The following is a 56,187-nucleotide window of genomic DNA, read 5'->3' as shown; positions in this document are numbered from 1 at the left end:
CCTGATGCCCCGCCCCTACGCCGCGAAGGACACCGTCGCCGCCGACTTCGGCCCCGAGCAGCGCGCCTCCTGGACCGTCTCCGTCCTCACCGACGCCCCGGTGGTCGTCTACGCCGTCTCCGGCTGGGCCGACGGGCGCACGGTGGACGATCCGCAGCCCGCCGAGGACGCCATGGAGTCCGGCACCACCACGGCCCCCGCCCAGGCCGGCCTCGGTAATGAGGCCCAGGGCCTCGCCGACCGCATCGAACGCGGCCTGCGCAAGACCGTCAGTTCGCCCACGGAGAAGCCCTCATGAGCCCCATGAGCCGCATCAGCGTCAGGACCCGCCGGGCCGGCCTGCTGAGCGTCCTCCTCGCCGCCTCCATCGCCCTCGTCCCGCCCACCGCCGCGCACGCCGACGGCATCCGCGCCCAGCAGTGGGCCCTCGACGCCATGCACACGCAGGAGGCCTGGCGCACGACCAAGGGCGCGGGCGTCACCGTCGCCGTCCTCGACACCGGCGTCGAGGACGACCACCCCGACCTCGTCGGCAACGTCCTCCCCGGCAAGGACATGATCGGCTTCGGCGCGAAGGACGGCGACCGCGCCTGGGCCCGGCACGGCACCGCGATGGCCGGCATCATCGCCGGCCACGGACACGGCGCCGGCGACGCCGACGGCGTCATGGGCATCGCCCCCGAGGCGAAGATCCTGCCCGTCCGCGTGATCCTCGAGGACGGCGACCCGGCCCGCGCCAGGGCCCGCAACACCCGCGGCAACGCCCTCGCCGAAGGCATCCGCTGGGCCGCCGACCACGGCGCCGAAGTCATCAACCTCTCCCTCGGCGACGACTCCGCCTCCGCCCACCCCGAACCCGCCGAGGACGAGGCCGTCCAGTACGCCCTGAAGAAGGGCTCCGTCGTCGTCGCCTCAGCAGGCAACGGCGGCGAGAAGGGCGACCACATCTCCTACCCGGCCGCCTACCCGGGCGTGATCGCCGCGACCGCCGTCGACCGCTACGGCACCCGCGCCTCCTTCTCCACCCGCCGCTGGTACGCCACGGTCAGCGCCCCCGGCGTCGACGTCGTCATCGCCGACCCCGACCACAAGTACTACGAGGGCTGGGGGACGAGTGCCGCCTCCGCCTTCGTCTCCGGCGCGGCCGCGCTCATCAAGGCCGCCCACCCGGATCTGACCCCGGCACAGATCAAGAAGCTCCTGGAGGACACGGCCCGCAACGCCCCGAGCGGCGGCCGCGACGACTCCCGCGGCTACGGCTTCATCGACCCGGCCGCCGCCCTCGCCGAGGCCGACCGCCTCAAACCGGAGGGCCTCCAGGCGGCCGCGTACGGCGACAGGTACTTCGGCTCCGGCCCGGACGCCGCCGAGGCGGACAGCGACCCCTCGGCCTGGGCGGCCCCGCTCGCGGGCGGTTTCGGCGTAGTGCTGCTGATCGCCGCGGTGGTCCTGTGGCGCGGCCGCCGCCCCCCGCGCACCTACGAGGGCTACGACGACAGCTACGACGGCTTCTAGCGCGTGAACACCGACACCGCCGCCCGCGCCACCGCCTCCACCAGCGAAATCCCCTTCACCTGCGTCGAGTTGCCCTTCGACAGCACGGCCACCAGGTAGTCGTCGCCGTCCACCGTCACACGCCCGACGCTGTTGATGACCCACAGACCGGTGGTGCTGCGCGGCAGCCAGCCGTTCTTCAGCGCCCACGCCGAACCGTCGGCCGCGGCCGACACCCCCCACTGCTGGCCGACGGCTATCTGCCTCATCAGCCCCCGCAGATACGACCGCGAGTCCTCGCTCAGCTCCGAGTCGTCCCCGAACACCTCCTGGAGCAAGGTGAGTTGATCGACGGCCGTGGTCTGCGTCAGGCCCCACAGATCGCCGTCGCCGCCCTCGGTGTCGGCGAGCCCGAACCGCTCGTTCGCGGCGTCCAGCCCCTGCGCCCTCCCGATGATCCGCCACAAGGCCGTCGCGGAGACGTTGTCGCTGTTCTCGATCATCGCGGTGGCGTAGGTCTTCTCCTGGGCCGTGAGGCGCGTCCCCGCGTCCTGATGCCGGAGCAGCAGCGTCGCCAGGATGTCGACCTTGACGATGCTCGCCGTGTCGAAGACGCCGTCGCCGTACGTCGCGCTCTCGCCGGAGCCCAGGTCGAGTACCGCCACCGACACCTCCGCGGTGTCTTCCGCGCTCACGAGCTCCACGGCATCGGCCAGCTGCGCGTCGTGATCCACCGTCGGCTGCGCCACCGGTTCCACGGATTCCTCCTCGCTCGCCGGGGCCGAGGGGGAGGCCGACGGCGTCGCCGCCGACGATACGGCGCCCCCACCGGAGTGCGCCTGCGCCTTGACGTACACGGTCCCGGCCGCCGTACCGCCGACGACGGCGACGGAGGCGAGCGCGGTGTACAGCCAGGGGCGGCGCCAGGGAGGACGGGAGCGGGGGGCGGCTCTGGAAGAGTCCATGCCCGCGATGCTCGGGGCGGCGCCTGTGCGGATTGTTAGGCGGAGGTTAGATGTGTGTCAGCGAAATCTGAGAAAGCCGTGAAATGCGTCACGGGCAGGTTTCCGGGCCCGCACAAGCCCAGCAGCATCCCCCCTATAGGGTCGGTGACCGTGGCGAACAAGAACATTCCCGACTCCGGCTTCTCCGGCGACGACGGCTCCGCCGACCCCCGGCTGAGCGCGGCGCTCGCCGCGTGGGCCGAGGACCGCTCCGCCGAGGGACTCGTCCTGGAGGCGCTCAAGGGCGCCCGGCTGCTCGTCCCCGTCGTGGCCGTGCTCGGTGAGGTGGAGGAGGACGAGCACGGGCTGCGCCGCGAGAAGACCAGCGACATGGCCGTCCCGACCCTGAAGGCCGGCAGCCGCGTCGCCCTGCCCGCCTTCACCTCCACCGAGTCGCTGGCCCGCTGGGACCCGGCGGCCCGCCCCGTCGCCGTACCCCTGCACCAGGCTCTTCAGGCCGCCGCGCACGAGAAGGCGGACACGGTGGTCCTGGACCTGGCCGGTCCGGTGCCGTTCGAGCTGACGGGACCCGCGCTGCTCGCGCTCGCCGAGGGCCGTACGACGGCCGACCCGCTCGCCGACCCGGCCGTCGTCGAGGCCGTCCGCGGTGCCGTGGCCGCCGAGCCCGCCGTGCTGCGCGCCCACCTCGGGCCGGGGCAGGCCGACGGCACCCTCGCCCTCGTACTGGACCCGGCCACACCACCAGCCGAGGCCGCGCGGGCGGTCGCGCAGCGCCTCGCCGCCGACGACACGCTGCGGGCCCGCCTGGTACGTGGCCTCGACCTGGCACTGCTGCCGGCCGGGGCGACGCCGCCGGGCGAGCCCCTGTACGTACGCCCGTGATCCAGCCGTGGCTACGTCCGCGTATCAGCCGTAGATCGGGCCCGTGTACTTCTCGCCCGGTCCCTGGCCCGGCTCGTCCGGGACGAGCGACGCCTCGCGGAACGCCAGCTGCAGCGACTTCAGACCGTCCCGCAGCGGCGCCGCGTGGAAGGAGCTGATCTCGGTCGCGCTCGCGTCCAGCAGCCCGGCGAGGGCGTGCACCAGCTTGCGGGCCTCGTCCAGGTCCTTGTACTTGTCGCCCTCCTCGGTCAGCCCCAGCTTCACGGCGGCGGCGCTCATCAGATTGACGGCGACCGTCACGATCACCTCGACCGCGGGGACCTCGGCGATGTCGCGGGTCATCTCGTCGAAGTCGGGCTGCTCGGGGGAGCCGGAGGGGGAGGTATCACTCATGCAGGACACGATAGGTGGCGCACGGAGTGCGGCCCCAGTCGGTCTCGGTTAGCCCTTCCTGGACCGAGCTGCTAACCTTGTGTAACGACCGGCCGGACGCGCCAAGAAGTACGCAGCGTGCTCGGCCCACAAGTGGAGGCTCCGATCTCCCACCTGACCGTCCTCCGGGACGGCGGGTCACCCGGTCAGGCGGCCACCATCGTTCCGTACGGACGATGGAGTCGCCCGAAAGCGCGCCCCGCGATCATCGCGGCGGTGCTCCGGTAGTAATGGGAGCCCCGCCTGTGATCGTCCGGGGCATTTTTTGTGCTTCGGCGCGGTTAGGTCTTACGAACAGATACATACGCGGCTGTCCGCCAGACTGCCGTGTGGTGCTAACCGAGGAGGATCCATCAGCGCCGAGCCCCGCATCAACGACCGGATTCGCGTTCCCGAGGTGCGACTTGTCGGTCCCAGTGGCGAGCAGGTGGGCATCGTCCCCCTGGCCAAGGCACTGGAGCTTGCGCAGGAGTACGACCTGGACCTGGTCGAGGTCGCGGCGAACGCCCGTCCGCCCGTGTGCAAGCTCATGGACTACGGGAAGTTCAAGTACGAGTCGGCCATGAAGGCCCGTGAGGCGCGCAAGAACCAGGCGCACACGGTCATCAAGGAGATGAAGCTCCGGCCGAAGATCGACCCGCACGACTATGACACCAAGAAGGGTCACGTCGTCCGGTTCCTCAAGCAGGGCGACAAGGTCAAGATCACGATCATGTTCCGTGGTCGCGAGCAGTCCCGGCCCGAACTGGGCTACCGACTGCTGCAGCGGCTCGCGGAGGACGTCCAGGACCTCGGTTTCGTCGAGTCGAACCCGAAGCAGGACGGCCGAAACATGATCATGGTCCTCGGTCCGCACAAGAAGAAGACCGAGGCGATGGCCGAGGCTCGCCAGGCGCAGGAGGCCCGCAAGGCCGAAGCGAAGGCCAACCCGGGCCGCTCGCAGAACGCCGCGGACAGCGAGAACGGTGTGGACGTCGAGCACGACGTGGACGCCCAGGCCCCTGCCGAGGCATCCGCCGAGGCGTGATCCCGGGGGGACGCGAGTCCCCAGGACATAACCGATACAACAGCGACGCTCCACCGTGCCCGGTTTTCGTGACCGGGCATCGGAGCGCCACCAACGAGGAGAGAACGGCGCCATGCCGAAGAACAAGACGCACAGCGGTGCCAAGAAGCGCTTTCGGGTGACCGGCTCGGGGAAGGTGCTCCGCCAGCGTGCCAACCGCCGCCACTACCTGGAGCACAAGTCCTCGACGCTGACCCGCCGCCTGGCCGGCACCGTCGAGCTGGCGCCGGGCGATGCCGCCAAGGCCAAGAAGCTCCTCGGGATGTAGTGCGCGCCCTGCGTGGGCAGGGCGCAGCCGATAACCGGGACCAAGCCGTTCTCGGGTCACCTCGTGACCCAGCTACAAGGAGTTAACAAGTGGCACGCGTCAAGCGGGCAGTCAACGCCCACAAGAAGCGCCGGGCGATCCTCGAGCAGGCATCCGGCTACCGCGGTCAGCGTTCGCGCCTCTACCGCAAGGCCAAGGAGCAGGTCACCCACTCGCTGGTCTACAACTACAACGACCGCAAGAAGCGCAAGGGTGACTTCCGCCAGCTGTGGATCCAGCGCATCAACGCCGCTGCCCGCGCCAACGGCATCACGTACAACCGCTTCATCCAGGGGCTGAAGGCCGCGAACGTCGAGGTCGACCGCAAGATCCTCGCCGAGCTGGCCGTCAACGACGCGAACGCCTTCGCGGCGCTCGTCGAGGTCGCTCAGAAGGCGCTGCCGTCGGACGTCAACGCGCCGAAGGCTGCGTGACGCTCGCGCTGGGTTTGAGCCGACGTGACGAAGGACCCGCAGGCTGAGGAGGCCTGCGGGTCCTGTTGTGTCCGTAGAGAGGGTCTCCGAAGGTGAACAGCATGTCCCCCGCCACCCCCGAGCTGATCTCCCCCCGTTCCGCCCGCGTCTTGGCCGCCCGGCGGCTCGCCAAGCGGAACTTCCGGGGCAAGGAGCGGCTGTTTCTCGCGGAGGGGCCGCAGGCCGTGCGGGAGGCGGCCGGGCACGCGGGCACGCTGGTCGAGCTGTTCGCCACGCTCGACGCCGCGGAGCGGTACGCCGACATCGTGGGGGAGGCCCGGGACGCCGGTGCCCGAGTGCATCTGGCCTCCGAGCAGGTCATCGCCGACATCTCCACCACCGTCACCCCGCAGGGTCTCGTCGGCGTCTGCCGGTTCCTCGACACCCCGTTCGAGGAGATCCTCGAAGCCCGGCCCAAGCTGGTCGCCGTCCTCGCCCATGTGCGCGACCCCGGCAACGCCGGCACCGTCCTGCGATGCGCCGACGCCGCCGGTGCCGAGGCCGTCGTACTCACCGATGCCTCCGTCGACCTGTACAACCCCAAGGCCGTACGGGCCTCCGTCGGGTCGCTGTTCCACCTTCCCGTCGCCGTGGGCGTCCCCGTGGAGGATGCGGTCGCGGGGCTCAAGGGAGTCGGCGTGCGGATCCTCGCCGCCGACGGTGCCGGGACCGACGATCTCGACGACGAGCTCGACAAGGGGACCATGGGCGGGCCGACCGCCTGGGTGTTCGGGAACGAGGCCTGGGGGCTCCCCGAGGAGACCCGCGCGCTCGCGGACGCCGTGGTGCGCGTCCCGATCCACGGGAAGGCCGAGAGCCTGAACCTCGCCACCGCGGCCGCCGTATGTCTCTATGCGTCAGCCCGTGCACAGCGCGCCTCCGGAGGGTGCCGCACCGTCACCGACAGCTAGTAGGGTGACCAGCTCGGGGGCCCCTCAGACGCCTGAGAGGTGGGATACGGGGATGAGTGTCGGCACGAGCAGCGCACCGGGAGCACGGGAGGTACGGCGCCCGCCCGCGTCACGGCCCGGTGATCTCGCCGAGCTCGGCATCGACCCCGACCAACTGCCCGACGGCCTCGTCGTCGCGGACGAGCACGGGCGCGTGATCTGTTTCAACGCCGCCGCGACCCGGATCACCGCCCTCCCCGCCGAGGACGCCCTCGGGCAGCGGCTGGAGAAGGCCCTGCCGTTAGAGGACCTGGAGGGGCGGCGCTGGTGGCAGCTGACCGATCCGTACGGCGGGCTCGCCATCCGGGTCGGACAGCCCGAGCGCAACCTCCTCCTCCCCGGCGGTCGGGAGGTGCTCGTCTCCGCGAAATACGTGCGGACACGGCCCACCGGGCCCGTCCACCGGGTCGTCGTCTCCCTTCGCGACACCGAGGCCCGCCGCCGCACCGAGCGCAGCCACGCCGAGCTGATCGCGACGGTGGCCCACGAGCTGCGCTCGCCGCTCACGTCCGTCAAGGGCTTCACAGCGACCCTCCTCGCCAAGTGGGAGAGGTTCACCGACGACCAGAAACGGCTGATGCTGGAGACCGTCGACGCGGACGCCGACCGGGTCACCCGGCTCATCGCCGAGCTGCTGGACATCTCGCGAATCGACTCCGGGCGGCTCGAGGTGCGCCGCCAGCCCGTCGACATGGGGGCCGCCGTCGGACGGCACATCCAGGCGTACGTCGCGGCCGGCCTGCCCGCAGACCGGTTCCTGTTGCGCGTGGAGCAGCCCCTGCCCGACCTGTGGGCCGACCCCGACAAGATCGACCAGGTGCTCAGCAACCTGCTGGAAAATGCCGTGCGGCACGGCGAGGGAACGGTCACCATCGACATCACGGCCACGGCGTCCCCGCGCGAGGGCGAGGACACCGGCACGTCGGTCACGGTGAGCGACGAGGGGCCCGGCATCCCGGAGGAATCCATGAACCGCGTCTTCACCCGCTTCTGGCGGGGCAGCAAGCGCGGTGGCACCGGCCTCGGGCTCTACATCGTCAAGGGCATCGTCGAGGCCCACGGCGGCACCATCACGGTCGGCCGCGCCGCCGGTGGCGGCGCCGAGTTCCGATTTACGTTGCCCGTGAGCGCTCCGGCATATCTGACCTGAGCAGCCCGCGGGCGCATTCGTCTACCTCCGCCCCGTTAGACTCGGCCTTTGGCACCCTTGTGTCCCAAAAACCGTGACGATCCGTCCACGAGTCGGTGACGGGGACCTTCAGCCAGCCAATCGGAAGCACGGGAAGAGATGTCGGCACCGAATAAGTCGTACGACCCTGTAGAGGTCGAGGCCTTGAAACCGGAAGAGATCGAGCGCATGCGGGACGAGGCGCTCGCCGCCTTCGCCGCCGCGGACTCCCTCGACGCGCTCCAGGAGGCCAAGGTCGCCCACACCGGCGGCACCTCCCCGCTGGCCCTCGCCAACCGCGAGATCGGCGCGCTGCCCCCGCACGCCAAGGCCGAGGCCGGAAAGCGCGTGGGCCAGGCCCGCGGCGCCGTGAACAAGGCCCTGGCCGCCCGTCAGGCCGAGCTGGAGGCCGAGCGGGACGCACGCGTGCTGGTCGAGGAGGCGGTGGACGTCACGCTGCCGTACGACCGCGTACCGGCCGGCGCCCGCCACCCGCTGACCACCCTCTCGGAGCGCATCGAGGACATCTTCGTGGCCATGGGCTACGAGGTCGCCGAGGGCCCCGAGGTCGAGGCCGAGTGGTTCAACTTCGACGCGCTGAACATCGGCCCGGACCACCCGGCCCGCGGTGAGCACGACACGTTCTTCGTGCAGACTGCATCCCATAGCGGCTCCGCCGCGGGTTCAGGCGGCACCGAGTCCGGCGTCGTGCTGCGCACCCACACCTCGCCGGTGCAGATCCGCTCCCTGCTCGACCGCGAGCTGCCGGTCTACGCGATCTGCCCCGGCCGCGTGTACCGCACCGACGAGCTGGACGCCACGCACACCCCGGTCTTCCACCAGGTCGAGCTGATCGCCGTCGACGAGGGCCTGACCATGGCCGACCTCAAGGGCACCCTGGACCACATGGTCCAGTCGCTGTTCGGCGAGGGCATGAAGACCCGGCTCAGGCCGAACTTCTTCCCGTTCACCGAGCCGTCCGCCGAGATGGACATGGTGTGCTACGTCTGCCGCGGCGAGTCCGTCGGCAACCCCGACCGGCCCTGCCGTACCTGCTCCTCCGAAGGCTGGATCGAGCTCGGCGGCTGCGGCATGGTCAACCCGCGGGTGCTCACCGCCTGCGGCGTCGACCCGGAGAAGTACAGCGGCTTCGCCTTCGGGTTCGGCATCGAGCGGATGCTGATGTTCCGCCACAACGTCGATGACATGCGAGACATGGTCGAGGGTGACGTCCGGTTCACCCGGCCGTTCGGGATGGAGATCTGATGCGGGTCCCGCTTTCTTGGCTGCGGGAGTACGTCGACCTGCCGGCGACTGAAACCGGGCGCGACGTCCAGGCCAAGCTGGTTTCGGCCGGTCTTGAGGTCGAGACCGTCGAACACCTCGGCCACGACCTCAAGGGGCCGCTCGTCGTCGGCCAGGTGCTGACCATCGAGGAGCTGGAGGGCTTCAAGAAGCCGATCCGCTTCTGCACGGTCGACGTCGGCCGGGCCAACGGCACCGGCGAGCCCCAGGAGGTCGTCTGCGGCGCCCGCAACTTCGCCGTCGGCGACAAGGTCGTCGTGGTGCTGCCGGGTGCCACGCTGCCGGGCGGCTTCTCGATCTCCGCGCGCAAGACCTACGGCAAGACGTCCCACGGCATGATCTGCTCCAGCGGTGAGCTGGGCATGGGCGACGACGGCACGCACGGCATCATCGTGCTGCCGCCGGAGGCCGAGGTCGGCAAGGACGCCATCGAGCTTCTCGAGCTGGTCGACGAGGTCCTGGACATCGCCGTCACCGCCAACCGCGGCGACTGCCTGTCCATCCGCGGCGTCGCCCGCGAGACGGCCATCGCCTACGGCCTTCCGCTGCGCGACCCGGCCCTGCTCGACGTGCCCGGCCCGAACGCCTTCGGCTACCCGGTGCGGGTCACCGACCCGGTCGGCTGCGACCGCTTCACCGCCCGTACGGTCACCGGTCTGAGCCCCGAGGCGCGCTCCCCGATCTGGTTGCGGCGCCGCCTGCAGAAGGTCGGCATGCGCCCGATCTCGCTCGCCGTCGACGTCACCAACTACGTGATGACGGAACTCGGCCAGCCGCTGCACGCCTACGACCGAGGGCTGGTCCAGGGCACGATCGGCGTACGCCGCGCCGAGCCGGGCGAGAAGCTCACCACCCTCGACGGCGTCGTGCGCACGCTGGACGCCGAGGACCTGGTGATCGCCGACGACCGCGGCCCGATCGGCCTCGCGGGCGTGATGGGCGGCGCCAACACGGAGATCGCCGACCACGACGACCTGGAGAACGCGACGACGGACGTCGTGATCGAGGCGGCGCACTTCAACGCCGTGTCCATCGCCCGTACGGCCCGCCGCCACAAGCTGTCCTCCGAGGCCTCCCGCCGCTTCGAGCGCGGCGTCGACCCGCAGGCCGCGGCCGCCGCCGCCCAGCGCACGGTCGACCTGCTCGTGCTGCTCGCGGGCGGCACCGCCGAGGCCGGCGTCACCGAGGTCATCGCCCCGTCCGCGCCGCACACCATCACCGTCCCGGCCGACCACCCGGACAAGGTCGCGGGTGTCACGTACGGCCGCGAGACCGTCGTACGGCGTCTTCAGGAGATCGGCTGCGACGTGTACGGACAGGACGAGCTGCTCGTCACCGTGCCGTCCTGGCGGCCCGACCTCCTCGAGATCAACGACCTGGCCGAAGAGGTCATCCGCCTGGAGGGCTACGAGAACCTGCCCTCCACGCTGCCCAAGCCGCCGTCCGGCCGTGGCCTGACCCACCGGCAGCGGCTGCACCGCCGCGTCGGCCGGGCCCTGGCCGGGACCGGATACGTCGAGGCGCCGAACTACCCGTTCGTCAGCGAGCAGGTCTTCGACCAGTTGGGCCTGGCGGCCGACGACCCGGCCCGCCATGTCGTCCGGCTGACCAACCCGCTCAACGACGAGGAGCCGGCGCTGCGTACCTCGCTGCTGCCCGGCCTGCTCGGTGCCTTGCGGCGCAATGACGGCCGGGGTTCGCACGACTTGGCGTTGTTCGAGACCGGGCTGGTGTTCCTGCCGCGCGAGGAGCAGCGGGTCGCTGTCGCTCTGACCGTCGACCGGCGTCCCACCGACGAGGAGATCGCCGAGCTGAACGCCGCGCTGCCGGAGCAGCCGCGCCACGTCGCCGTCGTCCTCGCGGGCGCGCGTGAGCAGGCCGGCTGGTGGGGCAAGGGGCGTCCGGGCGACTGGGCCGACGCGGTGGAGGCGGCGCGGGTGGTGGCCCGTGAGGCCGGTGCGGAGCTGGTCGTCCGCAGCGGGCAGTACGGGCCCTGGCACCCGGGTCGGTGCGCCGAGCTGGCGGTCGTCGCGGACGGTGCCGAGCGGGTCGTGGGGCATGCGGGTGAGCTGCACCCGCGCGTGCTGAAGGCGCTGGGGTTGCCCGCGCGTACCTGTGCGATGGAGCTCGATCTGGACGCGCTGGAGCGGGTGGGGGACGGTACGCCGCAGGCGCCGACCATCTCCACGTTCCCTGTCGCTACGCAGGATGTCGCTCTCGTGGTCGAGAAGTTCGTGCCGCATGCGGATGTGGAGGCCGCGCTGCGTGAGGGTGCGGGTGAATTGCTCGAGGGCATCCGGCTGTTCGACGTGTACGAGAACGAGGAGCAGCTGGGGGAGGGGCGGAAGTCTCTGGCCTATGCGTTGCGGTTCCGTGCGGGGGATCGGACTCTGACCGTGGATGAGGCTTCTGCGGCTCGGGATGCGGCGGTCGCCCTCGCGGGCGAGCGCACGGGGGCGGTGCTGCGGAGCTAGGGACGTTGCAGTCACCTCACTCAATAGGGTGACTTCTCCCAGTGATTGGCCCTTTCTGGGCATCTGGTCGACAGAATCGGACCGGCCTTTCGGGGTCGGTCCGATTGCGCTGTCAGGGCCTGATTGGGGGGCCATCGGCATGATCCGCATCAAGGCTGGGGTTCCCCGAAGGGCGGGGCGGACCCGAACGGACTCACGGGCACCCGGTCACCGGGGCCTTCCCACATCGCTTCGAGGCACATCCCGGCCAGGACGCCGGCCGTTGCGGCGAGCCCTCGCGCTCGGGCTGCCCACCGCCTGGGGAGCCGTCGCCATCACCTACAAGCTGGCCTGTCCGCTCGCCCAGCAGAACGGCCTCGGGGCACGCGCGGTCACCAGCGCCGTCTTCTTCGCCGTCGGCACCGGGCTGATCTTCTACGTCCGGCACAGCCTGCTGCGCGAGCTCAGGCGGGCCCGTCAGGTCGCGGAGGCCGCCCAGAGCGTGCTGCTACGGCCGCTGCCCCCACGCGTCGACGGCCTGAACCTCGCCGCCGCCCAGCTGTCCGCCGACCACGGCGCCACCATCGGCGGTGACCTGTACGACGTGGTGGCCACCGAGCATGGCGTACGGGTCGTGATGGGCGACGCACGCGGGCACGGTCTCACCGCCATCGGCACGGCGGCCGCCGTCCTGGGCAGCTTCCGCGAGGCCGTGCACGACGAGGCCGAACTCGACGGTGTGCTACGCCGGTTGGAACGCGCCCTGGCCCGGCATCTGCGCGAGCGGGCCCGCGCCGAACACCCCTCGGCCGGCCCGGCGCCCGACAACCCGGTCGCCGAGGAGTTCGTCACCGTACTGCTGCTGGAGATCGACCGGGACGGAGAGGTCCGCGCCCTCAACTGCGGTCACCCGTGGCCGTATCTGCTCAGCGGCACGAGGGTGGAGCCTCTCGCGACCGAGGATCCCCACCCGCCCCTCGGCTTGTTCCCCCTCCCGCCCGACCTGCCGCCTGTGCGGTGTGGCCACTTGCAGCCGGGCGAGACCCTGGTCCTGCACACGGACGGAGCCGAGGACGCGAGGGACGCGCGTGGCCGGTTCTTCTCTCTGCACACCGCTCTGTCCGAGGCTGTACGTCGGCAGCCCGTTGACGCACCTCAGGCCGTCATCGGTTCCGTCTTTGCCGCGCTACTGCAACACACGGGCGGGGTGCCTGCGGATGACATCGCCCTACTCGCGCTGCAGAACGAGCGGCAACGCAGACGCGCTCCAGGGGCGCGGGACAGTGACACATGCGGCTCCGCCGCGCGGGCGCGACCAGCCACAACGCACCCGCAGCCGACAACGCGCCGATAGCCGCCGCCCCTTGGTCGCCCGGCGCAGCCAGCGCAGCGACGGCGCCGGGCCGCCGCACTGTACGAGGGGGAGCCGACGGCCCGGCCGGCCTCTTGCGAGGCATTTCAGTCAACCGGCTGGAAACTCTGCGCAACAGCGCGCACACAGCGCGGATTCGAGTACTCCGTTCACACCCCGTGTGAAGGCGGACCCACTACTCTGTCGGCACCGAGCCACCCGGGGGGCCTCCCATGCAGCCCAACACTCTGCTCGACGCGATCCTGGACGAGGCGGGCATCTCGCACGCGGGACTCGCCGCCCATGTGAACCAGGCGGGGCGGGCGCGCGGTCTCGCGCTCAGATACGAACACACCGCCGTGGCACGGTGGTTGAAGGGCCAGCGCCCCCGCGGCCAGGTGCCCGACCTGATCTGCGAGGTGCTCGCCGCCCGGCTGCAACGCCCCGTCACCCTCGACGACATCGGCCTCGGCGTGCCCGGCGAGCCGTCCACCCCGCACGGCACCTCTCTGTCGGGGTTCGTCGAGCGGGCCACCGCCCTGTGGCGCTCCGACGAGCAACAGCGCCCGCACATCCTGGGCGCGCCCGCGGTCACCGGCACGCCGGCCGTCATGCCCGTGTGGGAGTGGGAGAACCCGCCCGAGGACGTCGACGTCTCGCGCGGCGGCCGCCACCGGGTCACCTCCGCCGACATCGAGATGCTGCGCGCGGCCCGTGCCCACTACGAGCAGATGTACCGCAAGGCCGGCGGCATAGCGACCCGTACCCGGATCGTCGGCTTCCTCAACGCCGAGGCCGCCCCGCTGCTGCGCGGCAGCTACACCGACGAGACGGGCCGCCAACTGCACCGCGCCACCGGCGGGTTGGTCGCTGTCGCCGGGATCTGCGCCTACGACTCCGACGCGCACGGCCTCGCCCAGCGCTACTTCCACCAGGCTCTCCGGCTCGCGAAGGCCAGCGGGGACCGGGGACTCGGGGCGTACGTGATCGCGCTCCTGGTCAACCAGTCGCTGTTCATGCGGGAGTACCGCCAGGCCGTCGCCTTCGCCGAGGCCGCGCTGCGTGCCGCCGGCAGGCACATCACCCCGGCGCTCGCCTCCGACCTGTACGCGATGCAGGCGAAGGCGTACGCACACCTCGGCGACGGCACGAGCGCGCTGTCGTGCATCCGGCGGGCCGAGCAGGCCGCCGAACGCATCCGGCGTGGACACGAGCCCGACGAGACGGGCTATGTCCAGCCGGGACTGGTCAACGTCCAAGTGGCGGAGGCACTGTTGAGCCTCGGCGAGCTGGCGGCGGCACGGGAGCACGCCATGGCCGCCGTCGACAACCCCGCCCACGACCGGGGCCGGGTGCACCGGCTCGCCATGCTCAGCACCATCGAACTGCGCCAGGGCAACGCCGACAAGGCGGTGGCCACCGCGGTGCAGATGGCCGAGCAGGCCAGGGGGATGGAGTCCCAGCGCCTGCGCGACAGACTCCGGGCCGTCCGCGAACACCTCGTGCGCAGTGGCTGCGCGGGCACGTCCGAGGCGGCCGAACTCATCGACGGGGCACTGCGCGTACCGCTGTAGACCGGCGCCCGACCACCGACACCCCATCGTCCCTGCTGCGATATTGCCACTTACTCGACGGAAGGTGGCAGAACCGTGCAGTGGACGAAGCAGAACGAACAAACTGTGTATGAAAACCGCTGGTTCACCGTCAACCTGGCAGATGTGGAACTGCCCGACGGCCGGCACCTGGACCACTTCCTCATACGGCTGCGGCCCGTAGCCGTGGCCACGGTGGTGAACGAGGCCAATGAGGTCCTCCTCCTGTGGCGCCACCGTTTCATCACCGACAGCTGGGGGTGGGAACTCGCGGCGGGCGTCGTCGAGGACGGCGAGGACATCGCCCGCGCGGCCGCCAGGGAACTCGAGGAGGAGACCGGCTGGCGGCCGGGACCCCTGCACCACCTGATGAGCGTGGAGCCGTCCAACGGGCTCACCGACGCCCGGCACCACATCTACTGGGCCGACGAGGGCGAGTACGTCGGACACCCCGTGGACGACTTCGAGTCGGACCGCCGGGAATGGGTCCCCCTCAAGGTCGTCCCCGACATGGTCGCCCGCGGCGAGGTCCCGGCCGCGAACATGGCGGCCGCGCTACTGCTGCTGCATCATCTGCGGCTGGGGCAGGACGCCAAGCCCTGATCTCCCCCCCACCGGCGTCCTGGTCCACCAGGTCCTTCAGCCCCCCAGGGCCTGCCAGATCGTCACGACGAGCGCGCCCACGGCGGTGAGTACCGCGACCGCGGGCAGCGGCCAGCGGGCGTGCTCCAGTGCGACGACCCGATTGCTCAGGTCGTCGAGTTCCTTGTCGGTCTCCTCGGTACGGTGATTGATCAGATTCAGCCCTCCCTCGACGCGCGCGTACGCGACATCGAGGCGGCGCCGTAACTCTGCGAGTTCTCCATGAACCACGGGATGTTCGGGGTCGGCGGTCACGAGTCCGCTCCTTTCCGTAGTCGTCACATCCCTTGCATGCGCATGAAGAGTCAACTCGCCTGGTGGGCGGGTGGGGAGAGTGTGCGAGAGGCATATGCGAGCCCGATGCGCACACGGTGTGTGAATACGTCGGGCCCGGCACCTTCTCCGGTGCCGGGCCCGCGCGATGGCTGGATACTGACCGTCTGTAATCAGCCGTAGGTGTAGAAGAATCAGCCGTAGGTGTAGAAGCCCGAGCCGGACTTCCGGCCCAGGCGGCCGGCGTCGACCATGCGCTGGAGCAGCGGGGGAGCGGCGTAGAGGGGCTCCTTGTACTCCTCGTACATGCTCTGGGCCACCGAGACGACCGTGTCCAGACCGATCAGGTCGGACAGCTTCAGGGGGCCCATCGGGTGGGCGCAGCCCATCTCCATGCCGTTGTCGATGTCCTCGCGGCTGGCGATGCCCGACTCGAACATCCGGATGGCGGAGAGGAGGTACGGGATCAGCAGCGCGTTCACCACGAAGCCGGAGCGGTCCTGGGCGCGGATGGAGTGCTTGCCGAGCACCTTCTCGGTGAAGACCTGGGCGCGGCTGAGCGTGCCCTCGGAGGTGGTGAGCGCCGGGATCAGCTCGACCAGCTGCTGCACCGGGGCCGGGTTGAAGAAGTGGATGCCGACGACCTGGTCGGGGCGCGAGGTGGCGACCGCCAGCTTGACCAGCGGGATGGAGGAGGTGTTGGAGGCGAGGATCGCGTCCGCCCTGGTCACCACCTGGTCGAGCACCTGGAAGATCTCGGTCTTGACCTGCTCGTTCTCGACGACGGCCTCGATCACCAGGTCGCGGTCGGCGAACTCGCCGAGATCGGTGGTGAAGCTCAGGCGCGCCTGCGTCGCGTCGAGTTCCTCGCTGGTGATCTTGCCGCGCTCGGCGGCCTTGGACAGGGAGTTGAACAGCCGGGTCCGGCCTATCTCCAGGGCCTCACCGGTGGTCTCGGCGACCATCACGTCCAGACCGGCGCGGGCGCACACCTCGGCGATGCCCGCTCCCATCTGGCCGCAGCCCACCACTCCGACCCGCGCAATGTCTACCGAGATGCCGGTCACATCGTCCCTTTCGCTGTTCTTCGGCCGTGGCAGGATCCCGCTGGGCAGGGCCTGCTCCGATCGTGTGCACGTTACCCCGAAGTAGCGATGATCGATCGTCCGGGTCGGGCATCCTTGGGCGCGGAGACGATCCGTGACCGCGCGGATCCACGGTGTAAGGGGGTGTGCAGATGGGGCGACTGTCACGTCGGGCGTTCGCGCTGGCCGCGCTGTCGACTCTCACGACGGGCTCAGGTGCGGCGGCCGGGCCGAAGCAGCATCCACGCCGGGCGACGACCGAGATGCGGGGCGTGTGGCTGGCGACCGTGACCAACCGCGACTGGCCCTCGCAGCCTGGCCTGACGGCTGCCCAGCAGCGCGCCGAGCTGATCGCCCATCTGGACACGGCGGTCCGCAACCGCCTCAACACGGTGATCTTCCAGGTGCGTCCGACGGCGGACGCGCTGTGGCCCTCGCCGTACGAGCCCTGGTCGTCGTGCCTCACCGGCACGCAGGGCAGGTCCCCGGGCTGGGACCCGCTCGGTACGGCCGTGCGGGAGGCGCATGCCCGGGGGCTGGAACTGCACGCCTGGTTCAACCCCTACCGCATCGCCATGCACACGGACCCGACGAGGCTCGTCGCCTCCCACCCCGCCCGCACCCACCCGGACTGGGTGGTGGCCTACGGCGGCAAGCTCTACTACAACCCAGGGCTGCCCGAAGTCCGGGCCTTCGTGCAGAACGCGATGCTGGACGCGGTGAAGAAGTACCCGGTGGACGCCGTGCACTTCGACGACTACTTCTACCCGTATCCGGTGGCGGGCCAGACCTTCGACGACGACGCGGCCTACGACCGCTACGGCGGCGCCTTCCCCAACCGGGCCGCCTGGCGGCGGGACAACACCGACAAGCTGGTGCTGGAGATGGCGAGGCGCATCCAGGAGATCCGCCCCACCACCCGCTTCGGCATCAGCCCCTTCGGGGTGTGGCGCAACGCGGCCACCGACTCGCGCGGCTCGGACACCCGGGCGGGTGTGCAGACGTACGACGATCTGCACGCGGACACGCGGAAATGGGTCCGCGAGGGCTGGATCGACTACATCGTGCCGCAGCTCTACTGGAACATCGGCCTCGCCGCCGCCGACTACGCCAAGCTGCTGCCCTGGTGGGCGGAGGTGGCGCGGGGCAGCAGTACGAAGCTGTACCTGGGCGAGGCCCTGTACAAGGCGGGTGATCCGGCGCAGCCCGCCGCCTGGCAGGACCCGGCCGAACTGTCCCGCCATCTCACCCTGGCACGCGACTACCCGCAGGCGCGCGGGCACGTCTTCTTCGCCGCCAAGGAAGTGGCGGCGGACCGGATCGGGGCGATGGCGCGGGTGGTCGCCGACCACTACGGGCAGCCGGCGAAGCCCCCGCGCTGAATCACCTGCGGGTTTCCTTCTCTCGGTGCCGGATCTCGGTGTCGGGGCCGGGCGAGCACACGCCCTCGTGCCCGTCCTCGAAGCGGACGCGGTACGGGGGGTTGCCCTCCTGGCCGAGTACTTCGACGATCTCGCCGACCTTGTCGTGCTGTCCGACCACCCTGCCGTGCTGGACAAGCTGGTCGCCCACGGTTGCGCGCATCTGTTGGGCCTCCTCACCATGTGCGGGAGCAGCGGTCCGTGGCCTCGAGTTTACGGCGCAGGGGCCCGGATGGGACCGGCGCGTGCGCGCCGCTCAGCTCCGCGCCCGCTGGGTGACGGCGATGCACACGAGCACCGCCGCGGCCGTCACCGGGGCGGCCACCGTCAGGTGCTCGCCGAGCAGTAGCACCGACCACACCAGTGTGAGCAGCGGCTGGGCCAACTGCAACTGGCTGGCCCTCGGGATGCCGATCGCGGCCATGCCCCGGTACCAGACGACCAGGCCGAAGAACTGCGAGCCCGCCGCGACCCAGAGCAGTCCGGCCACGCTGTGCGCCGTCAGGTGCGGCGGCTCGTACGCCAGCGCCACCGCGGCGGCGGGCGCGGCGAGCGGCAGACACAGCACCAGCGCCCAGCCGATGACCTGCCACCCCGGCATGACCCGGGCCAGCCGGCCGCCCTCGGTGTAGCCGGCCGCGCACACCAGCAGCGCCGCGAAGAGGTACAGATCGGCGGCGGTGAGCGCGCCGCCGCTCTGCTGCACCGCGAAGGCGACCACCGCCGCCGCGCCCACGAGCGCCGCCGTCCAGAACGTGCGGGAGGGACGGGTGCCCATGCGCAGGGCGGAGCAGAGCGCGGTCGTCAGCGGCAGCAGGCCGACGACCACGGCGGCGTGCGCGGTGGTCGAGGTCTGCAGGGCGAGCGTGGACAGCAGCGGGAAGCCGACCACGACCCCGGCGGCGACGACCGCGAGGCCCGGCCAGTGGCGGCGGCCGGGCAACGGGACGCGCAGCGCCAGCAGACAGCCGCCCGCGATCAGCGCCGCGAGGACCGTACGCGCCGCGATCAGGGCCCAGGGGCTGAAGCCCTCCAGGCCCCAGGCGGTGGCGGGGAAGGTGAGGGAGAAGGCGACGACACCGAGGGCGGCCTGGAGGGTGCCGGCGGTTGTCGTCGTCCCGGCCGGAGCGGTGACCGCTATCCGGGTCGGCGCGGTAGCGCTACTCTGTGCTCTCATGCAAGAGCGTAGCAGCGTCGGTGATCTGGCAGAACAGCTGCGAAGGGAGCTGGACCGCTACTCGCCGGGAGGAAAGCTCCCGTCGAGCCGTGCCCTCGTCGAGCGGTTCCGGGTGAGCCCGGTGACCGTCTCGCGGGCCCTGGCGCAACTGGCCGCCGAGGGGCTGGTGGTCACCCGGCCCGGCGCCGGAGCCTTCCGCGCCCGGCCGCGTCCCACCGCCGCTGTCGCCGGAGACACCTCCTGGCAGGAGGTCACCCTCAGCGCGGACGGCGCCGCCGACCTCGTACCGCGCTCGGTCGACGCCTCCGGCGTCCTGGTCTCGCTCGCCGCCCCGCCGCCCGGTGTCGTGGAGTTCAACGGCGGCTATCTGCACCCCTCGCTGCAGCCGGAGCGGGCGATGGCCGCGGCGCTGTCCCGGGCGGGCCGCCGCCCGGGAGCCTGGGGGCGGCCGCCGACGGAGGGGCTACCGGAGCTGCGGGAGTGGTTCGCGCGCGGCATCGGCGGTGCCATCACGGCCGCCGAGGTGCTGATCACCTCGGGCGGCCAGTCCGCGCTGACCACGGCACTGCGCGCGCTCGCCCCGCCCGGGGCGCCCGTCCTCGTCGAGTCGCCCACCTACCCGGGCATGCTGGCGATCGCCCGCGCGGCCGGTCTGCGGCCGGTCCCGGTACCGGTGGACACGGACGGCGTGAAACCGGCCCTGCTGACCGACGCCTTCCGAGCGACCGGGGCCCGGGTCTTCGTCTGCCAGCCGCTCTTCCAGAACCCCACCGGCGCCGTGCTCGCCCCCGACCGGCGCGCGGAGGTGCTCCGGATCGCGCGCGAGGCCGGTGCGTTCGTCATCGAGGACGACTTCGTACGACGGCTCGTGCACGAGAGCGCGGGGCCGCTGCCGCGTCCGCTGGCCGCAGACGACCCCGACGGAGTCGTCGTGCACGTCTGCTCGCTGACCAAGGCCACCTCACCCAGCTTCCGGGTGAGCGCGCTCGCCGCCCACGGCCCTGTGCTGGAGCGGCTGCGCGCCATCCAGATCGTCGACACCTTCTTCGTCCCCCGGCCGCTCCAGGAGGCGGCGCTCGAACTGGTCGGCTCGCCCGCTTGGCCCCGCCATCTGCGCGCCATCTCCGCGGAGCTGAAGGCCCGCCGCGACACGATGACCTCCGCCCTCCGCCTCGACCTCCCCGAACTCTCCCTCCCGCACATCCCCTCGGGCGGCTACCACCTCTGGCTGCGCCTCCCCGACGGCACCGACGAGGCCGCTCTGACGGCCGCCGCCCTCCGCGCCGGCGTCGCGATCACGCCCGGCCGCCCGTACTTCAGCGCCGAGCCTCCTGCCGGGCACGTGCGGTTGAGCTTCGCGGCGGTGGCGGGGACGGGGGAGATCGCGGAGGGGGTACGGCGGCTTCGTAGGGCTTGTGACGAGGTGCTCTAGGCGCGGGGGACCGGGGGGAAGTGGGAGACCACCCTATGGCCGCGCGAGAGGGGCACCATGGCCTCCGGCGTGATGCCCAGATAGCCGTTGCACTCGACCATCAGAGACCAGTCGCCGACCGTGGTGAACGCCCCGTGCCCGGCGCCCAGCGCGTGCACCGCCGGCTGTCCCCACGGTCGGCCGGTTCCGGCCCACCCTGGGTAACTCCCAGGCAACACCTCTTGACCTGCGCACTTCCGCGACTCACCATCGCCGCATGCAACTACGGGTCACCTTCGTCGCCGCCGCGCGCAGCTCCCCGCTGCTGGCGGAGCGCTTCGCGGACGACCGTCCGCTGGACCAGGCCGGCTGGGACGAGGTGCAGCGCGTCGCCCAGGGCCTGATCCCGCTCGCGGCGGCCGAGCTGCGCTACTGCTCGCCGACTCCGCGCAGCCGCGCCACAGGCGATGCCCTCGGGTACTCACCGCTGGTGCAACTCGCCCTGCGGGACTGTGACATGGGGCGCTGGAACGGGCTGACGCTCGGCGAGGCGATGGCCCGTGAGCCGGAGGCCGTGGACGCCTGGCTCGCCGACCCGCAGGCCACCCCGCACGGCGGGGAGTCCCTGCTGGCCTTCATCTCCCGCGTCGGGAACTGGCTCGACACCCGGCCCGTCGAGGACGGCGGCCGCATCGTCGCCGTGGCCGAGCCGTCCGTGATCCGCGCGGCCCTGGTGTACGCCCTGAAGGCGCCGCCCGCGACGTACTGGAACATCGACGTCCGCCCCCTGTCGACGACGACCGTCACCGGCCGGGCAGGGCGCTGGAGCCTCCGCTTCGACGGGGTGTCCGCTCAGTCTTCCCGGGCGTAGTCGGGATGACCGTTCAGCCCTCGCGGGTGTAGTCAGGAGACCGCTCAGCCCTCCGGGGTGTAGTCAGGAGACCGCTCAGCCCTCGCGGGCGTACTCGGTGATGAGGACGAGGTCCTTGGCAGGTCCGCCCACCCGCCACACAGTCCGCCAGTGATCCTGGTTGCGCACGGTGAACTCGCCCTGGTAGAGGTCCGCCGAGCACGGATGGTCGGCCAGGTGCCGGCCGGAGGCCAGGTCCAGGTCGTGGAAGGGGCGGCCGTCGGCGAAGCGTACGGCCGCCGTGCCCGGTGAGTCCCCGGGCAGGAAGCGCAGCGTGCGTTCGGCGGGACGCGGGACGCCCAGCCAGGTGAAGGTGCCGGACTCGTGGTGCAGCAGCCCGCCTCCGTCCAGCGAGCCCAGTGAGTCCAGTGCGCCCAGTGAGTCCAGTGGGCCGAAAACCGTCGCACCGCTGAAGCGACCCTGTGCGCCACTCGCCAGATCCCGCACCGACCGCTCCACCCGCCAGCGCCCGGCCAGATACGCCAGCACGTCCGGCACCGGCCAGAACTCGCCCATCCCGTTGCGTCCCTCGTCCCATCCGTTGCTGCGCGAACCATTGACGCGTCCTTGTCCCCTACCTATCTTGCCGTTCGAAGTGCTGATCATCGTCCGATATACCGAACAGTCGTACACCTGACAACTCCCATACCTGAGCCGCGGAGTATCCATGTCACGCACGCGCACCCGCTGGAGACTAGGTCTCACGGCCACCGCCTTCGTGGTGGCGGCCGGCCTCGTCCCGGCCCCCGCACACGCCGAGGACGTCACCGACTACGCGATCACCGTCGACCCGAGTGTCCAGGGCGCGAAGATCGACGACACGATGTACGGCGTCTTCTTCGAGGACATCAACCGGGCCGCGGACGGCGGCCTGTACGCCGAGCTCGTGCAGAACCGGTCCTTCGAATACTCCACCGCCGACAACACCTCGTACACGCCCCTCACCTCCTGGGCGGTCGACGGCACCGGCCAGGTCGTGAACGACGACGGCCGGCTCAACGAGCGCAACCGCAACTACCTCTCCCTGGGCGCCGGTTCGTCCGTGACGAACTCCGGCTACAACACCGGCATCCACGTGGAGCAGGGCAAGAAGTACGACTTCTCGGTGTGGGCCCGCGCGGCCGGCGGCGCCGCCCTCACGGTCACCCTCCAGGATGCCGACGGCCCGCTGGCCACCGCCCGCAAGGTGACCGTGCGGAAGGACAGCTGGGCCAAGTACACCGCCACCTTCACCGCGACCCGCACCAGCAGCAACGGCCGCCTCACCGTCGGCTCCGCCGCCGCGGCGGCCCTGGACATGGTGTCCCTGTTCCCGCGCGACACCTACAAGCATCAGCCGAACGGCCTGCGCAAGGACCTCGCCGAGAAGGTCGAGGCCCTCCACCCGGGCTTCCTGCGCTTCCCCGGCGGCTGTCTGGTCAACACCGGCTCCATGGAGGACTACAGCGAGGCCTCCAACTGGCAGCGCAAGCGTTCCTACCAGTGGAAGGACACCATCGGCCCGGTCGAGGAGCGCGCCACCAACTCCAACTTCTGGGGCTACAACCAGAGTTACGGCCTCGGCTACTACGAGTACTTCCGCTTCGCCGAGGACATCGGCGCGATGCCCCTGCCCGTCGTCCCGGCGCTGGTGACCGGCTGCGGCCAGAACAGGGCCACCGACGACGAGGCGCTGCTCAAGCGGCACATCCAGGACGCCCTCGACCTCGTCGAGTTCGCCAACGGGCCCGTGACGTCGACCTGGGGCAAGAAGCGCGCGCAGATGGGCCACCCCAAGCCCTTCCACCTCACCCACATCGGGGTCGGCAACGAGGAGAACCTGCCGGTCGAGTTCATGGCCCGGTTCAAGCAGTTCCGCGCCGCCATCGAGGCGAAGTACCCCGACATCACCGTCGTCTCCAACTCGGGCCCGGACGACACCGGTCAGACCTTCGACACGGCCTGGCAGCTCAACCGCGAAGCCAAGGTCGACATGGTCGACGAGCACTACTACAACAGCCCGCAGTGGTTCCTGCAGAACAACAACCGCTACGACTCGTATGACAGGAACGGCCCGAAGGTCTTCCTGGGCGAGTACGCCTCACAAGGCAACGCCTTCAAGAACGGCCTCGCCGAAGCGGCGTTCATGACCGGCCTGGAGCGCAACGCCGACATCGTCAAACTCGCCTCCTACGCCCCGCTGTTCGCCAACGAGGACTATGTGCAGTGGCGCCCGGACATGGTGTGGTTCAACAACCACGCCTCCTGGAACTCCGCCAACTACGAGGTCCAGAAGCTGTTCATGAACAACGTCGGCGACCGCGTGGTGCCCTCCGAGGCCACCGGCACCCCGTCGCTGCTGGCCCCCATCACCGGCGCCGTCGGTCTGTCGACGTGGGCGACCAGTGCGGCGTACGACGATGTGAACGTCACCGACGCCGACGGGAACACGCTGCTCACCGACGACTTCTCCGGTGACGCCTCGAAGTGGACCCACACCGGTGGCGGCAGCTGGAGCGTCCAGGACGGGCAGTACGTCCAGACCGACGCCGCCGCCGAGAACACCATGGTCTCGGCAGGTGACCCGAATTGGCACGACTACGACATGCACGTGAAGGCCACCAAGAAGTCCGGCAAGGAGGGCTTCCTCGTCGCCTTCGGCGTCAAGGACACCGGCAACTACTACTGGTGGAACCTGGGCGGCTGGAACAACACCCAGTCCGCCGTCGAACAGGCCGTGGACGGCGGCAAGTCGACGCTCATCTCCAAGGCCGGGTCCATCGAGACGGGCCGCGCCTACGACATCGACATCAAGGTGCGGGGCCGTCAGGTCACCCTGTACCTCGACGGCAAGGAGTGGGGCAGCTTCAAGGACGACAAGCCGGCCGAGCCGTTCCGGCAGGTCGCCACCTTGGACAAGAAGACGGGTGACCTGATCGTCAAGGTCGTCAACGCCCAGTCGTCGGCGGCCCGTACGGCGATCGACCTGGGCGGCGCGAAGGTCGCGTCCAAGGCCAAGGTCACCACGCTGACGGCCGACCCGAACGCGGTCAACAGTGAGACTCAGACGCCGGTCGCCCCGGCGACGTCGACCTTCTCGGGGGTCGCGAAGAAGTTCACGTACACCTTCCCGGCGAACTCCATCACCTTCCTGCGGATCAAGCAGAGGTAGCCGGCCGGTACCCGTGTGGGCCGCCGTCCCGGCGGCGGCCCACATTAACTTGCGGATAATGTGCGAGACAGTTTTTGTTCACCCGGCGGTAACGGACATCGTGCAAAAGGCCCGTGCGCGCATTCGGAATTCACTTCATCTCTTTCCAGCGGCGGCACAACCAATCGGAATCAAGGCCCGTCTAAGTCGGCGAATCGACGCCGCGCGCGGGGGTGACCTCCCCGGATGAGACGCCGTGCGTCCCGAATGCTCTGGGGGGCCTGCCGAGTATGGATTGCTCGACCCTGCACATAGCCGTATTCCGAAGTGGACTCGCTCACTGGAACGCACGGTGACGACCGACCAGGGACTTCGGCCTCCCATACCCGCGCCGGACCTGCCCGCCGCTCCGCCGTCCGGCCCGGCTCACGACCGCCCCCGGCGCCTGCGCCTGCCGCGCCCGACCGGACCGAGGCAGGCCGCCGCCCTGCTCGCGGTGCTGGTCACGGTCACCGCGTTCTGCGCCGCCGACGTCGTCGCCCGCAGCTTCCCCTTCGGCCCCCGCACCCGCACCGTCAACGACCTGGGCAACCAGTACGTGCCGTACCACGCACACCTGTGGGACCTGCTGCACGGAAGGGCCGACGGCGGTCTCCTCGTCAACTGGCAGTCCGGATTCGGCGCGAGTTTCCTCCCCGACCTCGGTACGTACCTCACCAGCCCGTTCGCCCTGCTCGTGGCGGTGTTCCCGCGGGACGAGATCGACCTCGCGGTGTATGTGATCACCGTGCTGAAGCTGGCGTGCGCCGGCGCCGCCATGGCCTGGCTGCTGCTGAGCCTGCGGCCCGGCCGCTGGTGGGCGGCGGGGCTCCTGGGCGCGTCCTACGCCCTGTGCGGCTGGACCGTGGCGAGCGCCGTGTACAACGTGATGTGGCTCGACGGCCTCATCGCCCTGCCGCTGCTGTGCCTGGTCGGCGAATGGGTGCTGAACGGACGGCGCCCGGTCGTCGGGGTGGTGGTCGTGGCGGCCGCCTGGATCGCCAACTTCTACACGGCGTACATGGCCACCATCGCCGCATGTCTCGTGCTGCTCCTGCGGCTGTGGCTCTCCGAACTCCCGCGCCGCCGGAGGCTCGCCGCGGCGGGCCGTGCCGGCCTGACCGTCGGCCTCGGCATGGGCCTGGCCGCACCGCTGGTGGCGGTGGTGTACTTCGGCACCACGCACGCCTCCCCGGGCAGATTCAGGGACTTCACGCCGGTGGCGACTCAGGACCTGCTGGCCCGCCTGCTGCCGACGACGTACAGCTTCAGTTCGCCGGCCCTCTACGTGGGCACCACGGCACTGCTGCTCGCCCTCGCCCTGCCCTTCCACCGGGCAGCTCCCAGGCAGGTGCGCACCGGCTGGACGCTGCTGGTGATCGTGGTGACGCTGTCGATGCAGTGGGGTCCGACCCAGCTGTTCTGGCACGCTTTCGCCGCACCGCAGGGCAGTTCGTACCGCCAGGCCTTCGTGCTGTGCGCGCTGCTGGTGATCGCGGCGTGGCACTCGCTCTCGTACGGCCCTCCCGACCGGCGCGCGCTGTGCGCGGCGGGCGCGCTGCTCGCACTGATCGTCGCCCTCGCGAGCCGGAGTGACCTGGTGCGCTCCTTCGCGTGGCCGGTGCTGCTCCTGGCCGCCGTGGGCGCGTTGGTCGGGCTGGCCCTGCTCAGCCGTACGGACGGGGAACGTCCCCTCGGTGACGGGCGCCGCAGCGTGCCGGCCGTGTTCGCCGTGGTGCTGCTCCTCGGCACGCAACTCGGCGAGGCCACCGCGACTTCCGCCGTGGCCACCCGGATGAGGCTCGGGCACATGGACGACTACGCGCCCTGGGGAGACCGGCGGCAGCAGCAGGCGGAGGCGATCGCGCAGGTCGACGGCTGGCCCCGGTACCGTACCGACCCGGGCCGGGAGCAGACGGTCGGCAACGACCCGCTGCTGGTGGGCGGCCAGGGCGCCCAGTACTACAGCAGCCACACCTCCGACCTGCTCTTCCGCACGCTCACCGCCCTCGGGGGTGGCTGGACATCGGGAGGCCGCAGTCTGCAGAGCCTGGACAACGCCGTCACGGACGTGATCTTCTCCGTCGGCGCGCGGGTGCACTCCCCGCCGGACCCGCACCAGAACTGGTTCCCGCAGGACGGCAGCCGAGTGACCGTGACCCGGCAGGACGTACCACCGCTGGTCACGGTTCGGCCCTCCGGCCCCTCCGCGCGCACGAACGTTTCTGCCTTCGGGGCGTCTCCGTACCGCAACCAGGAGCTGCTGCTGGGCACCCGTGTCTACACCGTGCCCCGCCTCACGGTGGGGACCGGCGCCGGAAAGCGGACGATCACGGCCCAGTGCCCGGCGGACAGCGAGGTGTACCTGTGGGCACCGCACTTCGCGGGCACCGCACGGCTCACCGGCGACTCCGCCCGTGGCCTGACCGGTCGGTTCCGGTCGGACCGCAACGGCAGCAAGATCGCCGCCATGCAGCGGCTCGGCGCGGTCCCGGAGTCCGGACGCCTGCGGATCGAGCTGTCCCCCAACGGGACGGGCACCGTCCCGGACGGCGCGGTCGGCTGCCTGGACACCGCCCGGCTGCGCACCACCGTCGAACGGCTCAAGGCGACCGGCGCCACCGAGGTGACCGTCTCCGGTGACACGATCCGGGCGGAACTCCCCGCCGGCAGCACGGGGACCGCCGTCGTCGCGGCCCCCCGGATCGCCGGTTGGCGCTGCGCCGCGGGCGACGCGCCCGCCGTACCCGCCAGGGAGTACTACGGGCTGATCGCCGTGCCCCTCGACGGCTCCTCGACCAGCGTCACCTGCACGTTCCACCCGCCCGGTCTGCGGCTGGGCACGGTGGTGGGGGGTGCCTCGCTCCTGACCCTGATCCTGCTGTGCGTCCTCACCGCCGTCCGCCGACGGCGCCGATTCCACGTGGGGCGAACGACCCTCATTTCTTGATGCGAATGGAGGGCAACCACCGCAGTGCTGGGCCGAGCTTGTGTGGTGGGCGGACCTCAACTCTTGACGGCCTCCGCGATCTGCAGTGCGGCCTGGGCGGGCGTGAGGTGCGTGGTGTCGACGACCTCGGCCTCGTCGTGCAGCCACGTGCGGGCCGCCTCGGCGTAGGGCTCGAGGTACTTGAGACGGAATGGGGAGTTGGGGCCGAGAACGGTGTCACTCGCGATGCGTCCGCGGAGGGTGTCCTGGTCGGCGTGGAGGACGAAGTGCCGTACCGGAATGCCATGGTGGGCGAGGCCCGTGCTGATCTCGCGCCAGTACTGCTCGACCAGGACAGTCATGGGCATCACCAGGGTGCCGCCGGTGTAGTCGAGTACGCGGCGGGCGGTCTCGACGACGAGCGGCCGCCACGGCGGCCAGTGCTGGAAATTGTCCGTCTCGGGCAGCCCCGGCGTGATGTCCATGAGCGTCTCGCCGACCTTCTCGGCGTCGAATACCCGTGAATCCGGGATGAGTGGCTGCACGAGCGCACTGGTCGTCGTCTTGCCTGCGCCGTGAGTGCCGTTGAGCCATACGATCATGGGCCCGACGCTAGCGGTGGGTGGCCCGCGGGCCGGTGCCGATCACGTCACAGAACGGGCACAGCGGAAGACCGGTACGGCTTCGGCATCTCATCGGTGTGTAATTTTAGTTGGCGAATCATGGTCTGAGATGCGCAGGTCAGAAGCGCCGCGGCGCCGACGGGCCGGGGTGCCCGACGAGGTCTGTCATGTGTCCAGGACGCGTCTGGCGCTGGGGCTGCTGGACCGGCTGGCAGCGCAGGGGCGGAGGGTGCCGGTGATCGTGGCGGATGCCGGTTACGGCCGCAGCGTCTCCTTACGGCTCGCGCTGGAGGAACGCGGCTGGTCCTACGTCATGGCCGTCGATCCCAAGGAGATCGCCCGGCCCTCAACCGCCGAACTCATCAGCCCGGCTACGGCGGGCTGGGCCGCCCACGCTGCCCCGTTACCGCGACGGCGCACGACCGCTTCCTGGCCTCATCGAAGGGTCCGCAGCGGCAGCACTCCGTCCCAGGAACGTCCGTGCGGATGCCTCTGCTGACCGAGCGGGCCAGCGCGTTCGTCGGACACTTCCTCATCGACGCGGCCAAGGCCGAGGAGCTGATGCCGGAAACCGACGTTCGCCCCGTTCTTGTCACCCCGGAACACGCACTGAGAACGTGCCGGTGGCCTCGATCACCGAGGCAGACCAACTCGCCGGCAGCGGCTCGTACATCGTCCACATCGCCGTGGACAGTGCTCAGGCGCTCTGGGTCGGACGCGACGTTCTCGGCTTTCCCAAGGTCATGGCTGATGTCCAGTACTCGGACAGCGCTACCGAGCGGATCGCCGAGGTCAGCCAGGACGGCACCCCGATCTCCACTTTGGCGGTCGAGCGCCCGGACGGTCCGCACGAGACCCTCCGCCGCGACTTCCACTGCTACTCCGTCAGCCCCGTGGACAACGCGATGTACCACGTCCCGTACCAGCTCGAGGTGACCGCCACGACCCTGCCGGGCCCCGGCCACGCTCGGCTCGTGCTCGGCTCGCACCCGGTCGCGGACGAGCTGCGGGAGCTCGGTATCTCGGCACAGTCCGTCGGCGCGATCTTCGTGCCCCAGTACGCCTTGGTGTCGAACCTTCCCGACAAGGTGGTCCCGCTGCCGGAGTGGACGGAATGGCGCAGCGCGTACCGCACCGAGCTCGACCCCATCGGAACGGGGTCCGCGGGTTCATGAACGGCGCCCAGGCACTGATGCGAACGCTGGTCGATGCCGGCGTGACCACGTGCTTCACCAACCCCGGCACATCGGAGATGCACTTCGTTGCCGCCTTGGACTCCGAGCCGAACATGCGTGCCGTTCTCGCTCTGTTCGAAGGTGTGGCGACGGGCGCCGCGGACGGATATGCGCGCATGGCCGGTCGCCCCGCGGCGACGTTGCTGCACCTCGGGTGCGGAATCGGGAACGGGCTCGCCAACCTGCACAACGCCCGTAAAGCCAAGGTGCCGTTGATCAACATCGTCGGCGATCACGCTACGCACCACGTTCAGCACGACACCCAGTTGCAGTCCGACATCGAGACCGTCGCTCGTAACGTCTCCCATTGGGTTCGGACCTCGCAGTCCGCGCAGGAACTGGGTCGCGACGCCGCCGAGGCGATCGAGGCCGCTCACGGGTCACCCGGGCAGGTCGCCACATTGATCCTGCCCGCTGACGTCTCGTGGAACGAGGGCGCCGAGCCATGCGCACCGCTGTCGGTGACGCCACCGTCAGCGGTGCCGACGACGTCGATCGAGCGGGTCGCCGCGGCCCTGGCGAGCGGTCAGAAGACCGCATTGCTTCTGGGCGGCCGCGACTTCGAGCAGACGCCCTGCGCCTGGCGACCCGGATAGCGGAAGCAACCGGGGCGACACTCCTCGGCGAGGTCTTCCCGACCCGGTGGGAGCGTGGGGCCGGCGTTCCACAGGTACAACGCCTTGCCTACCTCGCCGAGTTCGCAGCGACGCAACTCGAGGGATTTGACCACCTGTTGCTCGTCGATGCCAAGGCACCGGTGTCCTTCTTCGCCTACCCGGGCAAGGAGAGCTATCTCGTTCCCGACGGGTGCGAGGTCCATGAGCTGGTCGCACCCACCGACGACATTCAAGGGACCCTGGAGGCGCTCGCGGATGCCGTGGATGCGCGGGAGGTCGAACCACCGGTCGCGCGGCCATTCCGGCCGGACAAGCCGACGGGACCGCTCACCGCGGACAAGGTCTGTCAGGCAATCGGCGCTGTGTTCCCCGAACGCGCGATCATCTCCGACGAGTCGAACACCTCGGGGCTGTCCCTGAGTGCGCACACCGCAGGGGCGCCACGCCACGACGTACTCACTCTGACAGGTGGTGCGATCGGCCAAGGGCTCCCGGTCGCCGTCGGCGCGGCTGTCGCCCGCCCGGATCGTCCGGTCTTCGCGCTCGAAGGCGACGGATCCGCGATGTACACGATCCAGTCCCTGTGGACCATGGCGAGGGAGCAGCTCGACAGCACCGTCGTGATCTTCAACAACCGCTCCTACGCGATCCTCAACCTCGAACTCCAAAGGGTCGGCGCTGGGGCAGCGGGCCCCAAGGCGAAAGCGCAGCTGGATCTGGGAGATACCCACCTCGACTTCGTTCAGATCGGCGAAGGGTTCGGTGTGCCCTCGGTCCGCGTCGATACTGCCGAGGAACTCAATGAGGCACTCGAGCGGGCGATTGCCGAGCCCGGGCCACACCTCGTGGAGGTCGTCGTACCCTCGTTGGCTATCTGAGCGTGGAGGCGCTGGGATGAAGGTTCACCACCTCAACTGCGGCAGCATGCGGCCGTATGGGGCGCCGGACGGGCTGGTCTGTCATGTGCTGCGCGTCGAGACCGGGACGGGTCTGGTGTTGGTCGATACCGGTCTGGGTTCTGCTGTACGGCGCCGAGCCGGCCAAGGGGTTCGGTCCCTCACGCCACTTCATCCGCCCGGACTTCGATGAGGCTGAGTCGGCGATCCGGCAGGTCGAGCGGCTCAGGTTCGACCCGAAAGACGTGCGCGACATCGTGCTGACCCATTTCGATGCCGACCACACCGGCGCCCGCGTCCGGCCGTGCTGCTCGCCCCCAACCGGCCGATGGGGGCGATCTCACGCTGGCTGAGGGCGGCTCGCGCCGTGTGCGGCGTGCAGGTCTCGGCAGGGGTGTCGTTCGCCGCGCTCGCGCGCTCGTCATGAGGGCGGTGTACGAAACCGTCCACGGTGACCGTGCGCCCGAGGAAACTCCATCCGAACCTGATCGGCCGCCGACCTTGCAGCCCCGCGTGTACGTCGAGCCGACCGTGGGCGGTGACTGGCGGCGTCGGGGCCGTTGACTGGACGCCTTTAGATGTCTATCGTAATCTAAATCGGCCGACCCTTCGTCCCGGCCTTTCCTTCACCAGCCCAGAAATGAGATCCACCTCATGAGCACGCAGAACAAGAGCGCCGTCGTCACCGGCGCGTCCGCCGGCCTGGGTACCGCCTACGCGCAGCGGCTCGCCGACCGGGGCTACGACCTGATCCTGGTGGCCCGGAACACCGCGCGGCTGGAAACGCTGGCATCGGACATCCGCAGCCGCACGGGCCGCGCTGTGGACGTCGTCACCGCCGACCTCACCGATGCGGCGCAGATCTCCGTGGTCGAGGAGCGTCTGCGGACCGACGAGAGCATCGAGGTACTGATCAACAACGCCGGCGGGGCGCTGTTCACCCCGCTGACAACCTCTGACGCGGCGGCCTCCGAGGCACTGATCAACCTCAACGTGACCTCGCTGACCAGGCTGACCACCGCGGTCCTGCCGGGCCTGACGGCCCGCGGGCGCGGCACCGTGGTGAACATCTCCTCCGCTCTGGCTCTCAACATCCTGCCCGTCAGCGCCGTCTACAGCGGCACCAAGAGCTACGTGCTGACGTTCACCCAGGCCCTGCAGCAGGAACTCGCCGAGAGCCCCGTCACGGTGCAGGCCGTACTGCCGGGCGCTGTCCGCACGGAGCTCTGGGACGGCTCCGGCGTCGACCTCGCGGCGTTCCCCGACGAGTGGATCATGAGCGTGGACGACGCCGTCGACGCGGCGCTCGCCGGCCTCGACGCCGGGGAGCCCGTCACCATCCCGTCGCTGCCGGAGATCAGCGACTGGGAGTCGTTCGAGAAGGCGCGTCAGGCGCTCGTCCCGAACCTGTCGCAGCGGGTCCCGGCCGATCGCTACCGCGGCTGAACGCAGCACCGATTGTGGTGCCGGAGTTTCTTTGTGACGACGGCATGGCCGGTGCCACACACGACCGAGGCGTCCTCCGGCGTGGGGAGGACCGACACGCTCGGCCTCCTCCCCTCGCCCGTACAAACAGCCGGGGCCCGGCACTGCGACTGGCGGCGCTCATGTGCGCTGCAAGCTCCTGAGCACCGTCGACTGCCCCTCCCCGCAGTCTGCCTTCCACGGCGGAAGGTCACCGGGCCCATCATGCGGTCACCGCGTACGCGGTACTCGCGGCAGCCCGCCACCCCGCAGCCCCCCACTCACCCTTGATCTGAGGAATTACCCATGCTCAACGCCCTGTGGAACCCGATCGTCGCCGGGGAGATCTCCCTGCCGCACCGGCTGGCCATGGCCCCCTGACACGGAACCGGTCCACCCCGAACGGCGTACCGACCGAGCTGAACGCCGAGTACTACGCCCAGCGCGCCTCGCACGCCCTCATCATCACCGAGGGCACCCAGCCCTCCGCCGACGGCCAGGGCTACCTGCTCACCCCCGGCATCTACTCCGAGGAGCACATCGCCGGGTGGCGCAAGGTCACCGACGCCGTACACAAGGTCGACGGACGCATCGTCATCCAGCTCATGCACGCCGGACGGATGTCCCACCCCGACAACACCCCTCACCACCGGCAGCCGGTGGCCCCCTCCGCGGTCCAGCCGGCGGGCGCCATGTTCACCGCGTCCGGCCTCCAGGAGATGCCGGTACCGCGCGAACTGTCCACCGAGGAAGTCGCCACCACGGTCGACGACTACCGCCGCGCCGCCGCGGCCGCCATCGCGGCCGGCGCTGACGGCGTCGAGATCCACAGCGCCAACGGCTACCTTCCGCACCAGTTCCTCGCCACCAACACCAACCAGCGCACCGACCAGTACGGCGGCTCCATCGACAACCGCATCCGCTTCGCCGTCGAGGTCGCCACCGCCGTGACCGACGAGATCGGCGCCGGCCGCACCGGCATTCGGATCTCTCCCGGCAACCCCTTCAACGACATCGCCGAGAGCGACACCCACGAGCTGTACCCCGCCCTCGTACGTGCTCTCGCCCCGCTCGACCTCGCCTACCTGCACATCGTCCACGGCGGCGACGACGAACCCCTGCGCACCCTCCGCAAGCTGTGGCCGACCAGGCTGGTCCTCAACCGGGCCGGCACGGACATCCCCACCCGCGCGAAGGACGTCGAAGACGGCCTCGCCGACATCGTCACCGTCGGCACGATGGCCCTCGCCAACCCCGACCTCGTCGAGCGCGTACGCACCGGCGCGCCGCTGAACACCCCCGATCCCGAGACCTTCTATGGCGGCGGAGAGGCCGGCTACACCGACTACCCCACCCTCACCGCCTGACAAACCCCGGGCGATACCGGTCCTGGCGGGCCGGTATCGCCGGGATGGCCCCATGGAGGTGCCACGTGTCTGATCACGCTGCGGTTGAACTGAGCCCGGAAGCCATCGAATTCGCGGACTTCATGGCCGGACTGGTGATTCCCCAGTCCGAGGTGGATGCGATTCGCACCCGGGTGGAGAGCGTCCAGCTCACGGCCCGGGAGCCGGAAGGCGTCACCTATCGGGAGGTGGACGCGGGTGGCGTTCTGGGCATCTGGTGCGAACCGGTCGACGCCAATACCGACTACGTCCTCCTGCACACTCACGCCGGGGGCTCCGTTCTGGCGTCGGCACACGTCGACCGGAAGCTCGCCGGCCATATCGCCAAGGCCGCCGGGGCCCCCGTGCTCGTCCTGGACTTCCGGCGCGCACCGGAACACAAGTACCCCGCTCAGGTGGACGACGCGGAGGCGGCCTTCACCTGGCTGCTCTCCGAAGGGTATGAGCCCGGAAACATCATCACGATCGGCCACTCGATCGGCGGGTTCATCGCCGTCGCCCTGGCGCTTCGCCTCCGCGACAAGAAGCAGCCCCTGCCCGGCGCCATCGTGTCGATCTCTCCCTGGTGCGACCTCGAGATCGCCAACGAGACCATGGCGACCAACGCCGGGACGGACAAGATCCTCAGCAAGGAACTGCTGGAGTTCTTCCGGGATGCCTGGATCGGCGGCACCGGCATCGAGTTCACGGACACCCGGATCAATCTGAACCGGGCAGACCTGAGCGGCCTGCCCCCGACCCTCGTCTCCTGGGGAACGTACGAGGTCCTGGCCGGCGAGGACGAGGAGTTCGCCGCCCGCGTCAAGGACGCCGGAATCGACACGACGACCGTGGTGGTCCCCGGAGGCCAGCACTCCTACGTCTACGGTGCCGGCCGCATTCCGGAGACGGAACCAGTGAGGACATGACAAGCAACCGACACCGACACCGACAGCGACATCCGCCCGTTTCGCATCGACATCGCGCAGGCCGACCTGGACGATCTCCACGACCGTCTCCGCCGGGTCCGGCTGCCCGACGCGATTCCCGGCACGGAGTGGGAGATGGGTGTCCCGGTCGACTACCTGGCCGAGTTGGCCGCTCGGTCGCATCAACCGGGCGGCCCTGTCCGCCCCCCGATTGCATAAACGTGCACCGATACGTATAGTCATGCCATCGAGCAGGAGGATGGACATGGTGGTACGCGCGGCGGTGGCCGGAGCGAGTGGATACGCGGGCGGAGAGCTCCTGCGTCTGCTCCTGACGCACCCCGAGGTCGAGATCGGCGCCCTCACCGGCAACTCCAACGCCGGGCAGAAGCTCGGCGCGCTGCAACCGCACCTGCTGCCGCTGGCCGACCGTGTGCTCCAGGAGACCAGCGGCGAGGTCCTCGCCGGACACGATGTGGTCTTCCTCGCGCTGCCGCACGGGCAGTCCGCCGCCGTCGCCGAGCAGCTCGGCCCGGACGTGCTCGTCGTCGACATGGGCGCCGACTTCCGGCTGAAGGACGCGGCCGACTGGGAGCGGTTCTACGGCTCCCCGCACGCCGGCACCTGGCCGTACGGCCTTCCCGAACTGCCGGGTGGCCGCGCCGCGCTGGAGGGGTCCAAGCGCATCGCGGTGCCCGGTTGCTACCCGACCGCCGTCTCGCTCGCGCTGTTCCCGGCGTACGCCGCCGGGCTCGCCGAGGCCGAGGCCGTGATCGTCGCCGCGTCCGGTACGTCCGGCGCGGGCAAGACGCCCAAGCCGAACCTGCTGGGCAGCGAGGTCATGGGCTCCATGTCGCCGTACGGCGTGGGCGGCGTCCACCGGCACACGCCCGAGATGATCCAGAACCTCAGCGGGGCGGCGGGGGAGCGGGTCTCCGTGTCCTTCACACCGACCCTCGCGCCGATGCCCCGCGGCATCCTCGCCACGTGCAGCGCGAAGGCGAAGCCCGGCGTCACCGCCGAATCCGTCCGCGCCGCCTACGAGAAGGCCTACGCCGACGAGCCCTTCGTCCACCTCCTGCCCGAGGGACAGTGGCCCGCCACGGCGTCCGTCTACGGTTCCAACGCCGTTCAGATACAGGTCGCGTACGACGCCGCCGCGCACCGCATCATCGCGATCAGCGCTATCGACAACCTGACCAAGGGCACCGCGGGCGGTGCCGTCCAGAGCATGAACATCGCCCTCGGCCTCCCCGAGGAGCTCGGTCTTTCCACGATCGGAGTCGCACCGTGAGCGTCACGGCAGCACAGGGATTCTCAGCGGCCGGAATCGCCGCCGGGATCAAGGAGAACGGCAACCCGGACCTGGCCCTCGTGGTCAACAACGGGCCCCGCCGCGCCGCCGCGGGCGTCTTCACCTCCAACCGCGTCAAGGCCGCGCCGGTGCTGTGGTCCGAGCAGGTGTTGAAGGGCGGTCAGGTCTCCGCCGTCATCCTCAACTCCGGCGGCGCCAACGCCTGTACCGGACCCAAGGGCTTCCAGGACACCCACGCGACCGCCGAGAAGGTGGCGGACGTGCTCGGTCACAACGCGGCCGAGGTCGCCGTCGCCTCCACCGGCCTCATCGGCATCCTGCTCCCGATGGACAAGCTGCTCCCGGGGGTCGAGACGGCGGCGCAGGCCCTGAGCGAGCACGGCGGCGAGAAGGCCGCCATCGCCATCAAGACCACCGACTCCGTCCACAAGACGTCCGTCGTCACCAAGGACGGCTGGACCGTCGGCGGCATGGCCAAGGGCGCGGGCATGCTCGCCCCCGGCCTCGCCACCATGCTCGTCGTCCTCACCACGGACGCCGACCTCGACAGCGACGTGCTGGACAAGGCTCTCCGTGCGGCGACGCGCACGACCTTCGACCGCGTCGACTCCGACGGCTGCATGTCCACCAACGACACCGTGCTGCTGCTCGCCTCCGGGGCCTGCGAAGTCACCCCGGAATACGCGGAGTTCGCCGAGGCCGTACGGACCGTCTGCGACGACCTCGCGCGGCAGCTGATCCGCGACGCCGAGGGCGCCAGCAAGGACATCAAGGTCGAGGTGATCAACGCGGCGAGCGAGGAGGACGCCGTGGAGGTGGGCCGTTCCATCGCCCGCAACAACCTCCTCAAGTGCGCCATCCACGGTGAGGACCCCAACTGGGGCCGCGTGCTCTCCGCGATCGGCACGACGAGCGCCGCCTTCGAACCGGACCGGCTGAACGTCGCCATCAACGGCGTCTGGGTGTGCGAGAACGGCGGTGTCGGCGAGGACCGCGAGAAGGTCGACATGCGCTACCGCGAGGTGCACATCGTCGCCGACCTCGCCGCCGGTTCCGAGACCGCCACCATCTGGACCAACGACCTCACCGCCGACTACGTCCACGAGAACAGCGCGTACTCGTCATGAGCACTACTCGCAAGCACACCGCCCTGCCCAAGGCCCAGATCCTCATCGAGGCGCTGCCCTGGCTGGTCCGGCACAACGGCAAGACCGTCGTCATCAAGTTCGGCGGCAACGCCATGATCGACGAGGACCTGAAGGCCGCGTTCGCCCAGGACGTGGTGTTCCTGCACCACGCCGGCCTCAAGCCCGTCGTCGTGCACGGCGGCGGCCCGCAGATCAGCGCGGCCCTCGACCAGCACGGCATCGTCAGCGAGTTCAAGGCGGGGCTCAGGGTCACCACCGAGGACGCCATGGACGTCGTACGGATGGTGCTGGCCGGGCAGGTCCAGCGCGAACTGGTCGGACTCCTCAACCAGCACGGCCCGCTTGCCATCGGCCTCACCGGCGAGGACGCGCACACCATCACCGCCACCAAGCACCAGCCCGAGATCGACGGCGAGTTGGTCGACATCGGGCGGGTGGGCGAGATCACCCAGATCGACACGGGCGCGATCGAGGCCCTGCTCGCCGACGGCCGTATCCCGGTCGTCTCGTCGATCGCCCGCTCCCAGGACGACGGACATGTCTACAACGTCAATGCTGATACGGCGGCTGCGGCACTCGCTGCTGCGCTGGACGCCGAAACCCTCATGGTCCTCACGGACGTCGAGGGCCTCTACGAGGACTGGCCGAACAGCGACGAGGTGATCAGCCGCCTCACCGCTTCCCAACTGGAGAAGCTGCTGCCGGACCTGTCCTCCGGGATGGTGCCGAAGATGGAGGGCTGCCTGCACGCCGTACGCAACGGCGTCACCACCGCCCGCGTCATCGACGGCCGGGTCCAGCACTCGATCCTGCTGGAGATCTTCACCGACGAGGGCATCGGCACGATGGTCGTGCCCGACGAGCAAGAGGGGGATGCCGTATGACCGCCAATGAGGAGCTCACCCAGCGGTGGCAGGGCGCGCTCATGAACAACTACGGCACCCCGCGGCTGCCCCTCGTGCGCGGCGAGGGCGCCAAGCTGTGGGACGCCGACGGCAAGGAGTACGTCGACTTCGTCGGCGGCATCGCGGTCAACGCGCTCGGCCACGCCCACCCCGCGGTCGTCGAGGCCGTCAGCAAGCAGATCGCCTCCCTCGGCCACGTCTCCAACCTCTTCATCGCCGAGCCGCCCGTCGCGCTCGCCGAACGGCTGCTGGAGCGCTTCGGCCGGGACGGCAAGGTGTTCTTCTGCAACTCGGGCGCCGAGGCCAACGAGGGCGCCTTCAAGATCGGGCGGCTGACCGGGCGGACCCACATGGTCGCCACCCAGGGCGGCTTCCACGGCCGCACCATGGGCGCCCTCGCGCTCACCGGCCAGCCCGGCAAGCAGGAGCCCTTCCTGCCGCTGCCCGGCGACGTGACCCACGTGCCGTACGGCGACGCACAGGCGCTGGCCGCCGCGGTCACCGAGGACACGGCCCTCGTCGTCATCGAGCCGATCCAGGGCGAGAACGGGGTGATCGTGCCTCCGGTCGGCTACCTCAAGGCCGCCCGGGCCATCACCGCCGCCACCGGCTCGCTGCTCGTCCTCGACGAGGTGCAGACCGGGATCGGCCGGACCGGGCACTGGTTCGAGTACCAGGCCCACGAGGGCGTCCTGCCCGACGTCGTCACGCTCGCCAAGGGGCTCGGCGGCGGACTGCCGCTGGGCGCCACCGTCGCCTTCGGACGGGCCGCCGAACTGCTCCAGCCGGGCCAGCACGGCACGACCTTCGGCGGCAACCCGATCGCCTGCGCCGCCGGACTCGCCGTCCTCGACACCATCGCCGCCGAGGGCCTGCTGGAGAACGTCAAGCGGCAGAGCGAGAAGCTGCGCGACGGAATCGAGTCTCTCGGTCACCCGTTGATCGATTATGTCCGGGGCGCCGGCCTCCTCCTGGGTATCGTGCTCACCGAGCCGCTGGCGCCGAAGGCGCAGCAGGCGGCTCAGGACGCCGGGTTCCTGGTGAACGCGCCCGCCCCCGAGGTCGTACGGCTGATGCCGCCGCTGAACCTCGGTGACGACGAAGTGGACGCGCTTCTTCAGGCGCTGCCCGGCATCCTGGACGTGGCCAAGGGGGACGGATGATCCGGGGAATGAGACGACGATGAGTCAGGCGCAGGATCACGAGACCGCGGGGCCTGCCGTGCCGCAGACCCGCACCGCGCGGCACCGCCGGATCGTGGACATCCTCAATCGGCAGCCGGTGAGGTCGCAGAGCCAGTTGGCGAAGCTGCTTGCCGACGACGGGTTGAGCGTCACTCAGGCGACGCTCTCCCGGGATCTGGACGAGCTGAACGCGGTGAAGATCCGTAATACCGACGGTGACCTGATCTATGCGGTGCCCAGCGAGGGGGGGTTCCGGACCCCTCGTGCGCCGTTGGGGGAGTCGGCGAAGGAGGAGCGGATGCGGCGGCTGTCCGCGGAGCTGTTGATCTCCGCGGAGGCTTCGGCGAATCTCGTGGTTCTGCGGACCCCTCCGGGGGCGGCGCAGTTTCTTGCGTCTGCGATTGATCAGGCCGAGCTGCACGACATTTTGGGGACCATCGCTGGTGACGACACGTTGTTGTTGATCAGTCGGGATCCGGTGGGGGGACAGGCGTTGGCGGATCACTTGTTGAGGTTGGCTCAGAACGGCCACTGAATGGGGTGGTGACTGTGGTGTGCCGACTGCGGGTGCGTTGTGGCTTGTCGCGCAGTTCCCCGCGCCCCTGGGTAGCTCCACTCAGCCCAGTCGAGATGCCAGGCCCCCTGTACACCTGACCTCGTCCCCTGCCGTGATCAGCAGCGCCTCCACGTCCGGCAGGGACTCGAGCCAGCGCAGGCCCTCCCGTGACCCCATCGCGAACGCTGCCGTCGCCCAGCAGTCCGCCCACGTCAGTTGGGGTGCCACTACGGTTACGGCCACGAGGTCGGTGACCGCCGAACGGCCGGTCCGGGGATCCACGATATGCGTGCCCCGCTCGGCCGTACCCGACGTGGCGACCGCCAGTTCGTCGACGCCCGCCGCCGAGATCACCGCCGCCAGTCCGCCCGGACGCAACGGGTCCGACACCCCCACCCGCCACGGCCGCTGCGCCCCGGGCGCGCCCAGCAGTTGCACGTCTCCGCCGCCGTTGACGCTCACTCCGCTCGCCCCGGCCTCCGCCAGCCGCCGTGCCGCCCGTTCGGCGGCCCAGCCCTTGACGATGCCGGTCGGGTCGAGGCGGCCCTCGTAGCGCATGCTGAACCAGCCGTCGCTCGTGCGCTCCGCCTCGGCGCCCAGTTCGAGCGCCTCGGCGACCAGGGGATCGCACTCCTCCACGGTCAGTTCACCGCGGGCAAGCCGGGAGACCTGGCTGTGCTCGCGGTAGGTGCTGAACACCTCGTCGACCCGGTGCAGGTCGGCGACGGCCTGCCGCAGGGCCGCCTGTATCGCGTCGGGATCCCCGCCGCGGACGTCGAAGGAGAAGACCGTCCCCATGACCTCCTCCGCATGACGTACCGCGGCGGGAGCTTGTGCCGAATCGGCCACCGTGTCAGCCACCGGCCTGGTCCAGGGCGGACTGCAGCGATTCCTTGTACCCGTTGCTGGTGTACGTGGCCCCGGAGACCGAGTCGATGTCCGCGCTGCCGGCCGCCACGGCCGCCTGGTTCAGCTTGGGTATGGACAGGGCCGTCTTCTGGTCGCTCTCCCCGCCCTTGGGTGCCTGGACCGCCTCGGCCTGGGTGATCTTCCCGCCGCTGACCGTGATACGGACCTGGACCGGACCGTACTGGGTCTGGGAGACGGAGCCGGTGACGGTACGGGCGGCCTGGGCGTTGCCCGAGCCCGAGCCCGAACCCTGGTCCTGGGACGCCCCCGACCCGCCCGCGGCCTTCGCCTTGTCCACGGCCGACTGCAGGGACTGCTGGTAGCCGGCGCTGGTGTACGTGGCTCCGGAGACCGCGTCGATCTGAGCGCTCTGTGCGGCGACCGCCGCCTGGTTCAGCTTGGGTACGGCATCGGCGGTGATCTGGTCGCTCTTGCCGCCCTTGGGCGCCTGGACCGTCTCGGCCTTGGTGATCTTTCCGCCCGCGACGGTCAGCCGGACCTGGACGGCGCCGTACTGCGTCTGGGCCGCGTCCCCGGTGACCGAGCCGCTCCCGGCGGGCTGGGCGCCGCCCTGCACCTGCTCCTGCGCCGGTGGCTGGTTCGCGGCTCCGCCCGCCGCCGACGCCGGGTCGGACGACGGCTTCAGCGACAGCAGCAGCACGACACCTGAGACGGTGGCGGCGGTCGCGAGCACGACACGTCGGATGGGGTGACTCTTCCTCATCGCTTCAACAGCTCCTGAATCCCGTCGCTCACATCTCGAACGACTCGTGATGGATGCGGCGGGCGGGCACACCCGCGCCGCGCAGTGCTTCGTACACGGACTGTGCGAACCCGGGCGGCCCGCACAGGAAGACGTCGTGCTTGTCGATGTCGGGCAGCTTCTGCCGCAGCCGCTCCGCGGAGATGTCCGGGCGCTCCCCGTCCGGGCTGTTGACCGCGTACATCAGCCGGGCACCGCGCTCGTCGGCGATGGCGGCCAACTCGTCCCACAGCGCCAGGTCCTGGGTGCTGTTGGCCCGGTAGAGCAGGGTGATGTCGCCGGACGCGCCGGGCAGCGTCTCGAACAGCGCCCGCATCGGGGTGATGCCGACGCCGCCCGCGACCAGCAGCACCTTGCCGCGGCTGCGGCGGGCGGCGGTGAGCGCGCCGTACGGGCCCTCGGCCCACACCTTGGTGCCGGGCGTCAGCTCGCGCAGCCGTTCGCTGTGGTCGCCGATCGCCTTCACCGTGATCCGCAGCATGTCGGGGCGCGGTGCCGCCGACAGCGAGTACGGGTGGGAGCTGAACCGCATGCCCGGCGCCAGGAACCGCCAGCGGAAGAACTGACCCGCCTCCGCGCCCATCCGGTGCAGCTTCTTCCCGCCGATCAGTACCGACACGATGCCCGGCGTCTCCTCGATGACCGCCTCGACACGCATCCGGTGCCGCAGGTTCAGCCGGATCGGGGTGAGGATCCGGTACCAGATCACCAGCGCTGTCACCGAGCCGTACAGCCCGTACCAGACGGTCTTCGCGGCCGGCTCGACGGCGAAGTCGTTGCCGGTGGTCAGCTGGTGCCAGAAGGTCAGGAACACCGCCGCGTACGTCAGCAGGTGCACGTGGTACCAGGTGTCGTACGGAATCCTGCGGCGGACCGGGCCGATCGAGAGCAGGCCGATGAAGAACAGCAGACCGGTGCCGATGGCGGCCTTGCCCATGTCCGGCAGCTGGTTGATGGAGTCGATGGTCTGCTGGACGATGTCGCCGAGACCCTTGCCGGCCTGGAGGGCGTAGCCCCACATGATCAGGAAGACGTGGGCGATGGTCAGACAGAGCGTGTAGCGACCGCTCATCGCGTGCCAGCGCGCCACCCGGTCGGAACCGACCCGGCGTTCCAGCGCGGGCACCCGGGCCATCTGGAGCACCACGAGGGCCATGAGATAGCCGGCGAGCAGACCGGTGATCCGGCCCGCGTTGAGGATCTTGCCGTTGTTGTCGCTGATGGACGGGGTATTGGCCCACCACAGCCACAGCACTCCGGCCGCGCCGGCCCAGACGGCGATCAGCAGGATGGTCGCAGGGGAGCGGCGCGGGCGGATGCGGCGCATCGTCTGGCGGCGGGCGGCGCGGCCGCCTGCGAGCGTGGTGGTCACGGTTCCTCCGGGAACGGGAGCAAGGGGGGTGGCGTGGTCCCTTGGCCCAGAGATACGTGTGAGGAGGCCGGTGTGTTCAGCCGTACGAACTCCTGCGCCGTTCAGTACCGGGTGATCGCCGTCGGCCCGCTCGCCGTTCCGATCGCGAGGTGCGGATTCCGCTCCGGATCGGCCCACTTGAGGATCCGCCGCATGGCGTCCGCCGACACCGACACACAACCGGCTGTCGCCCCGCGCCCGTTGACATGCAGGAAGATGCCGGCGCCCCGACTCCGCACAGGGCGCTCGTAGTTGAAGCCGATGACGAGCGCGTACGCGTACTGCGTGCCGTAGGAGATCAGGTGCTCGGCGTGGGCGGCCCGGCAGTCGGCGGCGCGGGGTTCCGTCCAGCGGTTGTAGGACCGCGAGTCCTTGTCCTGGCACCACCAGGAGTTCTCGCGCACGAGCCGGTATTTGTACGCCGTCCCGCGCGGCGCCGCCTTGATGCCGAAGGCGTACGGCAGGTCGTACAGCCCGGTCGGAGTCGTGTTCGTGCCCTGCTTCCGCGAGGTGCCCGCGACGAGGCCCTTCGCTCCGAAGCGGGCGGCGGCCGAACCGGCCTTGACCCACCGCCCGTCCCGCCGGTCCCACCAGGTCACGGTGCCGGACGTCGAGCCGGCCATCGCGGCCACGGCCGTGATCAGCTGTCTGCCGCCGCCCGTGTCCGCCATCCGCGCGGGCAGCGGGCCGTCGGCGGCCGCGGTACCGAGCACGAGCGGGCACGCGGACACCAGGGTGGCGACGACAGCGGGGCGCATGCCTCAGACGGTAGACGGCGGAAGCGGCAACGGCAGCCCGGGTAGGCCATCCAGGCTGGTGGCGACGTGGTCCTTCTTGGTGAAGTACGCGCTGAGCGAGTCGTCGTCCTCGCGCGCGAAGCGCTTGGCGTGCAGTTCGCGGTCCGCCTCGTACGACATGTAGGGCACCGCGAAACCGCAGGAGTCACGGACGAGTTCGGCCCGGACGACGATGATGGCGCGCAGCCCGTGCGCGGTGGGGTCGATGTCCGGGAAGCGACCGAGCAGTTCGGGGAAGCGCGGGTCGTCGCGGAAGACCGGCTCGCCGCGGCCGTGCACGCGGACGATGTTCGGCGGGCCCTGGAAGGCGCACCACATGAGGGTGATACGGCCGTTCTCCCGCAGGTGCGCGATCGTCTCCGCGGTGGACCCGGCGAAGTCGAGGTAGGCCACGGTGAGCTCGTCGAGGATCACGAAGGAGCCCTTGAGGCCCTTGGGGGAGAGGTTCACCGTGCCGTCCTCGGACAGGGGAGCCGTCGCGGTGAAGAAGAGGGGCTGTTCCTCGATGAACGTGCGGAGCCGGCCGTCTATGCGCTCATAAGTCTTTCCCATGTCTAATGATTATGAGGGCAAGTCTTTCGGTTGTCTAAGGAATCGCGAGGTCCGTCTTCGACGTCCGCTTCGACGTCCGCTTCGACGTCCGCTTCGACGTCCGCTTCGACGTCCGCTTCCGTCGAGACGTCCGTGGCCGCCCCGGCCGGCGCTCACACGGGGCGGCCACAGCGCCTGTCACCTCACTTGGTGAGCGTGCAGGCGGCCAGGGAGTCCAGGCCCTGCGGCTTGGCGGCGGTGCGGCCGATGGCGGTGGCGATGCGGTTGACGGTGGCGACGCGCTTGTCCTTGAGGGGGCCGAGGATGGCGTTCTGGACGAAGTTGGGGCCGCCCTGGCCGACCGTTTCGACGAGGCGCTTGTTGGCTTCCTGGATCTGGGTGTTGAGGAGGGTGAGGTTGCGGTCGACCTCGGCCTTGGCGGAGGCGGGGACCGCGGGCAGCTTCGACTTGACGTCGGGGCACGTGATGGTGCCGACCGCCCCGGCGTTGCCCGTGTTTCCGCCGGCCTGCGGCTTGGGGGTCGCCTTGGGGGTGGCCTGGCCGGCGTTCTGGCCGCCACCCGCGTTGGTCCCGCTCGCGTTGAGCGTGCAGGCGGCCAGGGAGTCCAGGCCCTGCGGCTTGGCGGCGGTGCGGCCGATGGCGGTGGCGATGCGGTTGACGGTGGCGACGCGCTTGTCCTTGAGGGGGCCGAGGATGGCGTTCTGGACGAAGTTGGGGCCGCCCTGGCCGACCGTTTCGACGAGGCGCTTGTTGGCTTCCTGGATCTGGGTGTTGAGGAGGGTGAGGTTGCGGTCGACCTCGGCCTTGGCGGAGGCCGGGACCGCCGGCAGCTTCGACTTCACGTCCGGGCAGGTGATCGTGCCGGGGCCCGCCAGTGTCCGCGCGCTGTTCCCGTTGTTCTTGGAGGTCCCGGAGGTCCCGGAGGTCCCGGAGGTCTGCCCGGCGAGGGCGGAGCCGGCGATGACCGCGCCGGACAGCGCCACCGCGGCAGCGCCGCCGATGAACGCGACGCGACGCTTGTTGTACTTCGGAAGAGCCCTGGACATGCGGATGCCTCACTCGGGTCAGGGGTGTCGTGGTCGTGGTTGACAAACGCGGCGCCTGCGTTCGGCGTGAGATACGGGCAAGCGGTTTCTCGCGTTCAAAGGATCTTCAAATTTCCCGCACCCGGGATCTCGATTGACGAATCATGCAGACTCCTGCATACTCATGCACGCCAGCGAACGCACTGTGAGGTAGGAGAAACCCGTGACCGAGCGCGTCGTACTCGCCTACTCGGGCGGACTGGACACCTCCGTCGCCATCGGCTGGATCGCCGAGGAGACGGGCGCCGAGGTCATCGCCGTCGCGGTCGACGTCGGCCAGGGCGGCGAGGACCTGGACGTCATCCGCAAGCGCGCCCTCGCCTGCGGCGCCGTCGAGGCCGAGGTCGCGGACGCCAAGGACGAGTTCGCCGACGAGTACTGCCTCCCGGCGATCAAGGCCAACGCCCTCTACATGGACCGCTACCCGCTGGTCTCCGCGCTCTCCCGCCCGACGATCGTCAAGCACCTCGTCGCCGCCGCCAAGAAGCACGGCGCCACGACCGTCGCCCACGGCTGCACCGGCAAGGGCAACGACCAGGTCCGCTTCGAGGCCGGCATCGTCGCCCTCGCCCCCGACCTCAAGTGCATCGCCCCGGTCCGCGACTACGCGATGACCCGCGACAAGGCCATCGCGTTCTGCGAGGAGAAGAACCTCCCGATCGCGACCACCAAGAAGTCCCCGTACTCCATCGACCAGAACGTCTTCGGGCGCGCCGTCGAAACCGGCTTCCTCGAGGACATCTGGAACGCCCCGATCGAGGACATCTACGAGTACACCCAGAACCCGGCCACCCCGCGCGACGCCGACGAGGTGATCATCACCTTCAAGGAGGGCGTCCCGGTCGCCATCGACGGCAAGCCCGTCACCGTGCTCCAGGCGATCCAGCAGCTCAACGAGCGCGCCGGCGCCCAGGGCATCGGCCGGATCGACATGGTCGAGGACCGCCTGGTCGGCATCAAGTCCCGCGAGGTCTACGAGGCTCCGGGCGCCATCGCCCTCATCACCGCCCACCAGGAGCTGGAGAACGTCACCGTCGAGCGCGAACTGGCCCGCTACAAGCGGCAGGTCGAGCAGCGCTGGGGCGAACTGGTCTACGACGGCCAGTGGTTCTCCCCGCTCAAGCGGGCTCTGGAGGGCTTCATCGACGAGGCCAACCAGCACGTCTCCGGCGACATCCGGATGACCCTGCACGGCGGCCGCGCGGTCGTCACCGGCCGGCGCTCCCAGTCGTCGCTGTACGACTTCAACCTCGCCACCTACGACACCGGCGACACCTTCGACCAGGCCGCGGCCAAGGGCTTCATCGACATCTACAGCCTGTCGTCGAAGATCGCGGCGCAGCGTCATCTGCGGGCGTAGCCCGATGTGTACCTGGCACAAGCAGTAGCGTGATGACCGCCTCCTCACTCACGTCGTGAGGAGGCGGTGGCACATCCAGACCTCTTGAGGAGCAAACGCAAGTGAGCAGCAACAGCGGTGACGTACGGCTCTGGGGCGGCCGTTTCGCCGACGGTCCCGCCGAGGCCCTGGCGAAGCTGTCCGCATCCGTCCACTTCGACTGGCGGCTCGCGCCCTACGACATCGCCGGTTCGCGTGCCCACGCGCGCGTGCTGCACAAGGCGGGGCTGCTCACGGACGACGAGCTGACCCGGATGCTCGCCGGCCTCGACCGGCTCGAAGCGGATGTCGCCGACGGTTCCTTCGTCGGCACCATCGCCGACGAGGACGTCCACACCGCCCTGGAGCGCGGCCTGCTGGAGCGCCTCGGCCCGGACCTCGGCGGCAAGCTGCGCGCCGGCCGGTCGAGGAACGACCAGGTCGCGACCCTCTTCCGGATGTACCTGCGGGACCACGCCCGGATCATCGGCGGCCTGATCGCCGAGCTCCAGGACGCGCTGATCGGCCTGGCGGAGGCCCACCCGGACGTGGCGATGCCCGGCCGCACCCACCTCCAGCACGCCCAGCCGGTGCTCTTCGCCCACCACGTCCTGGCGCATGTGCAGTCCCTGACCCGGGACGCGGAGCGGCTGCGCCAGTGGGACGAGCGGACGGCGGTCTCGCCGTACGGCTCGGGCGCCCTCGCGGGCTCCTCCCTCGGCCTGGACCCGGAGGCGGTCGCTCGCGACCTGGGCTTCGAGCACGGCAGCGCCGGCAACTCCATCGACGGCACGGCGTCCCGCGACTTCGTCGCCGAGTTCGCCTTCATCACCGCGATGATCGGGGTCAACCTCTCCCGTATCTCGGAGGAGATCATCATCTGGAACACGAAGGAGTTCTCCTTCGTGACCCTGCACGACGCCTTCTCCACGGGCTCGTCGATCATGCCGCAGAAGAAGAACCCGGACATCGCCGAGCTGGCGCGCGGCAAGTCGGGCCGTCTGATCGGCAACCTGACCGGCCTGATGGCCACCCTCAAGGCCCTCCCGCTCGCGTACAACCGCGACCTCCAGGAGGACAAGGAGCCGGTCTTCGACTCCTGCGACCAGCTGGAGGTCCTGCTCCCCGCCTTCACCGGCATGATCGCCACCCTGACCGTCAACCGCGAGCGCATGGAGGAGCTGGCCCCGGCCGGCTTCTCGCTCGCCACGGACATCGCCGAGTGGCTGGTCAAGCAGGGCGTGCCGTTCCGCGTCGCGCACGAGGTGGCCGGCGAGTGCGTGAAGGCTGCCGAGGCCGAGGGCAAGGAACTGGACGAGCTGACGGACGAGCAGTTCGCGAAGATCTCCGCGCACCTGACCCCGGAGGTGCGGTCGGTACTCAACGTGCCCGGCGCCCTCGCCTCCCGCAACGGCCGGGGCGGCACGGCACCCAGCGCGGTGGCCGTGCAGCTGGCAGAGGTGAAGCAGGACGTGGCGGCCCAGCACGAGTGGGCGACGGCCAAGAAGAAGCGGTAAGGGAAACGCCCTCAAGGGGCGCGGGGAACTGCGCGACAAGCCACGATGAACGCGCACCCGCCAAAGCACCGCACGGACCGAGCTCTGAGGCGGTAGTCGAAGGTCATCGCGGGTTACGTTGGTCATGAGCCGCAAGGAGCCGACCGAACGGAGCCCGCGATGCCCTTCGCACGTCTCGCGACCGCCACGACGCCTACCTGCCACATCGGCTTGGGCCTCGCTGCCGTCGGCCGCCCCGGCTACATCAACCTCGGCCGAGACCACGACCTCGGAGAGAACCGCAGCGTCGAGACGCTCCGCACCCGCACCCACGAACTCCTCGACGCCGCCTACGCCCAGGGCGTCCGCTACTTCGACGTCGCCCGCTCCTACGGCCGCTCGGAGGAGTTCCTCGCCGACTGGCTGAACGCCCGGCCCGACATCGACGACATCGTCGTAGGCAGCAAATGGGGCTACACCTACACCGCCGGCTGGACGGCGGACGCCGAGACGCACGAGGTCAAGGACCACAGCGTCCAGACATACGAGCGGCAGCGCGCCGAGACCGACGCACTCCTCGGCGACCGGCTCGACCTCTACCAGATCCACTCGGTGACCCCGGACAGCCCGGCCCTCTCCGACAAGGAACTCCACGCGAAGCTGGCCGAGGCCGCCGCGCAAGGCCTGACCATCGGCTTCTCCACCAGCGGCCCCGACCAGGCCGACACCGTCCGCGCCGCGCTCGCCGTCACGGTCGACGGCGAGCCCCTCTTCCGCACGGTCCAGTCGACGTACAACGCGCTGGAGACCTCCGCCGCCCCCGCGCTCGCCGAGGCGCACGATGCCGGGCTCACGGTGATCGTCAAGGAGGCCATGGCGAACGGCCGGCTCGCGGACCCGTACGCGCCGGACGCGCTGAAGGCCGTAGCAGAAGAAACGTCTCTTGGCTGTGACGCGGTAGCCCTCGCGCTCGTCCTCCGTCAGCCGTGGGCCGGAGTCGTCCTCTCCGGCGCCGCCACCGTCAACCAGCTCGCCTCCAACCTGCACGCCGCCGTCGTCGACCTCGACGAGGACCAGCTGACCCGGCTCGCCACGCTCGTGGAGGAACCGCGCGCCTACTGGGAGCGGCGCGGGCAGCTGCCCTGGCACTGAGAAATCCTGCTGAGCGCGGGCCAATGCGAGACACTCATGTCTAGTGTGAGACAAAAATGTCTCACATGGGCTATGGTTGTCGCATGGCCGTCGACCGTGACCACGTACTGCGCAGCGCCGCAGCCCTGCTGACCCGTAAATCAACCGCGACCATGGACGAGGTCGCCAAGGCGGCCGGGATCAGCCGGGCCACGCTGCACCGCCACTTCGCCGGACGCGACGCGCTCGTGCGGGCGCTGGAGGCGCTCGGCATCGCGGAGTGCGAGGCGGCCCTGGACGCGGCACGTCTGGACGAAGGGCCCGCGAGCGACGCCGTACGGCGGCTCGTGCGCGAGCTGGAACCCGCCGCCGGACTGCTCGCCTTCCTCTACACCGAGAACCAGCTGTTCGAGGGCGAGGAACAGCACGAGGGCTGGACCCTGCTCGACGAGCGGATCTCGGCCCTGTTCCGGCGGGGACAGCTGAGCGGCGAGTTCCGCATCGATCTCACGCCCGCCTGGCTCACCGAGGCGCTCTACGGCCTGCTCGCCTCCGGCGCCTGGATGGTGCAGAGCGGCAAGGGCGCACCGAAGGACTTCCACCACATGACCGTCGAGCTGCTGCTCGGTGGGGCACTGCGACGAGACGAACCACAGAGACCGTAGAGACCACAGACCACACAGACCACAGAGAGAGGAATCATGACCAGCACCCTGCAGCCGGCGAACCCGACCGAGGCGGTGAAGCGTCCCGGCCGTTGGCTCGCGCTGTCCGTTCTCGTGCTCGCCGTGCTGCTGGTGGCCGTCGACGCGACCGTCCTCGGCCTCGCGACCCCCTACATCAGCGAGGACCTGAAGCCCTCCGGCACCCAGCTCCTCTGGATCGGTGACGTCTACTCCTTCGTCATCGCCGGTCTGCTCGTCTCCATGGGCAGCCTCGGCGACCGCATCGGCCGCAAGCGGATCCTGCTCATCGGCGCCACGGCATTCGGCGCGATATCCGTCCTCAACGCCTACGCGACGACGCCCGGGATGATGATCGTCGCCCGGGCGCTGCTCGGTGTCGCCGGTGCGACCCTGATGCCGGCCACGCTCGCCCTGATCCGCAACCTCTTCCACGACCCGCGCGAACGCAGTCTCGCGATCGGTATCTGGGGCGCCACCGCTTCCGCGGGAACGGCGATCGGGCCGATCATGGGAGGCTTCCTGCTCGAACACTTCTGGTGGGGCTCGGTCTTCCTGATCAACCTGCCGGTGATGGCGGTCCTCGTCCTCGTCGGCATCAAGCTGCTGCCCGAATCGCGGAATCCTCGTCCCGGTCCGTGGGACATGCTCAGCGTCGCCCTGTCGCTGATCGGCGTGATCGGCCTCGTGTACGCCGTCAAGGAGGCCGCCAGCCACGGCCTCACGTGGGAGCCGCTCGCCGCGGGCCTGCTGGGCGCGGGCGCGCTGTACGGCTTCGTACGCCGCCAGCTGACCCTGCCGACCCCGCTGCTGGACATGCGGCTGTTCCGCAACCGCGGCTTCAGCGGCGCGGTCCTGGCCGATCTGCTGACCATCCTCGGCCTGTCGGGGCTGGTGTTCTTCCTCTCGCAGTATCTGCAACTCGTCCAGGGCAGGAGGCCGTTGGAGGCGGGCCTGGCCGAACTGCCCGCCGCCGTGGGCGCGGTGGTGGCCGGTCTGCTCGCCGGTACGGCGGCCCGGCGCTTCTCGGTGCGGTCCGTCGTCGTCGGCGGACTCGCGGCCGTCGGCCTCGCGCTGGCCTCGCTCACCGTGATCGACCAGTCCACGGGCTATCCGCTGCTCGGCGCGGCGCTGCTGGTCGTCGGCGTCGGCGCGGGCTTCTCGTTCACGGTGACCGCCGACGTGATCCTCTCCGGCGTGCCCAAGGAGCAGGCGGGCGCCGCGTCCGCCGTGTCCGAGACGGCATACGAACTCGGCGCGGCCCTCGGCATCGCCCTGCTCGGGTCGATCGTGACCGGCGTCTACCGCGGCTTCACCGGCCCGGCGGGCACCCCGGCCGAGGCGCACGAGTCGCTGGGGGGTGCGGTGGAGGCGTCGGTGGGCCTGCCCGCGCAGACATCCGAGGCGATGCTGGACGCCGCCCGCCAGTCCTTCGTCGACGGCCTGGCGCTCGCGGCGGGCGCGGGCGCGGCGGTCCTGCTGGCCGCGGCGGTGGCGGCCTGGTTCCTGCTGCGCGGACAGCGGCTGGAGGGCGGGGCCGAGCATCCGTGACGCGCGGAGACCGCGCGAACACCCTTGCGCCCCGCCGGTCCCACGAAGAGGCTGGTGAGCGGGGACGACGGGCGTGCCCCCGCGCGCCGGACAGGCCCTGCGGCCCGACGCCACTGGGTCCGCTGCCGAACCGGCATCCGACGGGGTTGCTCCATCTGTCGCCCGGGCGCGCCCGACGGGGCCGCTCGGCGTGGCCCTCGCGCCGGCTTTAAGTCCGTTTTCGCCCTCGCCTGATGGTCTTGGCTCCGTACCCGACGTCGTTCCCCACGGCCGAAGGAGCCACCGATCATGACACGTCGTACGAAGAAGGCGATCGTCACCGTCTCGGTCATCGCCGCCGCAGGGCTGGCGGGCGGCGGCGTGGCGCTCGCCGCCGACGGTGAGAACACACCGCGCGAGCAGGTCCGGTTCGTCGTCGAGGAGGGCGACTCCTCGGGCGGCGGCGCGGCGGACCACGAGGACTGCCCGTGGAAGGACGGGGGCGGCTCCGCCACCCCGTCGGCGGGCACCGGCGATCCCGCCTCGGAGCTGTGACCGTGTCGACCGCCCTGACCGCCCCGACCGCGCCGGCCGGCCCGACGTCCGAGGACAAACTCCTCGAAGAGGCCCTCTTCGAGGTCAAACGAGTGATCGTCGGCCAGGACCGCATGGTGGAACGGATGTTCACCGCGGTCCTGGCCCGCGGCCACTGCCTGCTCGAAGGCGTGCCCGGCGTCGCCAAGACGCTGGCCGCGAAGACGCTCGCGCATGTCGTCGGCGGCCGGTTCGCCCGCCTCCAGTTCACCCCCGACCTCGTCCCCTCCGACATCACCGGCACCCGCATCTACCGGCCCTCCCAGGAGGCGTTCGACATCGAACCGGGCCCGGTCATCGCCAACATCGTCCTCGCCGACGAGATCAACCGCGCCCCCGCCAAGGTGCAGTCCGCGCTCCTGGAGGTCATGGGCGAGCACCAGGTCTCGATCGGCGGCACCACCATCCCCGTCCCCGAGCCGTTCCTCGTTCTCGCCACCCAGAACCCCATCGAGTCCGAGGGTGTCTACCGGCTGCCCGAGGCGCAGCGCGACCGCTTTCTGCTCAAGGTGGAGGTCGTCGCGCCCAGCGAGTCCGAGGAGCTCGCCATCCTCTACCGGATGAGCGTCGACCCGCCCCGCCCGCGCCGCATCCTCACCCCGGAAGGGCTCGTCGCCCTTCAGCGCACCGCCGACGAGGTGTTCGTGCACCACGCGGTCGCCGAGTACGCCGTACGACTGGTCTGCTCGACCCGCGAACTCGCCGGTCCGGACAGCCGGTTGGCGCACGGCGCGGGCCCGCGTGCCACGCTCGGCCTGATCGCCGCCGCCCGCGCGCTGACGCTGCTGCGTGGCCGGGGCTACGTACTCCCCGACGACATAAGGGACTTGGCACATGAGGTGATCGCCCACCGCCTGGTCCTGTCCTTCGACGCGCTCGCCGACGGCGTCACCCCGGGCGAGCTCGTCGACGAGGTGCTCGCGGCGGTGCCGCAGCCCCGGATCAGTCCGCGCCAGGTCGAGGCGGGCGGCGAGGAGGCCCTCGCATGACCCCCAGCCTGCGCGAACTCACCCCCGAACAGGCGCTCAAGCACCTGGAGTTGCTCTTTACCCGCCGCCCGGACGGACTCCTCCAGGGCGACCACCCCGGTCTCCTGCCCGGTCCCGGCAGCGAGGTCGCGGAGACCCGGTCGTACGTCATCGGCGACGACGTACGCCGGATGGACTGGAACGCCACCGCACGCACCACCGTCCCCCACGTCCGCCTCACCCTCGCCGACCGCGAACTCACCACCTGGATCGTCCTCGACGCCTCCGCGAGCATGGACTTCGGCACGGCCCGGATGGAGAAGCGGGACTTGGCGGTGGGCGCGGCGGCGTCCGTCGCCTTCCTCACCGAGCGGGCCGGCAACCGGCTCGGCGCGCAGATCACCGGGCCGCAGGGCATACGGCGGATCCCGCCCCGCACCGGACGGCGGCACCTGCTGACGATCCTGCGGGCCGCCCTGGACCGCCCGCGCGTCGCACCCGGCGACGCCGGCTCCACCCTCGCCGAGGCCCTGCGCGAGCTGCGCGTCCTGCCGGCCCGCGGCCTGGTCGCCGTCGTCTCCGACTTCCTGGAGACCGGCTGGGAGCAGCCCCTGCGCACCGTGGCCCACCGCCACCAGGTCCTCGCCGTCGAGACCGTCGACCCGCGCGAGATGGAGCTGCCCGATGTCGGGTTGCTCACCGTCGTCGACCCCGAGACCGGACGCAGACGCGAAGTGCCCACGCACGCACGGCGGTTGCGTGACCGGTACGCCGAGGCCGCGCTGGAACAGCGGGCCCTGATCAAACAGTCCATCCGCCGCGCGGGCGCCGCCCACCTCAGGCTGCACACGGATCGCGATTGGGTCCGTGACGTCGTCCGGTACGTCGAGGACCAGCGGCGCCGAGCGGGAGGCGGCGTCGCATGACATATGTGACCCATGCGACTGCGGAGTGCGACGGAGGGGAGGAACCATGGGTCTGCGGTCACCGGGCTGGCTGCTGCTCCTGTTGCCGCTGGCCGCGCTGATCGGCGCCTATCTGCTGGTCCAGCGCAGGCGCGGCCGGTACGCCGTCCGCTTCACCAACCTCGATCTGCTCGACAAGGTGGCGCCCACCCGGCCGGGCTGGCGCCGCCATGTCCCGGCAGGCGCCTTCTGCGCGACCCTCGCCCTGCTGGTGCTGGGCTTCGCCCGGCCGACGGCCGAGGTCCAGGTGCCCCGGGAACGGGCCACGATCGTCGTCGCGTTCGACACGTCCGGGTCCATGGAGGCCACCGACGTCGAACCGACCCGGTTCGTGGCCGCCCAGCGTGCCGCCCTCACCTTCATCGACCGGCTGCCCGAACGCTTCAACACCGGGCTGGTCACGTTCAGCGGCAACGCCACGGTCGCGGTTCCGCCGACCACCGACCGCGCGGTGCTGCGCTCGGCGATCGAACAGCTCACCGCGGGGCAGGGCACGGCGATCGGCGAAGCCGTCATCGCCGCGCGCAACGCGATCCGGGCGCTGGACCGGCAGGCCGAGACCGAGCCGCCGCCCGCGCACATCGTGCTGCTGTCCGACGGCTCCAACACCGTCGGCCGCTCGGTCGAGTCGGCGGCGGCGGAGGCGGCCGCCGACCGCATCCCGGTCTCGACGATCGCCTACGGCACCGAGGACGGAGTCATCGACCTCGGCGACGGCAGGCTCCTGCAGGTCCCCGTCGACGGCCCCGCCCTGGAGAACCTCGCCTCCCGCACGGGCGGCGACTACCACGAGGCCGCTACGGGGGAGGAACTCCAGGCCGTCTACGAGGACATCGGCAGCTCCGTCGGCCACCGCACCGAGGAACGCGAGATCTGGCAGTGGTTCGTGGCGGGCGGCCTCGGCATGGCCCTGGTCGCCGCGGCGACATCGCTGCTGTGGTTCTCGCGGTTGCCATGAGGGCGGGTCGGTGTGGTGCCCCGCGGTGGTGCGGGCGCCGGCTGTTGCTCGCCCCCGCCGCCCCTACCCGTCCCATCCCCAGGGGCTCCGCCCCTTCGACCCCGCCAGGGGCTCCGCCCCTGGACCCCGGCCTTCGCCCACCGACCGCTACCGGCGGACGGCAGATTCGGGGCCGCCGGCCTACGGAAGCTCCGGAGACGCCGGCCAACTGCGGGTCCCGTTCCTTGGCCGGGCGGGTTCCGTTACTCGGCCTACGCCGGGTCTCGTTCCTTTGCAGGCGGCGGGTCCTGTTGCTTGGTCCGCGGCGGGTCTGGAGGCGTCGGTCTGCGGCGCGTTCCGTTCCCTGGCCAACTGCGGGTCCCGTTCCTTGGCCGGGCGGGTTCCGTTGCTCGGCCTACGCCGGGTCTCGTTCCTTGGCAGGCGGCGGGTCCCGTTGCTTGGTCCGCGGCGGGTCCGGATGCGTCGGCCCGCGGTGGGTCCCGTTCCCCGGCACACGGCGGTTCCAGGCTCCTCCACCTGGAGTTCGAGGCTCCCCGACCCGACAGTTCCCGGTTCCTCGGCCCAGGCACATCCCGGTTCCCCGACCAAGGAGGCAGACCGTGACAGACCCCGCGCACTCCGGCCCGCCGGGCACCCCCGACCCCGGAGCCCCCACCCGCCCTCCGAGCCGCACCGACCCGACGAGTCCGAAGGCACCGGACGGTCGGACGGAGCCGGCCCCGAACGTCGCGCCGAGTGACTCACCTGCCCTCGGCGAGCCCCCGGCCGCACCCGGCCTCGGCAGGCCCCCGGCCATCGCCCGGGTCGACGAACCCTGGACCGCACCCGCGGTCGAGGAGCCCGCCACTTCCTACGGGAACGCGGCCTCCGCAGCCACCCCACGCCACGCCGAGGCACCGGCGGATGGGGACCCTCAGCGGGTCAAGCCTTTGGCGGGTGGCGGCCGACCGCGATCCGAAGCTGCTTCCGCGAGCGACACGCCTCGTCAAAGGGCCGTTTCCGAGGACGGCGCCCCGCGCCGGGCCGCCGCCACCGCTCACGGCACACCTCCCCAGGTCCCCGCCTCCGCCGCTGCCCCGGCTCCTTCCACTGCTGCCCCAGGCCAGGGCGCCGCTCGCGGCACCGTCCCGGTCCAAGGTGCCGCCTCTGGTGAGGCCGGTCTCGCCCCCGGCGAAGCCGCGCCCGCCCTCGGCGAAGCCGCGCCCGCCCTCGGCGAAGCCGCGCCCGCCCTCGGCGAAGCCGCGCCCGCCCTCGG

At 70.6% G+C, this 56,187-nt stretch carries 55 protein-coding genes and 3 pseudogenes (1 of these 58 only partly in view); 42 read left to right on the top strand and 16 right to left on the bottom strand.

The features are described from left to right. Positions 1-298, top strand: the 3' portion of a protein-coding gene (locus CLM62_RS08945) for a hypothetical protein (protein WP_095749322.1). The gene continues 554 nt to the left of window position 1, outside the view; only the last 298 of its 852 coding nucleotides appear in the window; the start codon falls outside the window, past its left edge; the stop codon is at positions 296-298. Further along, the gene (gene mycP, locus CLM62_RS08940) at positions 295-1,515 is read left to right on the top strand and encodes a type VII secretion-associated serine protease mycosin (RefSeq protein ID WP_373559122.1); all 1,221 of its coding nucleotides are present in this window, start codon (positions 295-297) and stop codon (positions 1,513-1,515) included. The genes CLM62_RS08945 and mycP overlap by 4 nt, the downstream gene beginning before the upstream one ends. Here mycP and CLM62_RS08935 read toward each other — a convergent pair. Next, on the bottom strand, positions 1,512-2,459 hold the full coding sequence (locus CLM62_RS08935; RefSeq protein ID WP_095749312.1) for a serine hydrolase: 948 nt from the start codon (positions 2,457-2,459) through the stop codon (positions 1,512-1,514). The genes mycP and CLM62_RS08935 overlap by 4 nt on opposite strands. Positions 2,460-2,609: 150 nt before the next feature. Between CLM62_RS08935 and CLM62_RS08930 the strand changes: the two genes are divergently transcribed. Next, complete coding sequence (locus CLM62_RS08930) at positions 2,610-3,341, top strand: SseB family protein (RefSeq protein WP_095749321.1); 732 nt, start codon at positions 2,610-2,612, stop codon at positions 3,339-3,341. Between the two features lie 24 nt (positions 3,342-3,365). On the opposite strand, the gene CLM62_RS08925 is transcribed toward CLM62_RS08930, so the two are convergent. Then, positions 3,366-3,734, bottom strand: coding sequence for a DUF1844 domain-containing protein (locus CLM62_RS08925; protein ID WP_095749311.1), 369 nt, complete (start codon positions 3,732-3,734; stop codon positions 3,366-3,368). 366 nt (positions 3,735-4,100) lie between these two features. Between CLM62_RS08925 and infC the strand changes: the two are divergent. The 10 genes and pseudogenes from infC to CLM62_RS08870 all read left to right on the top strand — a co-directional run bounded on the left by infC (position 4,101) and on the right by CLM62_RS08870 (position 15,041). Further along, positions 4,101-4,800: pseudogene (gene infC, locus CLM62_RS08915) on the top strand (translation initiation factor IF-3). 112 nt (positions 4,801-4,912) lie between these two features. Continuing rightward, positions 4,913-5,107, top strand: coding sequence for a 50S ribosomal protein L35 (rpmI, locus tag CLM62_RS08910; protein ID WP_095749310.1), 195 nt, complete (start codon positions 4,913-4,915; stop codon positions 5,105-5,107). Positions 5,108-5,196: 89 nt separating this feature from the next. Further along, complete coding sequence (rplT, locus tag CLM62_RS08905; protein WP_006141703.1) at positions 5,197-5,580, top strand: 50S ribosomal protein L20; 384 nt, start codon at positions 5,197-5,199, stop codon at positions 5,578-5,580. Between the two features lie 101 nt (positions 5,581-5,681). Beyond that, positions 5,682-6,530 carry an RNA methyltransferase gene (locus CLM62_RS08900; protein WP_095749309.1) on the top strand — a complete coding sequence of 283 codons (849 nt, stop codon included), beginning with the start codon at positions 5,682-5,684 and terminating at the stop codon, positions 6,528-6,530. 52 nt (positions 6,531-6,582) lie between these two features. Continuing rightward, positions 6,583-7,719, top strand: coding sequence for an ATP-binding protein (locus tag CLM62_RS08895; protein WP_095749308.1), 1,137 nt, complete (start codon positions 6,583-6,585; stop codon positions 7,717-7,719). A gap of 138 nt (positions 7,720-7,857) precedes the next feature. Continuing rightward, the gene (gene pheS, locus CLM62_RS08890) at positions 7,858-9,003 is read left to right on the top strand and encodes a phenylalanine--tRNA ligase subunit alpha (protein ID WP_095749307.1); all 1,146 of its coding nucleotides are present in this window, start codon (positions 7,858-7,860) and stop codon (positions 9,001-9,003) included. Further along, the gene (gene pheT / locus CLM62_RS08885; protein WP_095749306.1) at positions 9,003-11,516 is read left to right on the top strand and encodes a phenylalanine--tRNA ligase subunit beta; all 2,514 of its coding nucleotides are present in this window, start codon (positions 9,003-9,005) and stop codon (positions 11,514-11,516) included. The genes pheS and pheT overlap by 1 nt, the downstream gene beginning before the upstream one ends. 139 nt (positions 11,517-11,655) lie before the next feature. Beyond that, positions 11,656-12,849 (top strand): PP2C family protein-serine/threonine phosphatase, encoded by a 1,194-nt coding sequence (locus tag CLM62_RS08880; RefSeq protein WP_095749305.1) that lies wholly within the window; start codon positions 11,656-11,658, stop codon positions 12,847-12,849. Positions 12,850-13,079: 230 nt separating this feature from the next. Then, positions 13,080-14,420 carry a transcriptional regulator gene (locus CLM62_RS08875; protein WP_095749304.1) on the top strand — a complete coding sequence of 447 codons (1,341 nt, stop codon included), beginning with the start codon at positions 13,080-13,082 and terminating at the stop codon, positions 14,418-14,420. A 75-nt stretch (positions 14,421-14,495) separates the two neighbouring features. Beyond that, on the top strand, positions 14,496-15,041 hold the full coding sequence (locus CLM62_RS08870; protein ID WP_095749303.1) for an NUDIX hydrolase: 546 nt from the start codon (positions 14,496-14,498) through the stop codon (positions 15,039-15,041). 36 nt (positions 15,042-15,077) lie between these two features. Here the strand turns inward: CLM62_RS08870 and CLM62_RS08865 are convergent, their stop codons facing one another. Next, positions 15,078-15,335 (bottom strand): hypothetical protein, encoded by a 258-nt coding sequence (locus CLM62_RS08865; RefSeq protein WP_095749302.1) that lies wholly within the window; start codon positions 15,333-15,335, stop codon positions 15,078-15,080. A gap of 212 nt (positions 15,336-15,547) precedes the next feature. Beyond that, on the bottom strand, positions 15,548-16,420 hold the full coding sequence (locus CLM62_RS08860) for a 3-hydroxybutyryl-CoA dehydrogenase (RefSeq protein ID WP_095749301.1): 873 nt from the start codon (positions 16,418-16,420) through the stop codon (positions 15,548-15,550). Positions 16,421-16,590: 170 nt separating this feature from the next. On the opposite strand from CLM62_RS08860, the gene CLM62_RS08855 reads away from it, so the two are divergent. Next, positions 16,591-17,820 (top strand): glycoside hydrolase family 10 protein, encoded by a 1,230-nt coding sequence (locus tag CLM62_RS08855; RefSeq protein WP_095749300.1) that lies wholly within the window; start codon positions 16,591-16,593, stop codon positions 17,818-17,820. A gap of 1 nt (position 17,821) precedes the next feature. On the opposite strand, the gene CLM62_RS08850 is transcribed toward CLM62_RS08855, so the two are convergent. Continuing rightward, positions 17,822-18,022 carry a DUF1918 domain-containing protein gene (locus tag CLM62_RS08850; RefSeq protein WP_095749299.1) on the bottom strand — a complete coding sequence of 67 codons (201 nt, stop codon included), beginning with the start codon at positions 18,020-18,022 and terminating at the stop codon, positions 17,822-17,824. Positions 18,023-18,115: 93 nt separating this feature from the next. Next, complete coding sequence (locus CLM62_RS08845) at positions 18,116-19,036, bottom strand: DMT family transporter (protein ID WP_095749298.1); 921 nt, start codon at positions 19,034-19,036, stop codon at positions 18,116-18,118. Between CLM62_RS08845 and CLM62_RS08840 the strand changes: the two genes are divergently transcribed. Then, a complete protein-coding gene (locus tag CLM62_RS08840; protein ID WP_095749297.1) occupies positions 19,035-20,468 on the top strand; it encodes a PLP-dependent aminotransferase family protein in 1,434 nt (477 codons plus the stop codon). The genes CLM62_RS08845 and CLM62_RS08840 overlap by 2 nt on opposite strands. Here CLM62_RS08840 and CLM62_RS49880 read toward each other — a convergent pair. Further along, positions 20,465-20,626, bottom strand: coding sequence for a DUF6461 domain-containing protein (locus CLM62_RS49880; protein ID WP_179382014.1), 162 nt, complete (start codon positions 20,624-20,626; stop codon positions 20,465-20,467). The genes CLM62_RS08840 and CLM62_RS49880 overlap by 4 nt on opposite strands. A gap of 98 nt (positions 20,627-20,724) precedes the next feature. On the opposite strand from CLM62_RS49880, the gene CLM62_RS08835 reads away from it, so the two are divergent. Next, positions 20,725-21,318, top strand: a complete 594-nt coding sequence (locus CLM62_RS08835) for a histidine phosphatase family protein (protein ID WP_095749296.1) — start codon at positions 20,725-20,727, stop codon at positions 21,316-21,318. Positions 21,319-21,393: 75 nt separating this feature from the next. Here the strand turns inward: CLM62_RS08835 and CLM62_RS08830 are convergent, their stop codons facing one another. Then, positions 21,394-21,873: a DUF6314 family protein gene (locus CLM62_RS08830; RefSeq protein WP_095749295.1), complete on the bottom strand. Its 480-nt coding sequence runs from the start codon at positions 21,871-21,873 to the stop codon at positions 21,394-21,396. 151 nt (positions 21,874-22,024) lie between these two features. Between CLM62_RS08830 and CLM62_RS08825 the strand changes: the two genes are divergently transcribed. After that, on the top strand, positions 22,025-24,508 hold the full coding sequence (locus tag CLM62_RS08825) for an alpha-L-arabinofuranosidase C-terminal domain-containing protein (protein ID WP_095749294.1): 2,484 nt from the start codon (positions 22,025-22,027) through the stop codon (positions 24,506-24,508). A gap of 430 nt (positions 24,509-24,938) precedes the next feature. Next, the gene (locus CLM62_RS08820; protein ID WP_373559124.1) at positions 24,939-27,476 is read left to right on the top strand and encodes a YfhO family protein; all 2,538 of its coding nucleotides are present in this window, start codon (positions 24,939-24,941) and stop codon (positions 27,474-27,476) included. A 56-nt stretch (positions 27,477-27,532) separates the two neighbouring features. On the opposite strand, the gene CLM62_RS08815 is transcribed toward CLM62_RS08820, so the two are convergent. After that, complete coding sequence (locus CLM62_RS08815; RefSeq protein ID WP_095749293.1) at positions 27,533-28,057, bottom strand: ATP-binding protein; 525 nt, start codon at positions 28,055-28,057, stop codon at positions 27,533-27,535. Here CLM62_RS08815 and CLM62_RS08810 point away from each other — a divergent pair. The 4 genes from CLM62_RS08810 (at position 28,056) to CLM62_RS51285 (ending at position 30,808) form a co-directional block, all read left to right on the top strand. Further along, positions 28,056-28,577: a transposase gene (locus CLM62_RS08810; RefSeq protein WP_306457893.1), complete on the top strand. Its 522-nt coding sequence runs from the start codon at positions 28,056-28,058 to the stop codon at positions 28,575-28,577. The two genes, CLM62_RS08815 and CLM62_RS08810, sit on opposite strands and share 2 nt — an antisense overlap. 124 nt (positions 28,578-28,701) lie before the next feature. Next, positions 28,702-29,253, top strand: coding sequence for an acetoacetate decarboxylase family protein (locus CLM62_RS49875; RefSeq protein ID WP_179382010.1), 552 nt, complete (start codon positions 28,702-28,704; stop codon positions 29,251-29,253). Next, positions 29,250-29,909 (top strand): thiamine pyrophosphate-binding protein, encoded by a 660-nt coding sequence (locus CLM62_RS51290; RefSeq protein ID WP_257003742.1) that lies wholly within the window; start codon positions 29,250-29,252, stop codon positions 29,907-29,909. Before CLM62_RS49875 ends, CLM62_RS51290 begins: the two co-directional genes overlap by 4 nt. After that, a complete protein-coding gene (locus CLM62_RS51285) occupies positions 29,852-30,808 on the top strand; it encodes an acetolactate synthase large subunit (RefSeq protein ID WP_257003745.1) in 957 nt (318 codons plus the stop codon). Before CLM62_RS51290 ends, CLM62_RS51285 begins: the two co-directional genes overlap by 58 nt. Positions 30,809-30,987: 179 nt before the next feature. Here the strand turns inward: CLM62_RS51285 and CLM62_RS51280 are convergent, their stop codons facing one another. Next, positions 30,988-31,110: a hypothetical protein gene (locus tag CLM62_RS51280; RefSeq protein WP_257003746.1), complete on the bottom strand. Its 123-nt coding sequence runs from the start codon at positions 31,108-31,110 to the stop codon at positions 30,988-30,990. On the opposite strand from CLM62_RS51280, the gene CLM62_RS51275 reads away from it, so the two are divergent. The 10 genes and pseudogenes from CLM62_RS51275 (at position 31,072) to CLM62_RS08755 (ending at position 39,691) form a co-directional block, all read left to right on the top strand. Then, positions 31,072-31,179 (top strand): hypothetical protein, encoded by a 108-nt coding sequence (locus tag CLM62_RS51275; RefSeq protein ID WP_257003744.1) that lies wholly within the window; start codon positions 31,072-31,074, stop codon positions 31,177-31,179. The genes CLM62_RS51280 and CLM62_RS51275 overlap by 39 nt on opposite strands. Before the next feature lie 301 nt (positions 31,180-31,480). Then, positions 31,481-32,272: an SDR family oxidoreductase gene (locus CLM62_RS08795; RefSeq protein ID WP_095749292.1), complete on the top strand. Its 792-nt coding sequence runs from the start codon at positions 31,481-31,483 to the stop codon at positions 32,270-32,272. A 324-nt stretch (positions 32,273-32,596) separates the two neighbouring features. Then, positions 32,597-33,657 (top strand): annotated as a pseudogene (locus tag CLM62_RS08790) (alkene reductase). A gap of 65 nt (positions 33,658-33,722) precedes the next feature. Next, the gene (locus CLM62_RS08785) at positions 33,723-34,604 is read left to right on the top strand and encodes an alpha/beta hydrolase (RefSeq protein ID WP_257003741.1); all 882 of its coding nucleotides are present in this window, start codon (positions 33,723-33,725) and stop codon (positions 34,602-34,604) included. Between the two features lie 30 nt (positions 34,605-34,634). Further along, a complete protein-coding gene (locus tag CLM62_RS08780; protein WP_373559123.1) occupies positions 34,635-34,823 on the top strand; it encodes an epoxide hydrolase N-terminal domain-containing protein in 189 nt (62 codons plus the stop codon). Between the two features lie 46 nt (positions 34,824-34,869). Beyond that, a complete protein-coding gene (gene argC, locus CLM62_RS08775) occupies positions 34,870-35,898 on the top strand; it encodes an N-acetyl-gamma-glutamyl-phosphate reductase (RefSeq protein ID WP_095749318.1) in 1,029 nt (342 codons plus the stop codon). After that, a complete protein-coding gene (gene argJ / locus CLM62_RS08770; RefSeq protein WP_095749290.1) occupies positions 35,895-37,046 on the top strand; it encodes a bifunctional glutamate N-acetyltransferase/amino-acid acetyltransferase ArgJ in 1,152 nt (383 codons plus the stop codon). The genes argC and argJ overlap by 4 nt, the downstream gene beginning before the upstream one ends. Further along, positions 37,043-37,951, top strand: coding sequence for an acetylglutamate kinase (gene argB, locus CLM62_RS08765; protein ID WP_095749289.1), 909 nt, complete (start codon positions 37,043-37,045; stop codon positions 37,949-37,951). Before argJ ends, argB begins: the two co-directional genes overlap by 4 nt. Further along, complete coding sequence (locus CLM62_RS08760; RefSeq protein ID WP_095749288.1) at positions 37,948-39,135, top strand: acetylornithine transaminase; 1,188 nt, start codon at positions 37,948-37,950, stop codon at positions 39,133-39,135. Before argB ends, CLM62_RS08760 begins: the two co-directional genes overlap by 4 nt. Positions 39,136-39,154: 19 nt before the next feature. Next, positions 39,155-39,691, top strand: a complete 537-nt coding sequence (locus tag CLM62_RS08755; protein ID WP_095749287.1) for an arginine repressor — start codon at positions 39,155-39,157, stop codon at positions 39,689-39,691. 81 nt (positions 39,692-39,772) lie between these two features. Here CLM62_RS08755 and CLM62_RS08750 read toward each other — a convergent pair whose 3' ends face one another. From CLM62_RS08750 to CLM62_RS08725, 6 genes are all read right to left on the bottom strand, one after another. Then, a complete protein-coding gene (locus tag CLM62_RS08750; protein ID WP_257003740.1) occupies positions 39,773-40,510 on the bottom strand; it encodes an FAD:protein FMN transferase in 738 nt (245 codons plus the stop codon). Between the two features lie 55 nt (positions 40,511-40,565). After that, positions 40,566-41,345 carry an FMN-binding protein gene (locus tag CLM62_RS08745; protein ID WP_179382013.1) on the bottom strand — a complete coding sequence of 260 codons (780 nt, stop codon included), beginning with the start codon at positions 41,343-41,345 and terminating at the stop codon, positions 40,566-40,568. Between the two features lie 28 nt (positions 41,346-41,373). Then, the gene (locus CLM62_RS08740; protein ID WP_179382012.1) at positions 41,374-42,756 is read right to left on the bottom strand and encodes a ferredoxin reductase family protein; all 1,383 of its coding nucleotides are present in this window, start codon (positions 42,754-42,756) and stop codon (positions 41,374-41,376) included. 101 nt (positions 42,757-42,857) lie between these two features. Then, the gene (locus CLM62_RS08735; protein ID WP_095749286.1) at positions 42,858-43,553 is read right to left on the bottom strand and encodes a L,D-transpeptidase; all 696 of its coding nucleotides are present in this window, start codon (positions 43,551-43,553) and stop codon (positions 42,858-42,860) included. 3 nt (positions 43,554-43,556) lie between these two features. After that, positions 43,557-44,144: a pyridoxamine 5'-phosphate oxidase family protein gene (locus tag CLM62_RS08730; RefSeq protein ID WP_095749285.1), complete on the bottom strand. Its 588-nt coding sequence runs from the start codon at positions 44,142-44,144 to the stop codon at positions 43,557-43,559. Between the two features lie 182 nt (positions 44,145-44,326). Then, positions 44,327-45,190, bottom strand: a complete 864-nt coding sequence (locus CLM62_RS08725) for a hypothetical protein (protein ID WP_095749284.1) — start codon at positions 45,188-45,190, stop codon at positions 44,327-44,329. Between the two features lie 202 nt (positions 45,191-45,392). On the opposite strand from CLM62_RS08725, the gene CLM62_RS08720 reads away from it, so the two are divergent. From CLM62_RS08720 to CLM62_RS49260, 10 genes and pseudogenes are all read left to right on the top strand, one after another. Next, positions 45,393-46,589, top strand: a complete 1,197-nt coding sequence (locus tag CLM62_RS08720; protein WP_095749283.1) for an argininosuccinate synthase — start codon at positions 45,393-45,395, stop codon at positions 46,587-46,589. Positions 46,590-46,690: 101 nt separating this feature from the next. After that, on the top strand, positions 46,691-48,124 hold the full coding sequence (gene argH, locus CLM62_RS08715) for an argininosuccinate lyase (protein ID WP_095749282.1): 1,434 nt from the start codon (positions 46,691-46,693) through the stop codon (positions 48,122-48,124). A gap of 159 nt (positions 48,125-48,283) precedes the next feature. Then, entirely contained in the window at positions 48,284-49,255 is a 972-nt protein-coding gene (locus CLM62_RS08710; RefSeq protein ID WP_095749281.1) for an aldo/keto reductase, read from the top strand. An 83-nt stretch (positions 49,256-49,338) separates the two neighbouring features. Then, positions 49,339-49,899, top strand: a complete 561-nt coding sequence (locus CLM62_RS08705) for a TetR/AcrR family transcriptional regulator (protein WP_179382011.1) — start codon at positions 49,339-49,341, stop codon at positions 49,897-49,899. Between the two features lie 36 nt (positions 49,900-49,935). Beyond that, positions 49,936-51,468 carry an MFS transporter gene (locus CLM62_RS08700; protein ID WP_095749279.1) on the top strand — a complete coding sequence of 511 codons (1,533 nt, stop codon included), beginning with the start codon at positions 49,936-49,938 and terminating at the stop codon, positions 51,466-51,468. Between the two features lie 288 nt (positions 51,469-51,756). Next, positions 51,757-52,002 carry a hypothetical protein gene (locus tag CLM62_RS08695; RefSeq protein WP_095749278.1) on the top strand — a complete coding sequence of 82 codons (246 nt, stop codon included), beginning with the start codon at positions 51,757-51,759 and terminating at the stop codon, positions 52,000-52,002. Positions 52,003-52,004: 2 nt separating this feature from the next. Next, the gene (locus CLM62_RS08690; RefSeq protein WP_257003739.1) at positions 52,005-53,030 is read left to right on the top strand and encodes a MoxR family ATPase; all 1,026 of its coding nucleotides are present in this window, start codon (positions 52,005-52,007) and stop codon (positions 53,028-53,030) included. Beyond that, entirely contained in the window at positions 53,027-53,935 is a 909-nt protein-coding gene (locus tag CLM62_RS08685) for a DUF58 domain-containing protein (RefSeq protein ID WP_095749277.1), read from the top strand. Before CLM62_RS08690 ends, CLM62_RS08685 begins: the two co-directional genes overlap by 4 nt. A 46-nt stretch (positions 53,936-53,981) precedes the next feature. Next, on the top strand, positions 53,982-54,932 hold the full coding sequence (locus CLM62_RS08680; protein WP_095749276.1) for a VWA domain-containing protein: 951 nt from the start codon (positions 53,982-53,984) through the stop codon (positions 54,930-54,932). Positions 54,933-55,531: 599 nt separating this feature from the next. Next, a pseudogene (locus CLM62_RS49260) lies at positions 55,532-56,187 on the top strand (hypothetical protein); the annotation flags it as partial.

Source organism: Streptomyces sp. SA15 (assembly GCF_002291145.1).
In the GTDB taxonomy this organism is placed as follows: Bacteria; Actinomycetota; Actinomycetes; order Streptomycetales; family Streptomycetaceae; genus Streptomyces.
The sequence above is the reverse complement of the archived record's forward strand: the minus strand, read 5'-3'. Positions and strand labels throughout refer to the sequence as shown.

Excerpts from the sequence above, each read along its gene's own strand:
- mycP (WP_373559122.1), top strand. The coding sequence starts at position 295 with ATGAGCCCCATGAGCCGCATCAGCGTCAGGACCCGCCGGGCCGGCCTG.
- CLM62_RS08935 (WP_095749312.1), bottom strand. The coding sequence starts at position 2,459 with ATGGACTCTTCCAGAGCCGCCCCCCGCTCCCGTCCTCCCTGGCGCCGC.
- CLM62_RS08925 (WP_095749311.1), bottom strand. The coding sequence starts at position 3,734 with ATGAGTGATACCTCCCCCTCCGGCTCCCCCGAGCAGCCCGACTTCGAC.
- rpmI (WP_095749310.1), top strand. The coding sequence starts at position 4,913 with ATGCCGAAGAACAAGACGCACAGCGGTGCCAAGAAGCGCTTTCGGGTG.
- CLM62_RS08900 (WP_095749309.1), top strand. The coding sequence starts at position 5,682 with ATGTCCCCCGCCACCCCCGAGCTGATCTCCCCCCGTTCCGCCCGCGTC.
- CLM62_RS08895 (WP_095749308.1), top strand. The coding sequence starts at position 6,583 with ATGAGTGTCGGCACGAGCAGCGCACCGGGAGCACGGGAGGTACGGCGC.
- pheS (WP_095749307.1), top strand. The coding sequence starts at position 7,858 with ATGTCGGCACCGAATAAGTCGTACGACCCTGTAGAGGTCGAGGCCTTG.
- pheT (WP_095749306.1), top strand. The coding sequence starts at position 9,003 with ATGCGGGTCCCGCTTTCTTGGCTGCGGGAGTACGTCGACCTGCCGGCG.
- CLM62_RS08880 (WP_095749305.1), top strand. The coding sequence starts at position 11,656 with ATGATCCGCATCAAGGCTGGGGTTCCCCGAAGGGCGGGGCGGACCCGA.
- CLM62_RS08875 (WP_095749304.1), top strand. The coding sequence starts at position 13,080 with ATGCAGCCCAACACTCTGCTCGACGCGATCCTGGACGAGGCGGGCATC.
- CLM62_RS08855 (WP_095749300.1), top strand. The coding sequence starts at position 16,591 with ATGGGGCGACTGTCACGTCGGGCGTTCGCGCTGGCCGCGCTGTCGACT.
- CLM62_RS08850 (WP_095749299.1), bottom strand. The coding sequence starts at position 18,022 with ATGCGCGCAACCGTGGGCGACCAGCTTGTCCAGCACGGCAGGGTGGTC.
- CLM62_RS08840 (WP_095749297.1), top strand. The coding sequence starts at position 19,035 with ATGCAAGAGCGTAGCAGCGTCGGTGATCTGGCAGAACAGCTGCGAAGG.
- CLM62_RS08845 (WP_095749298.1), bottom strand. The coding sequence starts at position 19,036 with ATGAGAGCACAGAGTAGCGCTACCGCGCCGACCCGGATAGCGGTCACC.
- CLM62_RS08835 (WP_095749296.1), top strand. The coding sequence starts at position 20,725 with ATGCAACTACGGGTCACCTTCGTCGCCGCCGCGCGCAGCTCCCCGCTG.
- CLM62_RS08830 (WP_095749295.1), bottom strand. The coding sequence starts at position 21,873 with ATGGGCGAGTTCTGGCCGGTGCCGGACGTGCTGGCGTATCTGGCCGGG.
- CLM62_RS08825 (WP_095749294.1), top strand. The coding sequence starts at position 22,025 with ATGTCACGCACGCGCACCCGCTGGAGACTAGGTCTCACGGCCACCGCC.
- CLM62_RS08810 (WP_306457893.1), top strand. The coding sequence starts at position 28,056 with ATGGGCCCGACGCTAGCGGTGGGTGGCCCGCGGGCCGGTGCCGATCAC.
- CLM62_RS08815 (WP_095749293.1), bottom strand. The coding sequence starts at position 28,057 with ATGATCGTATGGCTCAACGGCACTCACGGCGCAGGCAAGACGACGACC.
- CLM62_RS51290 (WP_257003742.1), top strand. The coding sequence starts at position 29,250 with ATGAACGGCGCCCAGGCACTGATGCGAACGCTGGTCGATGCCGGCGTG.
- CLM62_RS08795 (WP_095749292.1), top strand. The coding sequence starts at position 31,481 with ATGAGCACGCAGAACAAGAGCGCCGTCGTCACCGGCGCGTCCGCCGGC.
- argC (WP_095749318.1), top strand. The coding sequence starts at position 34,870 with ATGGTGGTACGCGCGGCGGTGGCCGGAGCGAGTGGATACGCGGGCGGA.
- argB (WP_095749289.1), top strand. The coding sequence starts at position 37,043 with ATGAGCACTACTCGCAAGCACACCGCCCTGCCCAAGGCCCAGATCCTC.
- CLM62_RS08760 (WP_095749288.1), top strand. The coding sequence starts at position 37,948 with ATGACCGCCAATGAGGAGCTCACCCAGCGGTGGCAGGGCGCGCTCATG.
- CLM62_RS08755 (WP_095749287.1), top strand. The coding sequence starts at position 39,155 with ATGAGTCAGGCGCAGGATCACGAGACCGCGGGGCCTGCCGTGCCGCAG.
- CLM62_RS08750 (WP_257003740.1), bottom strand. The coding sequence starts at position 40,510 with ATGGGGACGGTCTTCTCCTTCGACGTCCGCGGCGGGGATCCCGACGCG.
- CLM62_RS08745 (WP_179382013.1), bottom strand. The coding sequence starts at position 41,345 with ATGAGGAAGAGTCACCCCATCCGACGTGTCGTGCTCGCGACCGCCGCC.
- CLM62_RS08735 (WP_095749286.1), bottom strand. The coding sequence starts at position 43,553 with ATGCGCCCCGCTGTCGTCGCCACCCTGGTGTCCGCGTGCCCGCTCGTG.
- CLM62_RS08730 (WP_095749285.1), bottom strand. The coding sequence starts at position 44,144 with ATGGGAAAGACTTATGAGCGCATAGACGGCCGGCTCCGCACGTTCATC.
- CLM62_RS08725 (WP_095749284.1), bottom strand. The coding sequence starts at position 45,190 with ATGTCCAGGGCTCTTCCGAAGTACAACAAGCGTCGCGTCGCGTTCATC.
- CLM62_RS08710 (WP_095749281.1), top strand. The coding sequence starts at position 48,284 with ATGCCCTTCGCACGTCTCGCGACCGCCACGACGCCTACCTGCCACATC.
- CLM62_RS08705 (WP_179382011.1), top strand. The coding sequence starts at position 49,339 with ATGGCCGTCGACCGTGACCACGTACTGCGCAGCGCCGCAGCCCTGCTG.
- CLM62_RS08700 (WP_095749279.1), top strand. The coding sequence starts at position 49,936 with ATGACCAGCACCCTGCAGCCGGCGAACCCGACCGAGGCGGTGAAGCGT.
- CLM62_RS08695 (WP_095749278.1), top strand. The coding sequence starts at position 51,757 with ATGACACGTCGTACGAAGAAGGCGATCGTCACCGTCTCGGTCATCGCC.
- CLM62_RS08685 (WP_095749277.1), top strand. The coding sequence starts at position 53,027 with ATGACCCCCAGCCTGCGCGAACTCACCCCCGAACAGGCGCTCAAGCAC.
- CLM62_RS08680 (WP_095749276.1), top strand. The coding sequence starts at position 53,982 with ATGGGTCTGCGGTCACCGGGCTGGCTGCTGCTCCTGTTGCCGCTGGCC.